The 57,671-nt window shown below is 59.5% G+C and carries 49 protein-coding genes, 1 tRNA gene and 3 pseudogenes (2 of these 53 running past the window's edge); 26 read left to right on the forward strand and 27 right to left on the reverse strand.

Annotated features, from left to right (window positions below; translation table 11 throughout):
* Both EA473_RS13690 and EA473_RS13695 read right to left on the reverse strand, forming a co-directional pair.
* Positions 1-270, reverse strand: partial view of a DUF2240 family protein gene (locus tag EA473_RS13690; protein WP_124196222.1) — the 5' portion only. The gene continues 189 nt to the left of window position 1, outside the view; the window shows 270 of its 459 coding nt (coding positions 1-270); the start codon lies at positions 268-270; its stop codon lies off the left edge, out of view.
* Positions 271-337: 67 nt separating this feature from the next.
* Entirely contained in the window at positions 338-976 is a 639-nt protein-coding gene (locus tag EA473_RS13695; RefSeq protein ID WP_124196223.1) for a reverse transcriptase-like protein, read from the reverse strand.
* A gap of 170 nt (positions 977-1,146) precedes the next feature.
* Between EA473_RS13695 and EA473_RS13700 the strand changes: the two genes are divergently transcribed.
* The gene (locus tag EA473_RS13700) at positions 1,147-1,494 is read left to right on the forward strand and encodes a hypothetical protein (RefSeq protein WP_124196224.1); all 348 of its coding nucleotides are present in this window, start codon (positions 1,147-1,149) and stop codon (positions 1,492-1,494) included.
* Positions 1,495-1,613: 119 nt separating this feature from the next.
* Here EA473_RS13700 and EA473_RS13705 read toward each other — a convergent pair whose 3' ends face one another.
* Positions 1,614-2,393: an AAA family ATPase gene (locus tag EA473_RS13705; protein WP_124196225.1), complete on the reverse strand. Its 780-nt coding sequence runs from the start codon at positions 2,391-2,393 to the stop codon at positions 1,614-1,616.
* 200 nt (positions 2,394-2,593) lie between these two features.
* On the opposite strand from EA473_RS13705, the gene EA473_RS13710 reads away from it, so the two are divergent.
* Positions 2,594-3,370: a hypothetical protein gene (locus EA473_RS13710; protein ID WP_124196226.1), complete on the forward strand. Its 777-nt coding sequence runs from the start codon at positions 2,594-2,596 to the stop codon at positions 3,368-3,370.
* A gap of 1 nt (position 3,371) precedes the next feature.
* On the opposite strand, the gene EA473_RS13715 is transcribed toward EA473_RS13710, so the two are convergent.
* A complete protein-coding gene (locus EA473_RS13715) occupies positions 3,372-4,073 on the reverse strand; it encodes a phosphatase PAP2 family protein (protein ID WP_124196227.1) in 702 nt (233 codons plus the stop codon).
* A 347-nt stretch (positions 4,074-4,420) separates the two neighbouring features.
* On the opposite strand from EA473_RS13715, the gene EA473_RS13720 reads away from it, so the two are divergent.
* The 7 genes from EA473_RS13720 to EA473_RS13750 all read left to right on the forward strand — a co-directional run bounded on the left by EA473_RS13720 (position 4,421) and on the right by EA473_RS13750 (position 14,637).
* Positions 4,421-5,248, forward strand: coding sequence for a hypothetical protein (locus tag EA473_RS13720; protein WP_124196228.1), 828 nt, complete (start codon positions 4,421-4,423; stop codon positions 5,246-5,248).
* Positions 5,249-5,423: 175 nt separating this feature from the next.
* Positions 5,424-6,488 (forward strand): winged helix-turn-helix transcriptional regulator, encoded by a 1,065-nt coding sequence (locus EA473_RS13725; protein WP_124196229.1) that lies wholly within the window; start codon positions 5,424-5,426, stop codon positions 6,486-6,488.
* Positions 6,489-7,336: 848 nt separating this feature from the next.
* Entirely contained in the window at positions 7,337-8,110 is a 774-nt protein-coding gene (gene aglF / locus EA473_RS13730; protein ID WP_124196230.1) for a UTP--glucose-1-phosphate uridylyltransferase AglF, read from the forward strand.
* Positions 8,111-8,115: 5 nt separating this feature from the next.
* The gene (locus EA473_RS13735) at positions 8,116-9,123 is read left to right on the forward strand and encodes an SDR family oxidoreductase (RefSeq protein ID WP_124196231.1); all 1,008 of its coding nucleotides are present in this window, start codon (positions 8,116-8,118) and stop codon (positions 9,121-9,123) included.
* Between the two features lie 28 nt (positions 9,124-9,151).
* Positions 9,152-11,668 carry an MFS transporter gene (locus tag EA473_RS13740; RefSeq protein ID WP_124196232.1) on the forward strand — a complete coding sequence of 839 codons (2,517 nt, stop codon included), beginning with the start codon at positions 9,152-9,154 and terminating at the stop codon, positions 11,666-11,668.
* Between the two features lie 565 nt (positions 11,669-12,233).
* Positions 12,234-13,664, forward strand: coding sequence for a sugar transferase (locus EA473_RS13745; RefSeq protein WP_124196233.1), 1,431 nt, complete (start codon positions 12,234-12,236; stop codon positions 13,662-13,664).
* 142 nt (positions 13,665-13,806) lie between these two features.
* Positions 13,807-14,637, forward strand: coding sequence for a glycosyltransferase (locus EA473_RS13750; protein ID WP_124196234.1), 831 nt, complete (start codon positions 13,807-13,809; stop codon positions 14,635-14,637).
* Positions 14,638-14,681: 44 nt separating this feature from the next.
* On the opposite strand, the gene EA473_RS13755 is transcribed toward EA473_RS13750, so the two are convergent.
* The gene (locus tag EA473_RS13755) at positions 14,682-15,764 is read right to left on the reverse strand and encodes a glycosyltransferase (RefSeq protein ID WP_124196235.1); all 1,083 of its coding nucleotides are present in this window, start codon (positions 15,762-15,764) and stop codon (positions 14,682-14,684) included.
* Between the two features lie 201 nt (positions 15,765-15,965).
* Between EA473_RS13755 and EA473_RS13760 the strand changes: the two genes are divergently transcribed.
* From EA473_RS13760 to EA473_RS13770, 3 genes and pseudogenes are all read left to right on the forward strand, one after another.
* Positions 15,966-17,279: a hypothetical protein gene (locus tag EA473_RS13760; RefSeq protein WP_124196236.1), complete on the forward strand. Its 1,314-nt coding sequence runs from the start codon at positions 15,966-15,968 to the stop codon at positions 17,277-17,279.
* 436 nt (positions 17,280-17,715) lie between these two features.
* Positions 17,716-18,054 (forward strand): annotated as a pseudogene (locus EA473_RS13765) (transposase); the annotation flags it as partial.
* A 395-nt stretch (positions 18,055-18,449) separates the two neighbouring features.
* Positions 18,450-19,196 (forward strand): class I SAM-dependent methyltransferase, encoded by a 747-nt coding sequence (locus EA473_RS13770; protein WP_124196237.1) that lies wholly within the window; start codon positions 18,450-18,452, stop codon positions 19,194-19,196.
* 112 nt (positions 19,197-19,308) lie between these two features.
* Here the strand turns inward: EA473_RS13770 and EA473_RS13775 are convergent.
* Positions 19,309-19,961 (reverse strand): annotated as a pseudogene (locus tag EA473_RS13775) (IS4 family transposase); the annotation flags it as partial.
* On the opposite strand from EA473_RS13775, the pseudogene EA473_RS13780 reads away from it, so the two are divergent.
* From EA473_RS13780 to EA473_RS13790, 4 genes and pseudogenes are all read left to right on the forward strand, one after another.
* Positions 19,912-20,345: pseudogene (locus EA473_RS13780) on the forward strand (transposase); the annotation flags it as partial. The pseudogenes EA473_RS13775 and EA473_RS13780 sit on opposite strands and share 50 nt — an antisense overlap.
* Before the next feature lie 97 nt (positions 20,346-20,442).
* A complete protein-coding gene (locus tag EA473_RS22350; protein WP_165875290.1) occupies positions 20,443-21,273 on the forward strand; it encodes a hypothetical protein in 831 nt (276 codons plus the stop codon).
* A 170-nt stretch (positions 21,274-21,443) separates the two neighbouring features.
* Positions 21,444-22,136, forward strand: a complete 693-nt coding sequence (locus EA473_RS13785) for a hypothetical protein (protein ID WP_124196238.1) — start codon at positions 21,444-21,446, stop codon at positions 22,134-22,136.
* Between the two features lie 841 nt (positions 22,137-22,977).
* Entirely contained in the window at positions 22,978-23,880 is a 903-nt protein-coding gene (locus EA473_RS13790) for a hypothetical protein (RefSeq protein ID WP_124196239.1), read from the forward strand.
* A gap of 121 nt (positions 23,881-24,001) precedes the next feature.
* Here the strand turns inward: EA473_RS13790 and EA473_RS13795 are convergent, their stop codons facing one another.
* The 3 genes from EA473_RS13795 to EA473_RS13805 form a co-directional block, all read right to left on the reverse strand.
* Positions 24,002-25,132 carry a glycosyltransferase gene (locus EA473_RS13795; RefSeq protein WP_124196240.1) on the reverse strand — a complete coding sequence of 377 codons (1,131 nt, stop codon included), beginning with the start codon at positions 25,130-25,132 and terminating at the stop codon, positions 24,002-24,004.
* A gap of 789 nt (positions 25,133-25,921) precedes the next feature.
* The gene (locus EA473_RS13800) at positions 25,922-27,733 is read right to left on the reverse strand and encodes an ABC transporter ATP-binding protein (RefSeq protein WP_124196241.1); all 1,812 of its coding nucleotides are present in this window, start codon (positions 27,731-27,733) and stop codon (positions 25,922-25,924) included.
* A 326-nt stretch (positions 27,734-28,059) separates the two neighbouring features.
* Positions 28,060-28,314 carry a winged-helix domain-containing protein gene (locus EA473_RS13805; RefSeq protein ID WP_124196294.1) on the reverse strand — a complete coding sequence of 85 codons (255 nt, stop codon included), beginning with the start codon at positions 28,312-28,314 and terminating at the stop codon, positions 28,060-28,062.
* A 246-nt stretch (positions 28,315-28,560) separates the two neighbouring features.
* Here EA473_RS13805 and EA473_RS13810 point away from each other — a divergent pair, with 246 nt between their 5' ends.
* A complete protein-coding gene (locus tag EA473_RS13810) occupies positions 28,561-28,959 on the forward strand; it encodes a hypothetical protein (RefSeq protein ID WP_124196242.1) in 399 nt (132 codons plus the stop codon).
* Between the two features lie 593 nt (positions 28,960-29,552).
* Positions 29,553-29,822, forward strand: coding sequence for a hypothetical protein (locus EA473_RS13815; protein ID WP_124196243.1), 270 nt, complete (start codon positions 29,553-29,555; stop codon positions 29,820-29,822).
* Between the two features lie 141 nt (positions 29,823-29,963).
* On the opposite strand, the gene EA473_RS13820 is transcribed toward EA473_RS13815, so the two are convergent.
* From EA473_RS13820 to EA473_RS13835, 4 genes are all read right to left on the reverse strand, one after another.
* Entirely contained in the window at positions 29,964-30,410 is a 447-nt protein-coding gene (locus EA473_RS13820; protein ID WP_124196244.1) for a VanZ family protein, read from the reverse strand.
* A 13-nt stretch (positions 30,411-30,423) separates the two neighbouring features.
* Positions 30,424-31,200 (reverse strand): hypothetical protein, encoded by a 777-nt coding sequence (locus tag EA473_RS13825; RefSeq protein WP_124196245.1) that lies wholly within the window; start codon positions 31,198-31,200, stop codon positions 30,424-30,426.
* A 6-nt stretch (positions 31,201-31,206) separates the two neighbouring features.
* Positions 31,207-32,124, reverse strand: coding sequence for a DUF4330 family protein (locus EA473_RS13830; protein ID WP_124196246.1), 918 nt, complete (start codon positions 32,122-32,124; stop codon positions 31,207-31,209).
* A gap of 458 nt (positions 32,125-32,582) precedes the next feature.
* A complete protein-coding gene (locus EA473_RS13835; protein ID WP_207890184.1) occupies positions 32,583-34,055 on the reverse strand; it encodes a hypothetical protein in 1,473 nt (490 codons plus the stop codon).
* A 952-nt stretch (positions 34,056-35,007) separates the two neighbouring features.
* Between EA473_RS13835 and EA473_RS22570 the strand changes: the two genes are divergently transcribed.
* The 4 genes from EA473_RS22570 to EA473_RS13855 all read left to right on the forward strand — a co-directional run bounded on the left by EA473_RS22570 (position 35,008) and on the right by EA473_RS13855 (position 39,673).
* Positions 35,008-35,442 carry a hypothetical protein gene (locus EA473_RS22570; RefSeq protein WP_207890185.1) on the forward strand — a complete coding sequence of 145 codons (435 nt, stop codon included), beginning with the start codon at positions 35,008-35,010 and terminating at the stop codon, positions 35,440-35,442.
* 345 nt (positions 35,443-35,787) lie between these two features.
* Positions 35,788-36,252 carry a hypothetical protein gene (locus tag EA473_RS13845; RefSeq protein WP_124196248.1) on the forward strand — a complete coding sequence of 155 codons (465 nt, stop codon included), beginning with the start codon at positions 35,788-35,790 and terminating at the stop codon, positions 36,250-36,252.
* Between the two features lie 631 nt (positions 36,253-36,883).
* A complete protein-coding gene (locus tag EA473_RS13850) occupies positions 36,884-39,112 on the forward strand; it encodes a CDC48 family AAA ATPase (RefSeq protein WP_124196249.1) in 2,229 nt (742 codons plus the stop codon).
* 279 nt (positions 39,113-39,391) lie between these two features.
* The gene (locus EA473_RS13855; protein WP_207890186.1) at positions 39,392-39,673 is read left to right on the forward strand and encodes a hypothetical protein; all 282 of its coding nucleotides are present in this window, start codon (positions 39,392-39,394) and stop codon (positions 39,671-39,673) included.
* Between the two features lie 27 nt (positions 39,674-39,700).
* On the opposite strand, the gene EA473_RS13860 is transcribed toward EA473_RS13855, so the two are convergent.
* The 8 genes from EA473_RS13860 to EA473_RS13895 form a co-directional block, all read right to left on the reverse strand.
* Positions 39,701-40,627: a DMT family transporter gene (locus EA473_RS13860; protein WP_124196251.1), complete on the reverse strand. Its 927-nt coding sequence runs from the start codon at positions 40,625-40,627 to the stop codon at positions 39,701-39,703.
* 316 nt (positions 40,628-40,943) lie between these two features.
* A complete protein-coding gene (locus tag EA473_RS13865; protein WP_124196252.1) occupies positions 40,944-41,309 on the reverse strand; it encodes a DUF7344 domain-containing protein in 366 nt (121 codons plus the stop codon).
* A 196-nt stretch (positions 41,310-41,505) separates the two neighbouring features.
* Entirely contained in the window at positions 41,506-42,807 is a 1,302-nt protein-coding gene (locus EA473_RS13870; RefSeq protein ID WP_124196253.1) for an ABC transporter ATP-binding protein, read from the reverse strand.
* A complete protein-coding gene (locus EA473_RS13875) occupies positions 42,804-44,081 on the reverse strand; it encodes an ABC transporter ATP-binding protein (protein WP_124196254.1) in 1,278 nt (425 codons plus the stop codon). The genes EA473_RS13870 and EA473_RS13875 overlap by 4 nt, the downstream gene beginning before the upstream one ends.
* A complete protein-coding gene (locus EA473_RS13880; protein ID WP_124196255.1) occupies positions 44,078-45,073 on the reverse strand; it encodes an ABC transporter permease in 996 nt (331 codons plus the stop codon). The genes EA473_RS13875 and EA473_RS13880 overlap by 4 nt, the downstream gene beginning before the upstream one ends.
* Entirely contained in the window at positions 45,070-46,059 is a 990-nt protein-coding gene (locus tag EA473_RS13885; RefSeq protein ID WP_124196295.1) for an ABC transporter permease, read from the reverse strand. Before EA473_RS13885 ends, EA473_RS13880 begins: the two co-directional genes overlap by 4 nt.
* A gap of 92 nt (positions 46,060-46,151) precedes the next feature.
* The gene (locus EA473_RS13890) at positions 46,152-47,810 is read right to left on the reverse strand and encodes an ABC transporter substrate-binding protein (RefSeq protein WP_124196256.1); all 1,659 of its coding nucleotides are present in this window, start codon (positions 47,808-47,810) and stop codon (positions 46,152-46,154) included.
* 449 nt (positions 47,811-48,259) lie between these two features.
* A complete protein-coding gene (locus EA473_RS13895; protein WP_124196257.1) occupies positions 48,260-49,417 on the reverse strand; it encodes a CBS domain-containing protein in 1,158 nt (385 codons plus the stop codon).
* 100 nt (positions 49,418-49,517) lie between these two features.
* Here EA473_RS13895 and EA473_RS13900 point away from each other — a divergent pair, with 100 nt between their 5' ends.
* Positions 49,518-49,826 carry a lycopene cyclase domain-containing protein gene (locus EA473_RS13900; RefSeq protein ID WP_124196258.1) on the forward strand — a complete coding sequence of 103 codons (309 nt, stop codon included), beginning with the start codon at positions 49,518-49,520 and terminating at the stop codon, positions 49,824-49,826.
* 87 nt (positions 49,827-49,913) lie between these two features.
* Here EA473_RS13900 and EA473_RS13905 read toward each other — a convergent pair whose 3' ends face one another.
* The 5 genes from EA473_RS13905 to EA473_RS13925 form a co-directional block, all read right to left on the reverse strand.
* Positions 49,914-50,621 (reverse strand): hypothetical protein, encoded by a 708-nt coding sequence (locus tag EA473_RS13905; RefSeq protein WP_124196259.1) that lies wholly within the window; start codon positions 50,619-50,621, stop codon positions 49,914-49,916.
* 104 nt (positions 50,622-50,725) lie between these two features.
* Complete coding sequence (locus EA473_RS13910) at positions 50,726-51,475, reverse strand: CAP domain-containing protein (protein WP_124196260.1); 750 nt, start codon at positions 51,473-51,475, stop codon at positions 50,726-50,728.
* A 138-nt stretch (positions 51,476-51,613) separates the two neighbouring features.
* A complete protein-coding gene (locus EA473_RS13915) occupies positions 51,614-52,522 on the reverse strand; it encodes an AEC family transporter (protein WP_124196261.1) in 909 nt (302 codons plus the stop codon).
* A gap of 697 nt (positions 52,523-53,219) precedes the next feature.
* Positions 53,220-53,294, reverse strand: a tRNA-Val gene (locus EA473_RS13920).
* Between the two features lie 232 nt (positions 53,295-53,526).
* Complete coding sequence (locus tag EA473_RS13925) at positions 53,527-53,802, reverse strand: hypothetical protein (protein WP_124196262.1); 276 nt, start codon at positions 53,800-53,802, stop codon at positions 53,527-53,529.
* Between the two features lie 262 nt (positions 53,803-54,064).
* Here EA473_RS13925 and pyrF point away from each other — a divergent pair, with 262 nt between their 5' ends.
* Positions 54,065-54,865 carry an orotidine-5'-phosphate decarboxylase gene (gene pyrF / locus EA473_RS13935; protein ID WP_124196264.1) on the forward strand — a complete coding sequence of 267 codons (801 nt, stop codon included), beginning with the start codon at positions 54,065-54,067 and terminating at the stop codon, positions 54,863-54,865.
* 132 nt (positions 54,866-54,997) lie between these two features.
* On the opposite strand, the gene EA473_RS22355 is transcribed toward pyrF, so the two are convergent.
* Positions 54,998-55,174, reverse strand: a complete 177-nt coding sequence (locus EA473_RS22355) for a hypothetical protein (RefSeq protein ID WP_165875295.1) — start codon at positions 55,172-55,174, stop codon at positions 54,998-55,000.
* 169 nt (positions 55,175-55,343) lie between these two features.
* Here EA473_RS22355 and EA473_RS13940 point away from each other — a divergent pair, with 169 nt between their 5' ends.
* A complete protein-coding gene (locus EA473_RS13940; RefSeq protein WP_124196265.1) occupies positions 55,344-56,957 on the forward strand; it encodes a GTPBP1 family GTP-binding protein in 1,614 nt (537 codons plus the stop codon).
* Between the two features lie 120 nt (positions 56,958-57,077).
* Positions 57,078-57,671, forward strand: the 5' portion of a protein-coding gene (locus EA473_RS13945) for a glutamate--cysteine ligase (RefSeq protein ID WP_124196266.1). Its footprint extends 495 nt past the window's final position; 594 of the gene's 1,089 nt are visible here — the first part of the coding sequence; it begins with the start codon at positions 57,078-57,080; the stop codon falls past the right edge of the window.

The raw sequence follows: 57,671 nt of genomic DNA on the forward strand, positions 1-57,671 counted from the left end.
GCGCTCGAAGGCGGATCGCTCGCGGAGCAGGTCCTCGTCGGGGACGAACTCCTCGGGGACGGTTATCTCGCCCGGGTCGAACGCGGCGACGAGTTCGTCGCCCTCGTGTTCGAGTAACCCTTCGCCGGCGGCGACGTCGATCAGTCGCTTCGATTGATCGGGGGAAAACCAGTCGCGCTCGAGCGAGAGGGAGACGACGAACTCGCTCTCCTCGAGTCGTGACGTGCCGTTCTGGATGAACGGTGCGGCGACCGCGACGCGAAGGCTCATCGACGACGACTCTCTCGACACACGAGAAAACGATGACGGTTCACGGTGGTCGACCTCGCTCGTACACTCAATCGGACGCGCGCCCGCTCCCGCCGTTGCGGTCGGCCCGGGACGGCGGCGGGAACTCCGTCGCCGTGTGTTCGATCGGGTCCGGAAGCACGCAGCGGTCGGGCTCGCTGTTGACGTGTTCGTAGCGGTCAGGCGTGTTCGCGAGCGGGTGTGCCGGGTTCTGATCGCTGTCGATTCGGGCGGCACGGACGGCACCGAACCCGCTGAGACGGGCCTGAATGCCTCGCCAGTGGTAGCCGGTCGCCGCCGGGACCGACAGCGGTCGCGGCGATTTTCCCTCCGGATGGTTCGTCGCGAGAACGGCGTTGTTGACGTTGCTCGCGAGCGCGTCGTGGTCGACGAGGACGCCGACACTCACGTCTCGAGGAGCCCGTGCCGCGAGGACGTCGAGCCCCAGATGCAACGCCCGATACTCGGCGACGTTGTTGTCCGGGGGCGTATCCGCCGTCGCGATTCGGGCGACGCGAGTCCCATCGCGCGTCTCGATGACGGCACCCAGCCCACCACCGGACGTCCGGAACGACCCGTCGGTCGCGACGTAGAAGTCTCGGTGGTGGGTTCGCGGGGGATGGGCGATGTGAGGGGTGGGCGACTCGTCGAACAGGTCCCGCAGTGCGGGCCGGCCGTGAGCGGCCATAGTAGCGTGTAAGTTCCTACTCCACTTAACTATTCTGTCTGCGTTAACATCAACCACGGCATCAGTCTGTGCTTTCGGTCGCTGCCCACCGCAACACAGTCAGTCGGCGGGAGGTACCACTCTCAGCGCCGGATCGGTACCGTTTCACACCCCCGGCGAGTGGTCATCGCATGGACGACGATATCTCGCTCGACGGACGGACGTTCGTCGGCGTCGAAAACAGCGATAGCGGGGACGTCGGGTCGGACACCCGGTTTCGCTACGAACAGGACGGAAACCGCGTCTACGCGAACTACGCTGGCGACGGAATCGTCGACGGACATCTGGTCGGGACGTTCGACGGCGAACGACTGGACATCCGGTACGCCCAGCTAACCGAAGACGGCGAAACGGCGACCGGACACTCCGTCGGCCGGGTCGAACGCCTCGAGGACGGCCGACTCAGGATCGAAGACGAGTGGGAGTGGGAGTCCAAACCCGGATCTGGTGTGTCAGTACTCGAGGAGATCCACGACTGAGACGGATTTCTGTCCCGATATATCCGCGCAACCGCCGCCCGGGTCGCAGGTGTGCGGGAACCGCCGACAGCAGGATGTCAGTGCCGACCAGCAGGATATCAGTGCCAACCAGCAGGATGTCAGTGGTGAGCCGTGCCGTCTTCGCCGTCGATTCCGGCGTCCGTGATCCGGAACGTGGTAGACTCCCCGACCGGTTTCGATCGGTGTTTCTCGAGGGTTGCCCGTCGGTTGCCACCCCGAAAGCGCTCGAGGCGAACGACGACGCCGGTCCAGTGTTCTAAGGTGTTCCCGCCGAGCGCTCGAGTTCGATCGGAGTCGGGATCGGCGAACACCTGGTTCGTGAGGACGACCGCGAGGTCGTGTTTGCGAGCCAGCGAGAGGAGATGGGTCACCTGCCGGGCGACGCGGCGCAGCGATTCACCGCCGTCGTCGTCTTCGGTTCGCTCGAGGCGGTAAAATCCGGTCGCACTGTCGAGAACGACCAGATCCGCCCGTTCGGCGAACTCCTCGACGTCCCTGACGGCCTCTGCTTGCTCCTCGAAATCCAGCGCGTCCTCGACGACGATCCGGGAGGCGACCGACTGGACGGTCTCGTCTTCGTCGCCTCCCGTTCGATCCGGATCGGCCTCGAGTTCGCCGGTCACACCCGCGGTCTTCGATGGGGTGGCATCGACTCGAGCCGACAGCAGTTGCTCGAAGCGATCGATCGAGATCCCCTCCGTATCGATGTAGACGACGGTCCCGCCGTCTGCAGCGGTTTCGACCGCGGCCGAAAGCACCACGTTGGTCTTGCCCGCGGCCGGCGGTCCGTACACCTGCGTGACGGTTCCGCGCTCGAATCCCCCGCCGAGTAACTCGTCGACCGGGTCACAGCCGGTCGAAATCGGCTCGTCGTTCACGGGTTCCGTTCGGATCGTTCGCGCAAAAACCCCCCGGAACGCGTCTGCCCCGTGTGCCGCGGAATCCGAGCGAAGACGAGCAGACCGAAACATCCGAGGGAAGACGAGCAGATCGGAACTTCCGGCTCGAAGACGAGTAGACCGCCGACCGCCCCGGGCGGTCGAACACGTTTATTCGCTCTCGAGACGAACGCCGATACGTGATCGTCGTCGCCACGTCGGATTTCGAGGTGTACCACGGCGTCGTCAACGAGCTGCGCGACCGCGGTGCGACGTTTACGACCGTCGAACCCGACGAGGAGCTACCGGAGCGAGCGACCGTCGTCGTGACGGACGGGAGTCACGCCGACGCCTTCGGCGGGGTACCGACGATCGTCGCCGACCCCGACGACCCCCGTCGAGGCGTCGATCGAGCGTTGTCGTCGGTCAGAGGCGACGCCGGTCGAACGGTCATCGGCGTCGATCCGGGGCGCAAGCCAGGTATCGCCGTACTCAACGTTGGAACGGTCGTCGCAGTCTTTCAGGTTCCGCTCGCCGACGCCGTCGGCGTCATCGAACGCGAGGTGAGAGAGGCGACCGACCCCGTCGTCCGAATCGGCGACGGCTCGCGGCTCCAGAGCGCGACGCTCGTCAACGACCTCGAGGACGTCCGCGTCGAACTCGTCGACGAAACCGGAACGACGCCGTATCTCGGGACCGGCGCACGCGGAATGGAGGACGTCCTCGCCGCGGTGAACATCGCCCGCCTCGAGGGCGAAGTCGTCGAGAGCCGGGAGATCGAACCGACGAAGGGAGAACTCCAGCTCATCAAGGATCGATCGCGCGAACGCAGCGACGAGAACCGGGCGATCGACGAACTACTGGCGCGTCGGGTCGCCGCCGGGGAGCTAACGGTCGACGAAGCGCTCGCCGAACACCGGGGGCGTGAGGACGGTGACGATCGACGTGACGAACCCGACGGCGCGGACGGGTCGTGAGCTACCGCGTCGCCGTCAGCCAGATCTCTCGAGCGATCGGTCGGTTTATCGCCCACCATCCCGCTGCGCCGCCGACGCAACCGACGAACGCCAGCCAGCCGTCGGTCGTTCCCCCCGTCACGAGGAGCGCGCCGGTGCCGAGAACCGTCGCCAGTCCGAACGCCCGGATCGGCTCCTCCCCGACCAGATGCTCCGCGAGCAACAGGTAGCCGACGCCGAAGCCGACCGAGGCGAGCACGTCGACGAGGTAGTGGACGCCGAGAGCGAGCCGCGAGAACCCGACGAGTCCGATCACGCCGACTGCGACGAGGAGTCGAAGGCGAGTTGTCCCCCGGTCGCTCCAGCGGACGAGCGAGAGCCAGAGCACCGTCGCCGCCATGGTGTGCCCGCTCGGAAATCCGCCGCTCTCTCGAGGGACGGCCTGCAGCGACGACGGCGGTCTCGAGAAGCCAAACGCCGTCTTCAGGGCGAGCGTGAGCGCGAGTCCGCCGAGGACGATTCCGAGAAGCATTGCCGTTTCACTCGAGAGCGCGCGGTCGGAATCGCGGTGCATCGACCGGGTGACTTCGACGGCGACGACGACGCCGAGGACGCCGACGGCAACCAGTTCGTCGCCGAGCAACGCGGTCGTCTCGAACACCGGGACGATCCACTCGGGGAGGATCGATCGTATCAGCTCCGTGACGCCGACGTCTCGGTTCATACTGGCAACGCGGGGCGACTCGAGGTCGTAATCGTCGGCTCGAGTCGAGTCGTCGGTTCGCTACACCGGCCCGGTAGTTAACTCTTGAGCGAATTCGTCACTGCCCGTTCCATCTCAAGCAGGGCCTCTATTTATGCTGTGGTCGTACTGGCGGCGACGAGCGGGTACGGTCGACTCGACGGCCGCCACGGAACCCACAAACCGGCGGGCGGCCGGCCACGCAATCCGCAAGCTGCCGGACGGTCGGCCACGGAATCCACAATCCGGCGGGTGGCCGTGAAAAACCCGCGAACAGGGACAGCCGAGGTATACGCTCGTCCCGACAGACATCGAACCAACCGACATCCATGGCCCCAGCAATCGTCCACTTTCTCGTCGGTGCGTCGCTCGTCGTCCTGCTGGCGATGCCACTGGCGCTGCGGGACGGTCACCACGGTCGTCACCTGTGGCTCGTCGCGATCGGCGGTCTGTGGGGGCTCTTTCCCGACGTTCACTACGTGACGCCGGTTCTCGAAAGCGAACTGACCGCGCTGCACGACTCCCAGTGGGCCAACCTGTTCGCGTTTCACTACGCGCTCGACCAGCCTCCCATCGCGACGCGACCGCTCGAGGCCACCGCGGCGTCGATTTTGCTCTTTCTCGTGGCGATCGGCATATTCACGGGCGCGAGTGTCGTGACCGGGCGGATACGCTCGAGCGCCGACCGACGAGCACCCGTTCCGACGGCGACGCGAATCGTCGCCACGGGCTACGCGATCGCCGTCGCCGGGATCGTGGCTGGTGTCGCCGCAGGCCTCGTGTTCATCTCGGTCGATGGGATCGAACCGATGTCGACGCTGGTCGGTGCCGAGAGCGCTCGCGTCGGCTGGCTGGTCCTGTTTGCGCTCTGTCTCGCTGGGAGCGCTGCGTTTGCCGCCCTCGTTTTCGCCGTCACCGCCGTCACCGGATCGCGTCCCCTCCCCTCGAGTCTCCTCTCGGGATTGCTGTTCGGAACCGTCGTCTGGGTCGGCGCGACGGTCGCGGTTCCGATCTGGATGCACGTCGTCCTGGGCGATGCCCGGCCGATTCCGTACGTTCACCGGACGGGGCTGGTGGCGCTCGGGACAGTCGTCGTCCTCCTCGCCATCGTTTACCCGCTCGGCTATCGGATGGCAGCCGGATCGACAGTCGGATGAGAATCGCGATAGAAGGTGGTTCGGGTTCTGACCGCGGAATCGCCACTGACCGACAGTCGACTGTCTTCTCCCGACGGACGTTCAGGCCAGCAGGTCTGTTCACTCCGGATGAAAAAAATATAACACATTGGTTGGGGACGTGTGACACGAATGGGTGCCTTGCAGTGAGAATCGTATGAGCGACTCGAGTCTATCACCCGGTCGAACGCAAAGCCACGTGAACGCCCCTCGAGCCGTGATCCACAAGAAGATCCTCGACGCCGCAGAATCACGGCCGGAGGTGTCGATGGAAGAACTCGCGGAGACGGTCAGCGGCGCAACCACCGAAATGGTCGAAAACGTCCTCGACGAGTACGGCGATCCGGCAGAGTCGGGGGACGACTCCAGTGGGGAGAACCCGGAGGTCAATTCCAGTAGCGAGAGCCCGGACGACGCCATGGAAGCAGACCAGCCAACCCTGGCAACCACCGACTCGACGGACGAACCGACGTCTGCGACAGACGACTCGACTGACGAACAGACACCAGCAACTGGCGATTCGACGGACGAACAGCCGTCCGGACCTCGGTCCAGGCCGACGCTCGAGCCGGACGACGTCACGGAAAAACAACTGGAAACGCTCAGGGAGATTCGCGAGTATCCGACCGCAACGCAAGCGAAACTCGCCGAAAACCTCGGCGTCACCAGTGCGACGATCAGTCAGCGGGTAAACGGAATCGACGGGTTCGACTGGTCGAACCGACAGCAACTCGTCGCAGAACTGTTCGACCTCGAGGGGAGTTTCGATGGCGAAGACGCCCCCACCGAGGGCGGCGATTCGGACGCAGAACTCGCCGGCGAGGCAGTTCGCGATGGAGGCGAAGCCGATGAATCGGAGGCACGAATACGGCGACAGAAAGCGTCACCGACCGATTCGGATCCACCAGCCCCCACCGATTCAGATGGTGCCCCGGGACGAGAAGGCGAACGCGGAGACGAAACTGCCGATTTCAGCGAGATCGAAACCCAGATCGACGAGTCGCTGGCTGGACTGTCCGAACAGATCACACAGCTCAGCCACCGTCTCGAGACGCTGGAAGCGACCGTGACGGACAACACCTCGAGGGGAGCCGGTATTCCGTCCGACCCCGAACTGGTCCACAAGATGCTTCACGCGTGTCTCACGTCCGAGCAGATCACCGAGGACGAAGAGTTGCGAATCGTCGAAGAGATGCTGGCGACCGACGTCGAACCGACGTAGCTTCGACTGGCCGTCTCGCGTCCCGATCCGGCGGCTCGAGCGAAAAACCGACGACGGTTACTGAACGTTTCTGATCAGCAGTAGCCACTAAACGGCCATGCGGGTCCGATCGCACGAGGTGAGCGCGACTCGAGCGAGTGAACCGAGCGTGAACCGTGGAATGGTGAACGGCGACCGACGGCAGCCGTAGCGAACCGACGTGAGCGAGAACCGCCCCAACCCGAACGGAAACCGAGTGATCCGTGGGTGAGATTGTCTGGAGGGTATGTAACTCCGTTCAGTTGGGACGATACTAGTATCCTCGCTCTAGTACCCTCGCCGCACGATTTCGCTCGTCGATTCAGGGTTGGAACGGCTCAGGTTTGAAACGTCACTAGAGCCGTCGCTAGTACCGTTCCAAACGTCGGCTGGCAGGTCAAATCGACCCGCACAACAGGAGTTGACCCACCAGTTCAGGTTGGAACGCCACTAGTACCCCAGCAGAGCCCTAGTACTCCTTCGAAGTGGACAGCAGCCGAGAAAGCCGACGTTTCGCCAGTTTTCCGGCGTTCGAGCGCTCTCTCCTGCGTGCCGGCCACCGACCGGAGTTCGAGGGGGAGTCAAAAAGGGGCGGGATTAGCTCGCCGTTGAGGTGAAAATCCGTGAGTTTCGAGGGAGTAACGACGGAATCACCCGCTGAACGAACAGTATCGGGGGATCCGGTGTGGAGTCACGTCCGGCGGCTCGAGTCGGTATGACGATGGTCCGACTCGCGTATCGAGTGGGTGTGCCGGCGGGATCGAACCCGGGATGGTAACCTGAAACTACGGGGACCAGCTATTTACCCGGGTTTGGAGTGGTGGTCGCACATGCAAGCAGTCGTTCTGGCGGCAGGAAAGGGGACTCGCCTCCAGCCGCTCACCGATGACAAACCGAAAGCCCTCGTCGAAGTCGACGGCCAGCCGATCGTCGAAGACGTCTTCGACAACTTGCTCGAGATCGGGGTCTCGGAACTGATCGTCGTCGTCGGCCACCTCAAAGAGCAGATCATCGACCGCTACGGCGATAGCTACGAGGACGTACCGATCACGTACGCACACCAGCGCGAACAACTGGGACTGGCTCACGCCATCCGGCAGGTCGAACACCTCGTCGACGACGACTTCGCACTGATGCTCGGGGACAACGTCTTTCGGGCGAACCTGGCGGACGTCGTCAACCGCCAGCGCGAGGACCGGGCCGACGCCGCCTTCCTCGTCGAACAGGTTCCCTACGAGGAGGCCTCGCGCTACGGCGTCCTCGATACGAACGAGTACGGCGAGATCGTCGAAGTAGTCGAAAAGCCGGACGAGCCGCCGTCGAACCTCGTGATGACCGGCTTCTATACCTTTACGCCGGCGATCTTCCACGCCTGCCAGCTGGTTCAACAGAGCGACCGCGGCGAGTACGAACTCCCGGACGCGATCGACCTGCTGATCCAGTCCGGGCGAACCATCGACGCCATCCGGATGGAAGGGTGGCGCGTCGACGTCGGCTATCCCGAGGATCGCGATCGGGCCGAAGAGCGTCTCGGAGGGAAACCCGGGCAGTTCGTCGAGGCGAGCACCGAGACGGAACAGACCGCGGAAGGAGGGACGGACTAACCGCCATGACACACGCTCTCGTCACCGGCGGTGCGGGGTTCATCGGCTCGCACGTCGCGGCCGGACTCCTCGAGCGGGGACATACGGTCACCGTGCTCGACGTGTTAGATCCCTACTACGATCTTCGGATCAAAGAGCAAAACCTCGAGCGCTGTCGCGAAATCGGCGGCGATCGCTTCCGGTTCGTCGAGGGATCGGTCACCGACGAGGAACTCGTTCGCTCGCTGCTCTCGTCTCACGACGTCGAGATCGTCTACCACCAGGCCGCCCAGGCGGGCGTTCGAACGAGCGTCGAAAATCCGAAAAAACCCCACCGGATCAACACGACGGGGTTGCTGACGCTGTTGATGGCGGCCGACGAGTTCGGCGTCCGTCGGTTCGTCAACGCCTCGTCGTCGTCGGTGTACGGCGAAGTCGAGTACCTCCCCTACGACGAAGACCACCAGACCGTTCCACAGAGCCCCTACGGCGTCACCAAACTCGCCGGCGAACACTACTGTCGGCTCTGGGACGAGATCTACGACCTCCCGACCGTCTCGCTTCGGTACTTCACCGTCTACGGGCCGCGGATGCGGCCGAACATGGCGATCACGAACTTCACCTCGCGGTGTGTAAACGGCGACCCGCCGGTAATCTACGGCGACGGAAAACAGACGCGGGATTTCACCTACATCGACGACGTCGTCGACGCCAACCTCACGCTGCTCGACACCGACGACTGCGACGGCGAGGTCGTCAACGTCGGCTCGACGCGGACGATAACGATCGAAGAACTCGCGACCCACGTGATCGACGAGACGGGCGCGGACGTCGGCCTCGAGTACGCCGACCCGAAAGAAGCCGACGCGCGACACACCCACGCCGACGTGTCGAAAGCCTGTGATCTGATCGATTACGAGCCGTCGACCGGCATCCGCGAGGGCGTCTCGCAGTTCGTCGACTGGTACCGCGACAACCGCGACTGGTACGAGCCGATGGTTCTCGAGTCACAGACAGTTCGGTCGTCGGCGTAACGACACCGAACCACAGTTTCGATCATCGATGGCCGACGAACCGACCCCCGCAGACGTCGCCGACGCATCGATCGCGTTTCGAGACGAGTACGACGACGGACGAGAGGCCCTCGAGTCGATCCTCGCCGTCGACGCCGACCACGATACGTGGACGTTCGAGGACGTTCCGCTCGATTCGGGCACGTTCGGCGAACTCGTCTCGCGCGGGATCGTGACGAACGTCGACGGCGAGTACCGCGTCTCGAGCCGAACGGGGGTTCGGGCGGGACTCGACGGAACCGAGCTTTCAGACGGTCCCTCGAGGCCGTCGATCTCGCTCTCGAGTCCGGTTTCGATCGACGTCCGCGCGGTCGGGGCGTTGCTCGCGTCGCTCGCACTCCTGTTCGGGATGCGGGTGCTGAACTACCGGTCGGTGATGCGCGGCGATCACGTCGTCTCGCCGGCGAACGACCCGTACTACTACCGGTACTGGATGGAGGAACTGCTCGCGGAGTCGGACGGCGTTACGGACGCGAGCGTCCTCGCCAGCATGCCCGACGGGACGCAGATACGGCCGCTCACCCACGCGACGAACTGGTTTTTCGCCGAGTTGCTCGGAGGCGACGCAGCGGCGGCAGATCTGGTCGCGGCGTGGCTCCCCGTCGTCGCGACGCTCGCGCTCGGCGTCGTCGTCTACTGGCTCGCCGTCGTCCTCACCGACGACGTCCGCGTCGGCGTCGCGTCCGTGGTCTTCCTCGCGCTCACCCCCGCACACGCCGTCTACACGGGGATCGGCTTCCTCGAGCACCGGGCCCATCAGTACCTCTGGCTCGGCGTGACGATGCTGGCGCTCGCCTGGCTCGCTGTCGACCTCGAGCGCCGACGAGCGCGCCACATTTCGACGCTGGCGACGGAGGGCGTCTCGGCTCGGTCGGCGGACCGCGTTTCGACCGACTCGTCGAAGATCGCTCGCGGTCACCTCCTGACCCCGTGGACCTGGATCGCCGCCGCGGCGTTCGGCGTGGCGCTCGCGTTCTTCGTCCACGCCTGGGGCGGCTCCGTGCTGTTACTCATTCCGGTCGCGGCGTACGTCGGGCTGAAGGTCGCACTCGACGTGCGCGCCGGACTGTCTCCCGTTCCGGCGAACCTTCCCGTGCTCGTCGGACTCGGCCTCGGCTCGGCACTCGCGGCGGGGCTGCACCTTCGTCTCGGGTGGCACGAATCGTTCGTCGCCGCCGTTCCCGCACTCGTCGTCGCCGGCGCGGTGGCCGTGACGGCACTCGGCGCGCTGTGGCATCGCCTCGAGTGGCCGGCCGGCGGGCTCGTCGGCCTCCAGGTGATCCTCGCCGGCGGCGGACTCTACGGCTTTCGCCAGGTGCGCCCAGTGGAGTGGAGTCGGCTGCTCGAGCGGGCGGACGACCTGTTCTTCCGAGAGAGCGCCGTCGAGACGAAGTCACTGTTCGCGGCGGAGAACGCGGTCATCTTCGAGCCGATCATCCAGATGGGGCTGAGCTTCTACCTCGGGCTGTTGGTCCTCGGCTGGGCCTGCTGGCGCGCGCTCCGAGGGTACCGGCCGGGCTGGTTGCTGGTGTCGACGGTCGCACTCTTCTGGCTCGCGCTGGCGACGGTCCAGGGCCGGTTCGCGGGACAGCTTTCCGTTCCGCTGTCCGTACTCAGCGGCCTGGGCTTCGTCTACTTGCTCGGCCGGCTCGAGCTCGCCCGGCTTCCCGCCCAGTTTCGGTCGGACGGCGACGACGTCAGGAAGCGACGGTTTGCCGATGAGCGTAGTACCGCGACCGACGGGGGCGGACGCGCCACCGCGACGACCGAGAGCGAACGCGGACCCAGCATCGTCTTTCCCCGGAGTCCGCGGACGATCGTCGCCCTGTTCTGGATCGCGCTGTTGATCTGCGGGATGGGCCTGATCTATGCCCCCTCGTTGAGCGCACAGACTGCCCACGACGACGCCCAGTTCGACGCCGCGATGGCCATCGACGAACACGCCACGGAGGCGGATCGGGAGTACCCGGCGAACTTCGTCCTGAGCTCGTGGGGGGACAACCGAATGTACAACTACTTCGTCAGCGGCGAGTCGGCGAGCTACTCGTACGCGAGGGCGACGTTCGACGAGTTCCGGACCGACGGCGATCCCGACGGCTGGTACGAGGAGTTCGACGGCGAGGTCGGCTACGTGGTCCTGACCGACGCGGCCGGCGACGAGGACAGCGCACAGGCGCAACTCCACGGCGATCTCGGCGCGGGCGGCGACGAAACCGAGCCCCTCGAGCACTACCAGCTGCTCCACCGCGGCGACGGCGTGACGGCGTTCGCCGTCGTGCCCGGCGCGACGATCGAGACGTCCGGCGACCCCGGCGAGACGGTGACCGTCGCGACGGACGTGACCGTCTCGGGCGAGCAACTCGCGTACGAGCGGGACGCGACCGTCGACGACGACGGCACGCTCGCGGTGACGGTTCCCTACCCCGGCGAGTACGAGGTCGGCGATCGGACCGTCGAGGTGACGCCGGAGGCCGTCGAAACCGGTTCGAGCGTCGAACTCGAGTGATGGCTCTCGATAGCGCTAGCGGTGGACCGCGTCGATCGTCCGTCGGTAGCTCATACTACCGGCTGTAAGTCATTCTAGATTCTCGCCGCTCCGGGGTGGCGAGAATCTTGACACAGTTACAGCCGGCAGTATCACTCTCCCCGAAGATCGTCGCTTCACCACCCCTCCGGCCGGTGGCCGTCGAACGCGTCGCCCGGGTGCCGTCCGCAGTGTAGTTCGGTGATTGCAGGGCTGTGGAATCCGATCAGCCGGTAATGACGTCGAACGCCGAATAATTCCTGGTTTAGACGGGAATACGCCGTGATTTAACCCGCGAAACGAAACGCAATCCTCCGTAGTAAACGCGAACGCTGCCATCGCATGCGGTTCACGTCTCACTCCCTGAAACGGAGCATATCGTTACCGTGCGTCCGATCGCGGGTTTCCGCCGAACCCGGTTACCGATGGTCATACGGTTTCGACGACTGAATAAGCAATTGTTCCGCACTGATAAACTTACGAGGGGGAAACCCTCTCGAGAAAACATCAAATGCGTTATACGATCGGTGGAAGTGACAAGCGATGAATGTTGACTGGGTGGCGGTATCGGACGGTGAGTACGCTCGGCGTCATCGGTCTAGCCGTCGGTGCCGTCGCGGTGGCGAACCACCCCACCGCCCAGCTGTTGTTTACGAGCCACGTGCCGCTGTTCGATCGCCTCGAGGCAACCGTCCTCTCCGGTCGGTCGCTGTACCTGGCGCTCGTGCTGACGGTCATCGCCGTCTCGTGTAGCCTGGTTCCGCTCTACAAGCCACAGCCGCGGCGCGTCCTCGACACCGTCGTGCTCGCCCAGAAGCGCGTCCTCGTCGCCGGCCTCGCGCTCGCCACGCTCGGCTACTTCAAGTGGTCCCACCGGCTGCCCCGGGCGACGCTCGTGATGACGTTCGGACTCCTGGGAATCGCCGTTCCGCTCTGGTTCGTCTGGATCCGAAGACGCCCGTCCGAGGGCTCTGACCGGACGCTCGTCGTCGGCGACGACCTCGAACAGATCGAACGCATCTCGCCGGCGGTTTCGGTCCCCGTGCTGGGCTACCTCTGTCCGTCCGTCGTGAGCGTCTACGGCGAACCCACGTCCGCCGAAACCGCAGCCGACGGCGGTGTCACCGTCGGCGACGGCGGCGAGCGGGACCGACTCGAGACCCTGAACCGACTCGGCGGCCTCTCTCGACTCGAGAACGTCCTCCGCGAGTACGACGTCGACACCGTCGTGCTCGCGTTCCGCCACGCCGACCGCGCGGAGTTCTTCGGCGCGCTCGACACCTGCCACGACCACGGCGTGTCCGTGAAGATCCACCGCGAGTACGCCGACAGCGTACTCGTCTCCGAAGGCGACGTCGGCGAGGTCGTCGACGTCGACCTCGAGCCGTGGGATCCGCTCGATCACCTCTACAAGCGCGTCTTCGACGTCGCGTTCGCGACCGTGGGGCTCGTAACGTTCGCCCCGCTGTTCGCCGTGATCGCGCTCGCGATCAAACTCGACAGTCCCGGTCCGGTGCTGTACAGTCAGGACCGAACCGCCGGCTTCGGGGACACGTTCCCCGTCTACAAGTTCCGAACCATGATCCCGGAGGGCGAGTCGGCCACGCCCTCCGAGGACGAGGAGAACGACCGGATTACGCGCGTGGGGCGGGTGCTGCGTCGGACGCACCTCGACGAGTTGCCCCAACTGTGGTCGATCCTGGCGGGCAACATGAGCGTCGTCGGCCCGCGAGCCGCCTGGACCGAAGAGGAGGTCCTCCTCGAGGAAGACGCACCGGCGTGGCGAAAGCGCTGGTTCGTCAAACCCGGACTGACCGGGCTGGCCCAGGTGAACGACGCGTCCAGTACCGATCCCGAAACGAAACTGCGCTACGACCTCGAGTACATCCGACGCCAGTCGTTCTGGCTCGACCTGAAGATCGTCGTGCAACAGGTGTGGGGCGTGCTCGAGGACGTGCTCGAGATGCTCGACCGATGAATTCGATCGATAGCACGCAGGCGAACGTGTTCACTCCGTTACCGGGTAGCTGGTGGGGCCGCTCGATGGTTTCGTCGCGGGCGTTCAGCTTCCGACGGACAGACGGACGAAACGACGCCGACTTCAACGAGGCTCGATACGGATGACAGCGAACCTGCCTCGCTTCTCCGTACTGATGTCCGTCTATCACGACGAAACGGCCGACCACGTCCGGGTAGCGCTCGAAAGCGTGTTCGACCAGACGACACCGCCGGACGAGGTCCTGATCGTCGAGGACGGACCGTTATCGCCCGATCTCGAGGCGCTGATCTCGACGTTCGAAACGCGGTATCCGGAGACGGTACGAACGATCTCGCTGCCGACGAACCGCGGACTGGGCGTCGCGCTTCGCACGGGCGTCGAGGCGTGCTCGAACGAGCTGATCGCTCGAATGGATGCGGACGACGTCGCCGTCGAAACTCGTTTCCAGGACCAGTTAGCGTACCTCTCCGACAATCCCGAGGTCGACGTCCTCGGCGGATACGTGATGGAGTTCGACAGCAATCCCAACGAATCGGGACGCGTTCGGGACGTGCCTAGCGACGCCGAACAGGTTCGGTCCGTCGCTCGTTTCCGGTGTCCTGTGAACCACCCGACCGTGATGTTCCGTCGAGAGGCGGTGCTCGAGGTCGGAAACTACCGATCGTTTCGCTCGATGCAGGACTACGAACTCTGGATGCGCATGCTGTCCGAGGGGTACACGATTGAGAACCTTCCCACCGTTCTGGTGAAATGCCGGACGGGGAACGATCTGTTCGACAGGCGGGGCGGGCTGGGATATGCTCGGACCGAGTTTCGGATTCAACGGGAGTTCCTGGAACGCGGTTCGGTTTCGCCCCTCGTGTTCCTGCTCAACGTAGCGATTCGAACACCCCTCCGATTGACGCCCAACGCGGTTCGTAAGCGGGTTTACCAGGCGTTCTTACGGAGCTAAACCGCCGCTCTCTACGACGACTCTCACAGCACTCCCCGTTGAACCTACTCCGTCTCGATCAGCTCGAGATACTGCGACACGATGGTTTCTACGCTAAAGTCCCGAGCGTGTTCACGAAGCAGTTCTGGAGCGGGCGGATCGGATACGGTTTCCAGCATCGCGTCCGCCATCCGAGACGCGTCCCCTACGGGAACCAGTGGCCCGTACGTCCCGTCCTCGAGAATCGTCACGGGACCGCTTCCACAGTTCGTTGCGACGACCGGCGTCCCACACGACATGGCTTCGACCAGCACGTTTCCGAACCCCTCGGACCGAGACGAAAGCACGAACAGATCGGCCGCCTTCATGTAGGGGTACGGATCGTCGACGAATCCGTACAGACATACTCGGTCCTCGAGAGACAGTTCCCGCGACTGTGCTTCCAACTCGTCCCGTAACTTTCCGTCACCCAAAACGATCAGATATCCGCCGACGGTCTCTCGAACCTCGTCGAACGCTCGGAGTAGCGTCGAGAAATCCTTTTCAGGCGTGTACCTCCCGGCAGCGACGATCACCGGTTCGTCGGAGCCGAACCATCGATGCGGAGGCTCGTCATCGCTGTCTGCCGATGCAAGCTCTACCGGATTGTGGATAACCGAAAGATCCTCCCGAGGAACGTTCGCCCACGACGCAACGTCGCGAGCGACGGAACTCGAGGCGGCGACGATTTCGTCGGCTTGCCGGTAAAAAACCCTCCCGAGTAGAAAATCGCCTTTGAACGCGACGCTCTTCCACGGTCGATCATCTCGAACCGAGTGTTCAGTCGCGATTACTTTCGGCTGATATCTGGCCAGTCTAGCGGCTAGTATCGTCAACGCATTTTCGACGGTCATCACGGAGATCACTGCCGATGGCTGTCTTTCGTTCAGATACCGGACGATAGCGGGAAGACTCCACCGTACCCTCGAAGCGTTGAGCGTCTCGAGGGTAACGTCCGAAGAAACGTGGGGTTCCAACTCGAGGTCGTCTCTGAGTACGACTAAATCGGTCTCGTGTCCACGGTCGGCTAACCCGTTAGCGAGGTTAACAGCGACTCTTTCAGCGCCGCCGATGGTTAAGGTGCCTACCAGAACAGCTATATTACTCATAGCTATATTTGACCTGCTAATTGTGGCGATTCAAGCACGTCGATATAGTATAATACTTGCTGCCTAGCTACTTCCAGCTTATCACGCAGATGCCAATTAGATTTCTACGTTGTCGAGAAACATCATGGAGTATCCTAACACGCTGTTATTCCAGAAATATCGTCGCAACTCTTTTATCCAGCTTTGTTGTGACGATGTTCCGTGAGTTCGTTCCAGCAGAATAGGCGAATAGCTGATCGACATCTCGAGTCGTTGCTCCGAGGCTTAGTCATACTCGCAATTATTTCAGCTTTTGTCGAAGGCCCGATGGTCGAGTTTGGATATATAGGTCTCTTCCTTTTTGATTTAATAATACTGTTTCTTGCTTGTACACTCTTACTGTATTTACCAGCGATTGATGAACTAAGTCTACCTTCCGACCGGCTCTTTTTACACCTTACGACAATATACTTACTCTTAGTGGTTACACTCCCATTTTTAGGAATCATTGTTTATGGACACCCCCTTGAGTACGTCGTTGGCGATATTCGATGGCTTCAAGTGTATTTGGTTGGGGTAATTGCGTTAACAGTATACTCAAAACACAGGCTTTGTTTCAAATCCGATGTTGTTTATGTGTTTAAATGGGTAGTCGGAATATATTTTTCCATTTTCCTATTTCAGCTTTCATTGTTTCTTGAATTATACGATACATCTCCTTTATTGGAGTTTTGGTTTCTAAATCAATCAACATACGGTGAGTTAGGATATCATATCGGACGTTTTTCTGGAGCAGGCTCTTCTCCATCGCTAATCGGACTTGTTGCATTAATTGGCATCTTATTATTTTTCCATACATATTTTGAAAACAGAGAAAATATTACATTCGGATTGTTGTCTCTCGTATTATTGATAGCATCTGGACAACGGACCGCTTTTGTAGCCACCGTTATACTTATAACAGTACTGTTCACTTTCCACACTAATGCACTAGATGTTGCGTTAAATCCAAAGGCTGCGGTACCAAGTATTGGTGGTATTTCTGCAGGGTTCCTAATTGCATATAGGTTAAATATTGGCCGGTTGCAAAGCGATAGTCGATTTGATGAATTGCTAGTGGTCATTCTTAACCCACATAAATTACCCCAAGTGTCTGGACGTGGTCCCCGGTGGGAAGCTGCTATTAGTGATATGAGTGTATACTATCCCATTGGCACGCTAGCTAACCCTGCACATGTATTAGACACAAAAACTATAGATTCATATTATGTAATTGCTTTCACACAAGGTCACTTCCTATTGCTATTAGTGTTCCTTTCGTTTATCATAGTGGCCTGGCGAACAATTGTGAAATACCGTTATCAGGGTCGCCAATATGCTATTTTTGCTATTATATTCTTTGGTCCCGTAACAATTCTGTCCTCTATGCAGAACTTTTTAACTTCAATAACTGGGAAAATGACACTTGTATTAGCAATAACCTTCATGACCATGATGTGTCATAAGAGCATAGGAAACAAAGAGATTAATCACTAATTGTAACAATGATCTGATTGGCAAGTCCAAGAAAGCATCGCAGATGGAGGCAAACACCTTCTATTCCATGTGACATATCAAAAGGATTGGGAATGGCACGTCATACGGACATACTCGCATTAGAAAGCAGACAAAACGATGAGCAATCCAGCCTACGACACTCTCAGCTTGAACGAGGAGTATTTTGATGACGGGACGGTTCCAATTATACGTACATACAGCGGGGGTCAACCTACTAAACCCCACCTTTTTGTAATAAAGTATTTGACGAAACAGAGTCGTCGGATGAAACGGGTCTCGTCCGCCTTCTGGGCCACCTCAATTGCCGGGTCCAATTCCACGTTCGACAGATGCTCAACGACCGCAAACCAACGTGCTCCCACCATCACGAAGAATACGCTGGCTACGTATCCATCCGGTACCCTAATCACTCGGCGGTGATCACTTTTTCGCTCGATTCGAGGAGTACGTAACCGCCGAACACGCTAAACATTTCATTCTTGAATCATGAAAAGAGTTCGAAGGTGATTTACTCATTGTGCTGGATGGAGCGCCGTATTTTCAGCGTCGGCCGTCACGCACCTAGCGGCCCGTGACGACCTCGCATTCATCACGTTATCGGCAACTCGCCAGAGCTGAATTCTGTCAAGGAGTGCTGGATACAGCTCCAATCCGCTCTCAGCAACAGCTTCCTTGAGCCACTAGACGATCTTACAACGGGATTGTTACAGCTCTTGACCAGCTTTCTATACCTGAAGTGAGTAACTACTTCTAATGTTTGCTATAGATTGACCGATCTAAGCGCTACGACTCAAGAATCTAACTGCTAATATTGGAGAACGAAACCAGCTGATTACCGCATGGGTCGGGTAAATTTAAGAGGCCTCTTTGTGGGATAACTGTCTGCCTACTCTGTTTGTTTGGTCACAACTCAGTAAGTGGAATTCTCAACCAATGAGCTTGTGAAGCACTGATTGTCGCGCATTCCAGAGGGCGTAAATTTATTAGTCACTCTCATCACCATTCTTAGTACACAGATATTTGACAAGGGATTTGATCAAGGTTTTATTACCAGCGTAAATATTGTCTATTGTAACCGATTAGGACGAAGATTCCATTTTAACAGAACTAGTCATTCATGTACAACTATCAGCATCTGTCTTTTATACAATGAAGGCTACTCGCCTAGATCAAGTTTTTGATGAAGACAGTAGACAAATACATTCAAACTATTCACATATCGGCCATATGTATACCGGTGCATTCTCAGAGTACTATTATAAACGATTTGACCAAGCGTTAAGATGTTCTAACGTGGACGGGTCTGATCGAGTTCTTATTGTAGGTGGAGGGACAGGCGTCTTTGCACTCACACTTGTTGATCTCGTCGATGAGCTCGTATTTAATGACCTCGCTCGAGAGGATCCCCTCTTCGCAACTGTCCGATCGATATTCGATTTGGCTTCTGTCGATGACGAAAACCTGAGATACGTTGCTGCGGACGTGGAAGATCTTCCCTTCAAATCAAATACTTTTGACGTGGTGTTTGCGTTGGACGTGCTTGAACACGTGCCCGACGAGAATAGCGGAATCAAGGAGATCTATAGAGTGACGAAAGATGGCGGTAGTACCATAATCTCTGCCCCAATCGAAATTGGCCCTGCTATGGCCGTACGCGAGGGATACAGATTTATTGACGGCAGAAGGCACAATGTCGAATCGATATCTGAGTTTTTTGAGTCACTAATTGGAAACCCTCCACTTGAAAAAAATCAGCATCATCGAGGGTACGATTATAGACAGACCACTGCTCTACTTCGAAGCTATTTTTCCGATGTTTTCGTTGAGTACTGTCCTTATCCCAATCTCCGTTGGCTAAATCCCACTGCAATTATTTCTGCCGAACTAGACCCATAGTCTCGAGAATTTCGCCGATGACACAAGACCCCATGAGACGGATGTTGTTCGTCGTACTCAGCCTGCTGATTCAGAACGTCAGGCGGTACTTGCACTGGGCACTGGTCTTTAGCTAAGCCTCAGCAGTCGGTTTGATGGTAGTAGTGAGCTGTTCTTGGAGGATCGGTCGTTGCTTATGTATTTTCTGAGCGTCAGTGATCAGTCGATGTAGCAGTGACGGGAGTGAGTAAGCGAGGTACTCCCTCAGTCCGCAGAAGATGAGCTGGGCGTGCGACCGGAGGGTCGCCGCCCAGCGTCCGGCGGGAATACGACCCCATCATCAGCGTGCTCAATAACCAGACCAAGCAAATCACGACTCACCACCAAGGGTAACAACGCTGCATACAGCAGAATCTCTACGACGTGCTTCTCCGTCGCGTCGAACTTGTCCAATTCGTACTATAGTGACAACTGAAACGATTACTATAGGTCAGCCGGGCGAAACTCATCCCGAGACAGGTTCGTGATGTACAGATGGTAGTCGGCGGCGTCCTCGTTGCGGATGCCGACGGCGCGGAATCGTTTCGTATCTCGTAACTACTTACCCGCGTACTCTCGTCAGTCGAACTCGATCTCGATTTCCACATCGATGTACTTACGAGAGAAATTGTCCACGCAATCGAAGATCTTCTCGCCTTCCAGGGGAATGGTGCGGCCGCGCCATTCGCGTAACTCGAAGGAGACGGCGATGCGCGTCACCCGTGACGCGCTCGACGTCAAACAGCCAATCTGGATGTTCAGAGACAGTGCCTACGATATCCTTGACTGGCACGACTTCCTGCTTCAAGCAGGAGTTGTGCCGATCGCCCCGTACAGTCCACGAAACACCACTGATACGCTCGATATCGAATACCGCGTCGAAGACAGAATCAGCGAATTTACCGAGGATGTGACGCTCAAGCGTTCGATCCTTAATGAGACCTACAAGCGTCGAACGCAAGTTGAGCGAACGTTCGGAGCGTGTTCAGACTGCGGCCTCGGGCGCGAAGCGTCCCGAGGCCGCGTCCGTGCGCGGGTACAAGCGTATCTTGGACTGTGTCTCCGAGTGATCGTCGCCATCACGAACTACGAACAGGGTGAAATCCAGGCAGAACCAAGCTCGTGGCATGAGATGAATTGTTTGACACCCTCTTCGCTGAGCTACCTTGTATCAATATCGAATCAAAAAATAATAAATAGCTGTCCAATGCTTTTTCGACAGTCAGATATGGCTACGTACTACGCTGAGAGGGCTCTTAATATACTTCGGGAGGAAGGCATTATTGAATTATATAGGAAGTTTTCGAGATTTATTTTTAGACACCCGATGGGGCTATTAGACCCTCAATGTCGCCGTCGTTTCAAGTTTCACACTTGGAAAAATCATTTGCAAAATCGTATCCGCTATGATGCGCCACCTGACCCATACAACACCATTCAGATACGACCAAGCAACATAGATTATAGAGTGGGTTATACTCACAGGATGAGGACAGTTCAACGAGTTAGGTATAAGGGAATAGCTCAGACAAAATCAGGAAACTGGGATAAGAACAGAGTAGCTGTTAATGACTCGTTTATTATTAAAGGGATTCAAGAACGCTTTGGAGAAGGTAAAAACTGGGAGAATACCAAATATTACAACTATGTCCGGGAGAAATTTGCCAAAGATAACACAAAATACACAGAAATAGGGTTCAATTGTTTAGATGGTTATTTACAAGAGAATTTCAATTCTGTGGAAGAACTTTTTAATAAAATAAAATATGGAGGGTATAAGTCGAACCATGATGGTCAACACGTTAGACCAGGGTCTACTCAACCTATACGGGACAAATTGGAAGTATTAGTCACAATTGATAGAAATGGCGAAATAAATTTTTTTGAGGGAAATCACCGATTTGGGATAGCCCGGGTATTAGATATAGAAATCCCGGTTCACGTGGTTTGTAGACACAATCAATGGCAAGAACTCCGGGACGACATCTACAACAATGGCCTCACTGAGGGGCATGAAGAGTTACATGATCATCCCGACCTTCAAGACGTACTCAACTGAGTGCAGAGAGTTCTGGGAAAGGAAAAAATGTTTCTCTTCTCGGTCGAGAGGAGATTGAGATCCCATCGTTTGGGACTTTCTCCGTGGGGCTGCATTTGCTGAGTCATTTTGTATCAATCCTGGATCAAAAAGTAATAAATAGCTGCTCAATGCTTTTTGGACAGTCAGGTATGACCATTCATTATCCTAAGAGGGCTCTTGAGATACTCCAGAATGGGGGGTCTCTTGAACTATTTAAAAGGTCAATCAGATTTCTTAATAAAAATATTAGGAGAAAGATACAATATACTAAATACGATGCTGTACCTGATTTTGGAAGAGTTTATTCAGTGCCAGTTTCTGGAGTAAATTACACACTGTGGGATGACGATCTAAAACATTATTTTGGGGGAGAGATACCACCTGAGCGGATATGGACTGGAGAGTGGCACAAATTAAAAAAGGATTTTTCCACAACATACATTCACCGTAGCTTCAGACGAAGATTTTGTAAAGGAAAAGAATGGGAGCAGACACCATATTATGAAATATTAAGAGATGGTGGAAAGTATAACGAATATCAGACGGCGATTGAATATTTGAATAAGTACGAGAATATATACCACAATATCAAACAAAATGGATATTGTCAGGATGGGTATATTTCGGTCTATATTGGTCCTGCTGGAGAGTATATCCGAAAGGATGGTGCTCACAGGTTATCTATTGCAAAAATAATTGATAGTATTGATATGATTCCGGTAAAAGTCCATTCAATACACAAAGAATGGCAAGAACTACGGGATAGAATTTACAACAATGGTATCCCTAAGGAGCATGAGGAGCTACGTGATCATCCCGGCCTTCAAGACGTTCTCAACTGAGCTTTAAGTTCCTCCAAGACAACGCCAATAGTGGAAGTAATAGGTGGTAACCACGGGTTTGTGGCCACAATATAAATCTTGATCACACGGCAGCTACAGGTATAGACTCCAGATGGACTCTTCCTCTGGCCACACCAATCTCGATCTGAGAGTTTGAGTTTACGCTCATATACCTACTTCTACAAAGCCCTCTGACATACAGAGATGGACGCGCCGTTTTTCGACCGCGGAACGTCAGTAAACACTACTTTAGGCGAACGAATTGACGAGTTTAGACTCTCAAAACAACTACTCTCGTCTCTCCAGAGACAACAGCTGTCCTCAACATTCATTGTACGAACGAGAATTGGCAGGACCCTCAACTCGGCTGGTAACTCGCCGCTGCAACGCGGGCGAGTTGTACAGCCCCGCTGCCGACCAAGACTACGATTGGCAGCAATTACCGATAAACGGAGAGAAAGGGACACGAGGCCGCTGATCAAGCATCGTGAGTCCGCACCATTGGTCAGGCGCGCTATCTACGTAGTAGATGAGCCCCTCTACGGACAGAGAGCGCTGTCTAAGACCGTTACTTCGCTGACCAAGGTACGGTCGGCGACGCCGTACATGAGTATCCCTAGCATCAAGAGCCTCATGACATCCTCTATCTCATATTATTTGAAGCATCTTTAGCAGTGGAAAGTATGTGGATCCGCCGGAATATGGCGATCCAGCATAAACCCATAGGGTAAGTAAGGTTAAACAAGGGAATATTAATATCTGAATCCAATACATTCATCACTCATATATAAAATTGTTGGCGAGAATATTTATACATATGGCTGGTGTTCTTTAGACCACCATGTATAGTATTGTCGACATTAAAAGCGCAATTGAGCAACCATATCTCTTTGTTAGAGAATTTAATACATTATGGAGTCAGCGACTTGGATTACGTGAACACAATCCAAATGGGACGGGAATTTTTGACATGGACTGGGATAATCTCATAATTTTGGATGCATGTCGTTACGACATTTTTTCCGAGGTCGCGAACCTCCCGGGTGAACTTGAGCAACGCGAAACAGCGGGCGCTGCAACCAGAGAATTCATCGATGCAAATTTTGCCGGAGAGGAGCACCATGACACTGTCTACGTGACCGGAAATTCGTGGATATTGAAACTTGATGCAGTGTCAAGTGTTCACACTGTTTATGATGTAATCGCGGATCCTGACGATGGCAACAAACCTACGCGCATCACCGACTGTGCAATTGATGTAGCCGAGAAACATCCGAACAAACGCCTGATCGTTCATTTTATCCGTCCACACCATCCGTTTATCGGTCCATTGGCGAGCAGCCACTTTGCGGACATTGAGCAACCCCCAGATCTTTATAATCGAATTCAACGTGGTGAGGTGGACATATCTGATTCCATGTTGAGGCAGCTTTATATCGAAAATTTAGAATATGTTCTCCCATACGTTGAAAAGTTGATGGCTGAACTTAAGGGAAAGACCATTGTGACATCCGATCACGGGGAATTGCTGGGTGAGCGAACTGGTCTCCTCCCGATAAAGACATATGGACATATTCCTGGCCTCTATACGGATAAGCTAGTTACTGTTCCGTGTCAGACCTATCAAAATGGATCAAGACGAGAAATATTTGCCGGTGAACCACGCGGTGAACCAGACTATTCATATGCTGTATCGGGAAAACCAATTGACAAACGTCTCCGGGAGTTGGGTTATAAACTCTAATATTATATAGACATACATTATAACTTTATTTATCACTTGGGAGATATATGGTGCCGATGCTTCCCACTAGCAACATGTCTGGACTTTGTCCCAATAAGAAGTTAAGAAAGTAAAACACTGATTACCAATCTAAAGCATGGACATATTTATCAGCCGTATCAGAAATCCTGAACATTTGGTCCCATTTGTCACTAGCCGTATCCGCTGTATTTCCATCTAAGCAGTTAGCGATCTCTTTCGCCATCGAATCGACATCATCGACTGGGACAAGTGAGCCAACACTGCTGTCATTTAAAATCTCTCGTGGACCGTTTGGACAGTCAGTCGCCACAACCGGTGCGCCGCAGGCCAACGCTTCGATAAGTACATTGGGGCATCCCTCCCATCTCGAAGAAAGTACGAACGCATCACACTTTGCCATATACGCGTACGGGTTTGCGACAAATCCCGGTAAGTCGATTCTTTCCGCGATTCCAAGACCCTCTGCGAGTTGAAGAAGTGAATCTCGTTCGTCTCCCTGACCTAAGATGATCAACCGAGATTCAGGATATGTGTCAATTTTGTTGAACGCTCTAACCAGTGTATCGAAGCCTTTTTGATCAGATAGTTCGCCCACGCCAAGGATAACGGGTCCTACTTCAGTTCCAAGCCATGGATGATCGACGGGTTCTTCACGAGCTGTCAACAGCGATTCGTCCACTACTGGATTATAAATCGTCGTCGCCTGACTAGGATCAACCCCAAAATGTGTGACGACATCTTGTGTCACCCCTTCTGAAACTCCGATAACGTGATCGGAATGTGGGTACGTGAGCTTCGCTGCCAGATGTACAATCTGGTGTTTTGGATGGGACAACTCCTCTGTTTTTGCGCTCATAGTATTGGATATCCGAATTATGAGGCGGCTATCTACGCTGGAGAGTTTCTCGGCGACGATTGCCGTGACGTTGGCAGTATCGATCGTCGACATCATCACGTCCGGGCTTGACGACGACATGTACTGTACGAGCGAGGGGACTGCTGCAAGAAACCGACGAGTGTCGAGGTCAAATACATTAACGTTGTCGGAGACATCATCCAGATACTCTCCTTTCCTTTGGACGAGAACGATGTCTACCGTGTATCCTCTGTCCGCAAATTCGTTCGCGAGTCGGACCATGACCCTTTCAGCGCCGCCACCCCTAAGCGATGGAAGATACAGACAAATGTGGTTCACAGAGCGATCTTCCGTGTGTGTTTGCGATTCGTTCATCTGTTTATACCATATGGAATTTCGTCAAATGTGTGTGGACTGCCTTGCCACTTCTCGGATCTAAATCAGGATGGTTCTTGGTCCATATCTCATCTTGTTCGCTTCCTTCGTAAACTCGATCGCGAAGCTCCTTCCATTTTTCATAACGAACCCGAATGCGGACCGGGATCGATTCGAGCTCTAGAATTTTTGCGATCGACAATCGATGAGCACCGGCACACCACAGAAGTTCCCCGTCACGAGCGACGTACACTGTAATTTGCTTTTGTTCTAGCGGAAAGTATGGCTCATAATCTAATCCTTGTATTTTTCGTTTCGACAAGCGTCGTTGGGTTGTATATCCATCCCGTTTGATCATTGTATACAGTTTCTCTATCTGGGAACAACATCGATCCAAATCAGTGGTGTCAGTCATTCCTTTGTACGAGCCGTACTTAGCAATCCACTCTTTCATACGGCTGTAGTACGGTGTCTGATTCCATCCGACACCCTCGTTGAAGCGCTTCTCGAACGACCGAAAAACCACATCGTCCTGAAACGCCCGTAACTCTCGATCCCAGTTTCCACCGACGACGACCGAGGGGATCACTGGAGAAACCGTGGGCGATTCGGCGGGACACCGATCGATCGAAGCTGGTGACACCCATACAAGGTCGTACGATTTTAGTGGTGCTCGATATCTACGGCCTGAATGGAGCCAGGTCATCAGATAGCCACTATATCGCCGAAACTTTCGCTCAAGGCGGTTCTTCAGACCTAAACCGGTCGATTCTGAGTTAAACTGTGTAATCATTGCGATTGCAGCGCATATAATGATGAATACGTACTCGAGTTCGATACCAACTCTTCGTGGGGGCCTGCCTCAACGATCCTGCCGTCTTCCATCGTGTAAATCCGATCCGCGTTGGTGACCGTCGAGAGCCGATGCGCGATTACTAACATCGCGTAATCCCGATTCATCGATTCGATCCCTTCGTGTACCCGCTGCTCGAGCGACGTGTCCAGATCGCTCGTCGCTTCGTCCAGTATCAGCAGATCGGCGTCCTTCAACAGGGCGCGAGCGATCGCGACGCGCTGGCGCTGACCGCCGGAGAGTTTGACTCCTTGATCGCCGAGCACTGTGTCGTAGCCGTCCGGCAGCTCGTCGAGGAACTCGGTCACCTGGGCGATCTCGCACGCCCGTTCGACCGCCGATCGCGTGGCACCGCGGTTTCCGACGGTGACGTTCTGTCGCAGGGTGTCGTTGAACACGTGCGGGTCCTGCCTGACGACGGTGACTCGAGAGCGCCACTCCTGGATATCGAACGCGTCGATCGGTCGATCGTCGGCTCGAATCACACCGCTGTCCGGCTCGTACATCCGCGCGAGTAACGAGGCGATCGTGGATTTGCCGGCACCCGAGGGGCCGACGAACGCGACGAAGTCGTCGCGGTGGAACTCGAACGAGACCTCGTGGAGGACAGTCTCGTCGTTCGAGTCGTAGCTGAACGAGACGTCGTCGAACTCGAGACGATCGATCGAACCCGGGACGCTCCGCGACGTCCCGGTTCGTTCTCGGTTTCCTTCGAGTTCGTCGATGAACTCCTGTGTCCGAACGAGGTGGGGAAGTTCGCTATCCACGCGATAGACGTATTTGTTGAGGTTGCTGATCTTCGGCCCGAGCTGGAACATCGCGAACAGAAAGACACCGAGTTGCCCGAGGTTCATCCCCGAAAACGTCAATGCCAGGTAAATGAGCACGAAGACGGCGATAGCGGTCATCAACTGGTAGTAGTTCGTGATGGCGGCGTCGTTCCGCTCGACTTTGATCCGGTTGGTCTCGAACTTCGCCGCCGATTCCGAGAATCCCGATCGGAGTTCGTCGATCATCCCGAACAGCTTCACATCTCTGATTCCCTGCGTTCCGGCCTGCGCTCGAGACTGAATGCCCTCTTTCGCGTCGGCCACCTCGTCGCCGAGGGAGTAGCCTGTGGTGAGGACGTTTCTGAACAGGAGCGTCATTCCGCCGAGAAATACCGCCGTGAGGAGCGTCAGTACCGGGGAGAGAATTAGCGCGATCGTGAGGTACATCAGGGCGAGGAGTCCCTGTTCGACGGACCGCAATGCGTACTTGATCACTTTCCCAGCGTACTCCGCCTGCGTGACGATGGCGTTCAGGATGTCGTCCGAGCCCTCCTGATCGAAGTACGAAATCTCCGCCTCGAGCGCACGATCGAACGATTCCTCCTGCAGGTGGCGGACGTACTTCGTCTCGATTGCGGCCCGGAACCAGCCGACCAGAAACGACGTGGTGTATCGAACCGTCATCACGCCCGCGACCCCGGCGACGAGGTAGCCGAGCGTGAACGGAATGCCGAGCGTCTGGTAGGCCAGCAGAAACATCCCGAGGAGTCCGTCGGCGTCTTCGGGCGGCGTATCGGCCTGTGCGACGTCGACGATCGGCATGATGAAGCTCAGGCCGACTCCCTCGAGGAGGGCGGCGACGACGCTCAGTACGATCACCGCCGCGGCGAACCGCGGCTGGAACTTGGCGACGCGATAGAGGGCGTGACCCTTCTCGCGCCACGTCAGGTCTAGGTCGACGTCATCAGTATCGGACATGTATAGGGAAGAGCGACGGAACGATTCGTCACTGCCCGTATCAGAACCAGGTATATAGTACCCGTCTCCGTTTTCGCGGGGTAATCCGCCCTATCGCTGCAATCGGAACCCGTCCCGACGGTCGGAAATCTCTCAATAGTCTCTTACTGCGACCGTTGAGATGCGGACGAAAGCGCTCGCGGACGTTTTCGGGCGGTTCGAGTGTGAGAAATACCGTCCTACGCGCGGTGAACTGAGCGGTGGATTATCGAGAGTCTATCTACACGGCGTGGCGATTTACTTTGGCGGTACAGCGGTGTTGCACCGAACCGAAACGGATGAACAGCTTATTCGTTCTCCAAATCCTCTCGCTCGAGTTCCCCGGCCAGATACGCCTCTCCTTTCCGGCTGATTTGGTAGTATCCCGCTTCGTCGACCCGTTCGATCAAATCGTGCGTTTCGAGTTCTCCAAGACGCTGTCTGACGGTCGAATATCCGATCTCGTGACCGTGGCGGTTCAGGTTCCGATAGAGGGGCTTCGCCGGGAGCTCGAGGTCGTGCTCGTAGAGGAACTCGAGGATGAGTCCGTCTTTCAACGACATCCACTCCGGGCGAGGGCGCATTCGACAGTGTTGTCCCACTGATAGCCATTAACTTGATTCGGTTTTGTGAATTAGTAGCGCATATAGTATTCGATAATAGCATAAATACGCTAAAAGTTAAGTACGATAGGGGCAGTACTGAAATGTACGGGGCGCGGCCTGGACAGAACGATTGAACGGCTGAACAAGCGGATCGGTGAAGGAGCACCGGTCCGCGATAGGCCCCGTAACCACACTACGGAAGCCATGTCGAACGACAAATCGCGGGGACGTAAACTCCCCGACCGACAAGAGAACAGAAATCGTGCCGATGACCACCCAGCGAAACCGGGTGACTGTCTCAGTCACGCCGGCCGTCTCGAGGCGATCGAGCGGTTGGCCGACGACTGTCTCGCGGACGTCCGGACGGACGAGGATCTCGAGAGCGGTGACGTAGAGCGCCACCTGCGAGAGATTCGTGCGGAAGTCGAGTGCGCCCGCCGGGCGCTGTCCGGACACGATTTCGATGCGGACGTGCCGGCGGTGATACACCGGGGCAACGGATTGACGTCCTGTCTCGGCCCGGATCCGGTCGCGTTCGAGCGTGAGTTCGGTTCTCACAACAGGGCAAACGAGAATCGTGACGAGGAACGACGAAAGGAATGAGCAACACCAGATCGAACGACGCGAACAATCCGCTGTCGAGCAGAACGTTAATACAACTATAGCACCTACGACTAGGTACGATGAGGGACGCTCGTGATGCGCCAACTGCCGAAGAAGTCGCAGCCGTCGCCCACGCTGATCGACAAACCGCCGAGGAAGCACTGGCTGCGGTTCGGTTCGACGACGAGGAGTGAGTCCGGTAACTGTCGATGTCGTCGTACGAATACGAGATTCAGGCGATATATGGGGATTCGATCGAACCAGCCAGTAGACTCTCGGAAAGCGAGAGGACGCGTCTCACCGCCTCCAAGCGGGTAGTCGACCAGAACTATTTCGAACTGGACCAGTATATCGACGGGACACTCGCAACGAACCCGATTTATCTGTGTTCGCGGGATCGTCGTCAAGAGGCTGGATTCGAAGTGCTCCGGCTCCTTCACAACTATCTCGCGTCACTGTACTCGTTCAACGAGACGGTTCGGGTTCTGTGTAACCGCCGGACGAGGGACGGAACTTCACTTTCCAGTGGTGCGTTTTCTCCCAGTAGTTCCGACGATTCGTACTACGGACGAAAGCTCGAGTTTTTACGAGGATTGCGAACCGATTTCCAACACGGCGGATTTTCCTGTCTCACGTTCGAGACCAGCGGCACGCTCGGTGAGTTCGCGGGGTATCACGTCGTCTTTGACAGACAGGCGTTCCTCGAGGAGAGCGGCCTCCGTGAACCACAGCGATTCCTTACGAGTACGAACGAATCGGAACGACAGTACCCGCTTTGCTTCGTCGCCCGGTTTCACACGGAGCGGTTACAATCGTTCTATACGGAGCTCGAGGCGTGGTTCAAATCTGCCTCTCACGAGTAAACACTATCCTGTACCGTGTGAGGACACGGGCTTCGAATGGGCATCGAACTCCGCAAAGTGAACAGTCCCTCATCGACGCTGCTGCCTCCAGATCGGGCCAGAATCGACCGTACGATCCGTAACGAGGCCCGCTCGGATCCCCTACGAATCAGTCGACTCACATCCCGAATCCCACTGCGAGACTGGCATAAGCTCGAGCCGCGGCCGAATCGCGAACCAGAACAGGACGAGCGTCGCACCGAGTGCGTTCGCGACGACATCGCCGGGGTCGAACCCTCGGTCGGGAACGACGGACTGGCCGAGCTCGATCCCGGCACCGTACAGGGACGTCAGTACGACCACCAGCACGAACGCCCGCCACCGACGCCCGTCCCAGATAGTGCTGGTCGCGTACGCGGGCGCGTATCCGAGCGTCGCGTAGGCCACGAAGTGACGCCACTTATCCAGCGGGAGGAACCCCGGTTGTGCGGTGTCGACGACCGTCTCCGGCGGCGGTGAGAGGATCGAGGCGTAGAAGATGAACGCCGCGACGCCGGCGACGAGCGCCCAGCGAACGAGGGGAGGAAGGAGCGGAACCCGGACTGTCATGGCAGTAATGGGTTCAGGGGGTTTCACTACGGACGGAGTCGGGTCTCGGGCCCGATTCGTTCCGGCGGTCGCTCCGATTGGCCGGTCGATCCCGTGCCGATTCCGGCGGCTCCGGCGGTCCGAGTGCCGCCCCGAGCGCCCGTCCGATCCTCGTCTCGAGCAACTCGTCCAGACTCTTTCGCGAACGAAGGCCGACGCTGGCGAGGCCGGCCGCGAGCAGGTGTGCGAGCACGAGGTCGCTCGAGAGCGGAGCCGCCGACAAGGTAGCCGCCAGCGAGCCGATTGCCGCAACGAGGACGAACAGACTCGCGGCCCGAATCGGGCGGTCGCGAACGCTCGAGGCGAACCGACGAGCGCCGGCGACGAACAGCGACGTCCTCGCGGCGACCGACGCCTCGCGTTCGATTCGGTCGACGACCCGAATCGCGGGGCCGACGGTCCACGTCTCCCGGAGGTCGACGACGATCACGTCCGGCTCGGGTTCGGCGGTGAGCCAGCCGTAGATGGACGACAATTCGACGGCACGTTTTGTCGCCCGCCAGACGCTCGCCAGCGTCGATGTCGATCCGATCCGGACGAGCGCATCCCCGGAACGCGAGACGGCCGAGACGCCGGCCACGAGCCGGGAGCCGGCGAAGGGGAACTCGCGATTCCGACGCGGCTTCGTCGTCCCCCGAGACGGACGCGACGACGACCGGCCGACGAGCAAGGATCGAACTCGAGTGCGGACGCCGCTCATCGCCTGTACCAGGATCGATCCGTCGCGCGCACGGTGGAGCACAGTTTGCACGGACGATCACCGACTCGAGTCGCTCGCCGGATCGCCGCCGATCCGGGTAATCTCGCCCTCGAGGTCGATCGTCTCGAGCGCGAGTTCGATGGTGGTTCCGATCCCGATCCGTTCGTCCCGGAACGTGAGTCCCGTCTCCGACTCGACCGTCTGCAGCGTGACGGAAAGCGTCACGTCCTCGTGTCGCGGATGCTCGCGCTCGTGGACGGTTCCGTCGTCGCTCTCGAGGACGACCGTCGCCGGCTTCCGCTCGATCGCCTCGACCGTGGCGATCGTCTCACCGCGCACCGTCTCGGTCATCCCGACCTCGAGTCCCTCGGCGACGGCGGGAGAGACGCCTCGTGCCTCGAGTTCGACGGTGGTCGTCCTCGCGTCGAGCGGGAGCGTCGGTTCGGCTCCGACGTCGGTGATCGCCCCCGAAACCGCGTACGCGCCGAAGTCGAGACGCAGTTCGCGACCGAGTCTGAGCGGAACGTCCGCGAAGCGTTCCGTCGATCGGCCTCGATCGTTCGCTATCGTCACGCCGTCGAGTTCCACCTCGATCGTTACGCGCGGGTGGTCCGTGACGGGTGTGGCGTAGACGTCCGTCACCGTGATCTCTTCGTCGGCGTCCTCGAGCGCGGCGACGTCGCCCGCCTCGAGGCGATCCACGACGTACGCCGGCTGCTCGCCGAGGTCGACAGTCGCGTATCTGGTCTCGAACTGCGGGCCGTCGTTCGAGACGACCGCGACGCCGGCGAACAGCACGACGAGCACCAATCCGACGGCGAGTGCACCGACGGCACCGAGGTTCGTTCCCGCGCCATCGCCGCCCGAGACGACTGCGATTCCCGCGGCCGCGACGGAAGCAACCAGGACGATCGCGATCGCATCGATGACGTTGACGGTCCCGAAGAGGTCGCCGTTCTCGTTTATCACCGACATGGCTCACCCCGCCGGTGATCCGTCCGTCGTCCGCCAGGAAAGCGCTGGTTACAGTCTCGCTGTTCGGGCTCTCGCCGTTCGGTTCGCAGGATTTGCGCGTTCTGGATACCGGCTGGTCGTGGTCGACTGGTAGCGACCCTCGCCCCGTTCGACGAGGCGATGAGAGCCGATGGTGACCGCGGGAACGCGGGATTTCGAGTCGCAACGACGACGCTGTGCATAGCCCCTTGCACCATACTCGCCACCAAATAGCTTACCCGATAGTCCGTGATTTCGACGAATCGTGACCTGACCGACGCGATACTGTTACCGGTCGTGGACACCGAAAACGGCACACACTGCGAGTGGGGTCGTCAACGTCGGAGTGCCACAACCAATGTCGGTACGGATTCAGCGGAGAAGCGGAAAATCGAAATCGCGAATACGGCGGTTGAACGTGAACGGAGATGTCGTGCAGTTTACGATGCGGCCCAGACGTTCGTCGAGGAGACGGACGCGAACTGGACGTTCTCGTTCTCCTGCATGCTCACCTGAGCTGCGCTCGCGGTGTCACCGTCTTCGGCGATCGCGACCGCGCCCTGCTGCTCGAGGACGTTCTCCTGCGTGATGAACTGGCTCTGGGCGATCTGCGAGGTGGCGTACTGCTCACCGTCGTGGGTCTGGATCGCGTTGCCAGCGTAGTCGAAGGCGACGCCCGGAGCGTCTTCGACGTCTTCGCCGCCGAGGATTACGCTCGAGGTCTCGCTGTGGACGACACCTTCGTGGACGTAGCCGGGTGCGGCGTAGACGTTCATGGCGTCGGCGTAGCCGACCTGTGCGTTGATGTTTTGCTGCGTGGCCAGCTGGACGGCGGTGGCGTCGCTACCGTTGGTGGCGATCGCCATCGCGGTGTTCTGGAGGTTGACGTTCATCTGTTCGGCGCGCTGATCTTGCTCGACGGCGGACGTCGCGGATTGGACCTTGTCGCCTTTCTTGTGGTGGTCGTCTTCCTTGTCGTCGTAGAGCTTCTCGACGTCCTGTTCGATGTCGACGACCGAACTCTCCCCGGAGGTTGCGACGTGCATGCCGGCGAGGGAGCTGATGACGTTTTCGGCGTCCGCAGCGCCGATCTGCTGGTTGAGGTTGGTCTGTTCGGTGATCTGGATGGCCGTTGCGGAGCTGCCTTCACCGACGGAGATCGCGACGGCACCGTCTTGCTGGTTGATGTTCGTCTGTTCGACCGACTGCCCCTGCGCGACGGACGCGCTCGCGGACTGGTCTTCGAACTCGCCGTCGCCGACGTAGACGTTGGTCGCGTTCGCAACGCCTTGCTGGAGGTTCTGGTTCGACTGCTGGGACTGCTGGAGCGCGATCGCTTCGCTTCCGTCTTCCGCGATCGCGAACGCGGTGTTCTGTTCGTTGTAGTTCAGCTGCCCGACTTCCTGGGCCTGGGTCACTTCGGCGGTTGCAGCCTGGTCGGGGTCGACCTCTCCTTTGTCGCCTTTCTTGTCGGCGACGCCCCAGCCGTCGAAGTGCTTTCCGTCGCCGTTACCGATAACGACGTTGACGGTGCCGACGTTTTCGAACTGGGTCGACTGTTCGTTGACCGCAGACGCCTGCGCGATCTGATCGTTACTGTTGTACTGGGTCGCCTCCTGGATCGCGTTGGCCTCGCCACCGTCGATCGAGATCGAGGTCGCGTTCGCCTGCTGGTTGATGTTAACCTGTTCGACGTCCTGATACTGCGTGACTTCGGCATCCGCGATCTGATCACCGGCCTCGAGTTCCTCGATGTACTCCTCGAGGGTCTGATCGCCGAGATCAGCGCCGAAAACCAGATACAGTTCTTCGCCATTATCGAGCGCGTGGACCGCGCCATTCGAAGTGTCGTCGCCCGCAGCGGCCATCGGAGCTCCGACAGCCAGCATCGATAAGGCGACGATACACGCCATAAGAGCCGTCGTACACTGTGAACGTGTCGTCGTCGTGGTAGTCATGATTCGTTTGACTTGAGCCGTGAGAGTCTTTTGTTTCTGCATCTCCACGGCGCAAACCTTCATATCCGGATGACAGACTTTGTTATCTGTCAGTTGAATCGCGTCCGAAACGGCCTACCGTATCGAAGCGAACTACTTATCGAGAGAAACCACGCCCTTCACGGCGGTAGCTGATGCGAACTGTCGTGACGAATCCCCGTCACAGCTGTGGCCTGCCCCGGTTGTTCGATACCGACCTACGGCAATCCATACGAGGTCACTCAGAGTGGTTATCGTTGTCAGCCGAAAATCCCGAGGCCCGGCCGTCGGCGTCGTATCTCGACCCGTCGCACGAAAACCCTACTTTCCGGCGATCCCCAGTCCACGAGACGCGTTCGACGCGTCGAAGCGTCGGAGACGAACGAGTGATGTGGACTGTCGTACCGATCTACCGGTGAGACTGTGATCCGTTCGCGGCCACACCGGAAATGACGGGGGTAGGCCCTACGAGACAACAGCGAACCTGTAACTCTCGTTTGCAGACTGTTTCGGCGGTCAAACCTGACGGTTACTGGAAATCAGATCGCGAAACGATGGCAATAGCCTTTCCGTAAGTGAGACAGATCGCAGTTTCACAATTTTGATGTGACCGAGACGACACAACGAATCGCGGTAGGACACTCACGTTTGCCAACCGTTTCACGTTCGACTATCTACGGTTTCAGCGCTTCTAACCCTATTATTCGCCACGAAACCGTTGTTCGGATTCAAGAGGCAGTCCGTCCCCAGTGTCACCTGGGCAACGCGTCACATCGGGGCATATCTGGGTGGTTTCGGCGTTCGATCCGGTACGAACGATCGAGCCAGGAAATCACCCTGCTCCGTTTCGGTGATGCGTTCCTTATAAACGTCAAATGATAGATTCACTATGAAGCGCACACTCGCAATTACACTGACGGTAGCGATGATCGGCAGCCTCGCGGTAATGGGGCTCGCTGGAACGGCAGCGGCAGGAGAGTACCCGAAGGACAACGGCGTCGATCCGGTTATCGTCGAAGACGACGGCGTAACGGTCAATCAGGAAGCGTTCGCGGGCGTGATCCAGGGCCAGAACGTTGAACAGTCGAACGTTGGCGTGCAATCCGCAACACAGAGCGCCAGCCAGGATGCAACCGGTATCGACGGTGACGCCAACGTCAACGTGAACGTCAACGTCGACGACGGTGACAACGGCGCTAGCACGAACGTCGAAGTCGGCACCACCGGAGACCAGTCGATCAGCCAGAGCATCAGCCAGAGCCAGAGCCAGTCCAACGTGAACAACCAGGTCGGTGGAGCGATTGCGGCCAACGTTCTCGGATAACGTCCCTACTCGAGCACTCGATCTGTACCCTTTTTTGAACGCGAGCGCGATCGATAAAGCGCGATAGTCGTTGATATCGGCCCGATGGTCGTTGATATCGTTCGAGTGACGGTCAACTGTACGAGGACATATCCAGCAGTAGGACACTCACTCGAGAAAACGATCAGAATTACGGACCGTTTCGTGGGGCCTCAGTCCAGAATTAGCCTCGTAACTGTGGTCCGGATTAATACCATCCCCTGTAATGACTCTCTCCCGGGCAACGGGTCACGATGCGGGGACTGGTAGCGTCTACCTGCGAAGAGCCGCCGCTCTGCGACACCCCGTGTTGCCCGTAGATCAACAATGAAACGTGCACTCGCGATCACACTGACGGTAGCGATGATCGGCAGCCTCGCAGTTGTAGGGCTCGCCGGAACGGCAGCGGCTGGAGAGTATCCGAAAGACAAGAACGGGGACGTCGATCCGATCGTCGTCGAAGAAGGACCGACGATCACGCAGACGTCCTCCGCGGAAGTCGTCCAGGGACAGGACGTAACGCAGCAGAACGTCGGTGAACAGACCGCCGTGCAGGAAGCCGACCAGGATGCGACGGGTATCGACGGTGACGCTAACGTCAACGTGAACGTCAACGTCGGCGACGACACCGACGACAACAACGACAACAACAACCCGGACAGTGACAGCGTGAGCGTCGACGTCGGCACCACTGGCGATCAGTCGATCGAACAGAACATCGTCCAGGAACAGACCCAGGTGAACGAGAACAACCAGATCGGCGGCGCTGAGGCCTTCAACTTCATCGGATAGGTAAACCGGTGACAACCCCGTTCGCACCGAACTCTCTCGGTTTTTTGTGACTTCGACCACTCGGAACAGCCCGTTTATTTTTCCGATGGAGACGAACGGTCCCTGCGAGAGTAACCTACGGAGAAGACGTGGCGGCGAGCGGAAAGACGTGGTGGCGAGCGAATCGACTCGAGAGCCTGGCAGAAAAGAGGATAACCGCATTAGCGAGCCGGTCGAGCGCCACAACCCGGAGATCGGTTCTCCAGCGGTCGTGACGCATCGAGGGCGATCGGAACGTCGCAGGTGACGGGTTCCACCACACACCCTGAACGTATCGAGCCGATCTCGAGTTCCGTGTTCGAACGAGTGGCGGGACGTGCGGTTCACCTCGGCTCACTTCTTCGAGCGGGTCCGGTGGCGACGGGTCGCTTAGGCACCGACTGTCGAACGGAAGGAGGTCGTTACGCACGAGCAGGTGGGAAGAAAGCCGTCCGTTCGGGGGTCGGAAAAGGCCCCTAAATCGACCGAAGCCGACACTCCTATGTACCGTCCAGTCGAACTTAGATGTGATAGCATCTAGCACAAGTTGGGCTAGCAAAAAACCTATCCGATCACGTATCGGAGTGACTGACATCCCCGTTCAACCCGAATCATGAACGAAGTTCAACTGGAGGTTGCCAAGGCGTACCCGAACGACTCGGGTCGCGGTATCGCCCGACTCGACCCGGACACACTGTTGCATCTGAAGCTGAGTCCGGGCGATATCATCGAAATCGAAGGCGCAGACACGACTGCGGCGAAAGTGTGGCGTGCGGATCGCCAGGACTGGAACACGGACACCGTCCGAATCGACGGTTTCACCCGACAGAACGCCGACGTGGGGATCGGCGAGCGGGTGACGATCCGGAAGGCGGAAGCGACCAAAGCGGATTCGCTCGTCCTCGCACCCCCGGAGGAGGCGTCGGTCCAGTTCGGTTCCGACGCGGCGGGAATGGTGAAACGCCAGATCCTCAAACGACCGGTCGTCGGTCGCGACATCGTCCCCGTGATGAGTTCGACGAACCACCCGTTCATGCGCTCGCCAGGGCAGGCGATCCCCTTGATCGCCGTCGAGACCGAACCCGAGGGGGTCGTCCTCATCACCGAGGACACCGACGTCGAACTTCGCGAAGAGCCGATCTCCGGCTTCGAGAAGACCGGAGGCGGGATCACCTACGAGGACATCGGCGGCCTACAGAGTGAGATTCAACGGGTTCGGGAGATGGTCGAACTCCCGATGAAACACCCGCAGATCTTCAAAAAGCTCGGGATCGAACCGCCCCAAGGCGTCTTGCTCCACGGACCGCCGGGTACCGGCAAGACGCTGCTTGCGAAGGCCGTCGCCAATGAGACCTCCGCCAGTTTCTTCTCTATCGCCGGCCCGGAGATAATCTCGAAGTACTACGGCGAGTCCGAACAACAGCTCAGAGAGATATTCGAAGACGCGAGCGAGGAGTCGCCCGCGATCATCTTCATCGACGAACTCGACTCCATCGCACCCAAACGCGAGGACGTCACCGGCGAGGTCGAACGCCGCGTCGTCGCCCAGTTGCTGACGATGATGGACGGCTTAGAGGCCCGCGGGCAGGTGATCGTCATCGCTGCGACGAACCGCGTCGACAGCGTCGATCCAGCGCTTCGCCGACCCGGCCGATTCGACCGCGAGATCGAGATCGGCGTCCCGGACGAAACCGGTCGCGAGGAGATTCTGCAGATTCACACCCGCGGGATGCCGCTGTCGGATGACGTCAACCTCCCCCACCTCGCGGACGAAACCCACGGCTTCGTCGGTGCGGACATCGAATCGCTGACCAAGGAGGCGGCGATGAAGGCGCTTCGCCGGTACCTCCCGGAGATCGATCTCGACGAGGAGGACATCCCGCCGAGTTTGATCGACCGGATGATCGTCAAACGCGAGGACTTCCGCGGCGCGTTGAACGAGGTCGAGCCCTCGGCGATGCGGGAAGTGCTCGTCGAGTTGCCGAAGATATCCTGGGACGACGTCGGCGGACTCCACGAGGCCAAAGACCAGGTCAAAGAGTCCGTCGAGTGGCCGCTGAACAACTCCGAACGGTTCGATCGACTCGGCATCGATCCGCCGGCCGGGGTCTTGCTGTACGGTCCACCCGGCACCGGAAAGACGCTGATGGCGAAAGCCGTCGCCAACGAGACCAACGCGAACTTCATCTCCGTCCGGGGCCCGCAGTTGCTCTCGAAGTGGGTCGGCGAGAGCGAGAAGGCGATTCGACAGACCTTCCGCAAAGCCCGACAGGTCTCGCCGACGGTGATCTTCTTCGACGAACTCGACGCCCTCGCACCAGGCAGGGGCGGCGAAGTCGGCTCGAACGTCTCCGAGCGGGTCGTCAACCAGCTCCTGACCGAACTCGACGGACTCGAGGAGATGGAGAACGTGATGGTGATCGGTGCGACCAACCGGCCGGATATGATCGATCCCGCGCTCTTGCGCTCGGGTCGATTCGACCGGCTCGTCATGATCGGCCAGCCGGACGTCGACGGTCGGGAACGCATTCTCGACATTCACACGCAGGAGATGCCGCTCGCGGCCGACGTTACGCTTCGCGAGGTCGCCGAAATCACCGACGGCTACGTCGGCAGCGATCTCGAGTCGATCGCTCGAGAGGCGGCGATCGAAGCGCTGCGCGAGGACCACGACGCCGACGTCGTCGAGATGCGCCACTTCCGCCAGGCGATGGAGAACGTCAGGCCGACGATCACCGACGACATCCTCGACTACTACGAACAGATCGAAGAGGAGTTCAAAGGCGGCTCGAGCGGACCGGACCCGACCGGCCGGCGTGGCAGCCGAATCGGCTTCCAGTAACGACCGATTACTGGACGATAAAACCCCGAATTTCGGGTACGACTGGCGCGACTCGTTTTTGTGATACGGTTTACTGTCCGTCAGTGCCGGCGCACCCACGATCCGGGCGGCGGGTGCGCCGATACACAGGTACAGTAATCCGTATGAGTTCGGGTACCCACCAGACCGATTCTACGGTGCGGTCGGATTAGAACGCCCGTACTCGAGTGAATCTGTTACAAGCGTTCGAAACGTTCGCGTCGGTATATGTCTATCTGCGTCCGATCAGGGGGGTATCAGATGTCGGATTCCTCGACGGCACGCGACCGACCGAACTCCACGGTAAGCGACCCCAAAACGGAGGGCGAGTCCGGAACCGAGCGAAAGACGTTAGAGCGCGTCGTTCCCCCGCTTGCGGAGCCGATCCGCCGGGCCGGCTTCTGGACCGCTATCGTGATCCCGTTTCTGTACGTTCCCGTGTTGGCGAACGGACTGACCACCTGGCTCGAGTCGAGTTTGTTCCTCTGTCTGTTGGTGATAAACGTCCTGGCGCTGTACGTGGGGCACGCGTATCGGCGGTGAATCCGGCTCTAGTCTAGGGGGTTGCGTTCACTCGCTCGTTCTCCACCGGTCGAGGTGAACGAACTCGTCACGAATTGCTCGTCGCTTGACGAGGAGGAAACCGACGGCGATGAATCCGAATCCGACGAGCGTCGCCGCGTCGACGATTTCGCCGAGGTAGAGCCATCCGACGAGCGCCGTAAAGATCGGTGCGACGTACGAGACCATGTTGATCTCGACCGCACCGAGGCGCTCGAGCAGATCGAAGTAGAGCAGAAAGCCGACGGCGCTTGCGACGATCGCCAGGTAGGCGAGCGAACCGAGCGCTTCGGGGTGGGTCCACGCCGATGGTTCGATCGGCTCTCTCAGTGCGAGACTGACGACGTGCATGATCGCCGCTCCGCCGAGCATCGACCAGGCTTCCATCGTCTCGATCGGGAGGTCGGCATCGATCCGCCTCGTGAGGACGCTGCCGAGCGCGAACGACGCGGCCGCACAGAAGACGAGCAACTTCGCGACGACGTCGGTCGTAAACAGGTTCGCCGGATCGGGTTGTGCGATGATTGCAACCCCAACGACGCCGAGGAGGACCCCGACGACGCCGACGACCGACAGCGCGTCCGATGGCATCAGCGCGCGTGCGAATCCGGTCGTCAGAACCGGCGAGAGACTCACCAGAACCGCGGCCGCGGCGGCCGTCGTGTTCTGCTGGCCGACGAACAGGAACGCGTGGTACGCCGCGATCAACAGCACGGAGCCGACGAGGACGATTCCCCACTCGTTGTGCCCTCGAGGACGCCACCGATCGACGGCGTAGACGGCGTAAACGAGCATGAGGACGCCGGCGACGTCGTACCGGAACGCGGCGAACAACACCGGTGGAAAGTGCCGGAGACCCGCACTGATCGCGACGAACGCTGATCCCCAGACGGCCGCGAGCGCGAGAAACAGTGCCGCGTTTCGGTACCGGGTCACACCGGTCATCGACCCGGTTTCGTCGTATACATTTCGGTTCGAAACTCACGACTGGGCGTACTCGACGCCAAACACAACAGAAATCGACGAATTTGGCGGTAAACCGGTTTGGTGACCCTCGAGTGGTGGTATCGTATTGTCGACTTTCGAGTGGTAGTGGTATCGTATTGTCACCCTCGAGTGGTGATCTCGTACCGCCGACTGTCTCGGTCAACTCGAGCGTCGGCCCATCGGGTGGCCGGTAGAAGAAGTAAAAGCCGGCAGTACCGGTCCGTTACCGGGAAGCGAGCGACAGCCGGAAGGCGCTCTGCCTGTTTTACAGAGTCGGACGCTGTCGGATCTCGGGCAGTTCTTCGGTCTGTCGGAACTGCTCGAGAAGCGGCTTGATGTCGTCGAACCCTTCGGCCAACACGACGTCCCCGCTGCGAAGGTCGTAGTCGATGATGTCGTAATCGGCGAGACGTGGAAGGTGGTTGTGGACCAGAGAAACGTAGATACGCTGTCTGGTTTCCTTGTCGACCTCCGTCCCAGGCGCTTCGGTCTCCCAGGTTGTGATCTGGGGGACGAGATCCTCGATGTTGGCGTCTCGGTCTTCTGCGAGCAGGTACAGTAGATACCGGCGTTCTGACTCGGCTAACAGTGAGCAGGCGTCTTCCATACGAGTTGCACTCGTCCGGTCCATACAGTCACCAGGCACTTCGGGGTATTACACCTGCTGCCAACATGGATAGGTTGGAACGTCGAGAGTGTCACGGATCAGTGACCGGTATCTCGGCTACTGGACGGCGATCGTTTCCGCCGGAACGACCGACGTGTCGGGCTATCGTAGACCCCGATAGATTCGGACCCCGGCTCCCGAAGAGGCCCCACGCCCGAGTTCACCGACGAATCGACTCCTCGGCGTCGTCGTGGAGGTGGCACGCGGCCGGGTGGGACTCCTCGCCGAGTTCCGGCCGGCGGCGCTCGCAGACGCTTTCGTACCGCGAGGACAGCACGTCAGCGGCCCGTTCCCAGTTCGAGGACGCCAGTTCGGCCAGCGCTTCCTCGACGACCTCGTCGTGTTCCGGGGCCAGCGTCCGGTCGATTACCCGCGTTTTCAGTGCCGTGACGAACGCCGGGAGGTCAGTTTCGGAGACGGCTCCGTCGACGAACTCGAACCCGCCGTCCTCGCCGACCGACTCGAGGGAGATGTCGCGACGTTCGATTCGCTCCCGGAGGTCCATGATCGCCCGGTACTCCTCCTGATCGATTTCGACGTCGTCAGGCGGGATGACCTTCGGACACCGGGTTCGAAACCGACAGCCGCTCGGTGGGTCGCGAGGGGACGGAACGTCACCGGAGATCGTTTCTCGATCACGCTCGCGTTCGTCGGTCGTCGCCCGCGGAACGCTCTCGAGCAGTGCCTCGGTGTAGGGATGTTTCGGTTCCTCGAAAATCGCCTCGACCGGCCCGATCTCGACGATTTCGCCGAGATACATCACGGCGACGCGGTCGCAGATGTGGCGGATGACCGAGAGGTCGTGGCTGATCAACAGGTACGTCAGATCGAACTCCGCCTGGAGTTCGTCGAGTAAGTTCAACACCTGCGCCTGGACCGAGACGTCGAGGGCCGACGTCGGTTCGTCGAGGACGAGAAACTCGGGCTCGAGGGCGAGCGCTCTGGCGATGCCGATTCGCTGGCGCTGGCCGCCGGAGAACTCGTGGGGGTATCGATCGAGTTGATCGGCAGAGAGGCCGACGCGCTCGAGTAACTCCCGCACTCGTTCACGCCGCTTCTCTACTGTGTCGACGTTGTGGACGTCCAGCGGTTGTCGGACGATTTCGCCGATCGTCATCCGCGGATCGAGACTCGAGAAGGGGTCCTGGAAGACGACCTGGGCGTCCCGGCGGAACTCGGTGAGTTCGCTCCCGGCGAGTTCGTACACGTCGTGTTCGTCGAACTCGACGTGGCCGTCGGTCGGCTCCTGGAGTCGGAGCAGCGTCTCACCGGCCGTCGACTTTCCACAGCCGGATTCGCCGACGAGACCGAGCGTCTCGCCCCGATAGATGTCGAAGCTCACGCCGTCGACCGCACGGACCGGAACCGGCTCCGCGCCGAGCAGGCGGTCGAGAATCGAGTCTTGTTCCCAGAAGTACTTCTGGAGTTCTTCGACGCGAACGAGGGGCTGGCCGGAGCTCATCGCCGATCACCTCCGGAGTCGTCGACTACCGACCGGGTTCGTTCGGGTTCGACGTCGTCTTCGGTCCGGTCCGGATCGGCGTGTTTGTCTCCGGCGGGGCGTTCCGTGTCGCCGAAGTAGTCCGCCGGAAGCGCTCGTCCCTCCTCGTAGTCGATTTCGGCGAGTACACACCGGGCCTGGTGGCGATCGCTTCCGCCGGCGTCGTACTCCGGCGGGTGCTCGAGGCAGGTCTCCATGGCCTTCGGACAGCGATCGGCGAAGTAACACCGGTCGTCCATCTCCGCGTCGATGAGGCTGGGGACGTTTCCAGGGATCGGCTGGAGACGATCGCCCGCGCGCTCGAGGTCGGGAACCGAGCCGAGCAGGCCCTCGGTGTAGGGGTGGACGTGCTCGTCGAAGACGTCCTCGAGTCGCCCGCGTTCGACGATTTCGCCGGCGTACATCACGCCGACGCGATCGCACATTCGGGCGATGACGCCGAGGTTGTGGGTGATCAGCAAAATGGTCATTCCGGTCCGTTCTTGCAGGTCGTCGAGCAGATCGAGCACCTGCGCCTGAATCGTCACGTCGAGGGCCGTCGTCGGCTCGTCGGCGACCAGAACGTCGGGTTCGCCGGCCAGCGCCTGGGCGATCATCGCCCGCTGGAGCATTCCGCCGGAGTACTCGTGTGGGTACTCGTCGGCTCGTTCGACCGGGTCGGGGATGCCGACCATCTCGAGCAGTTCGATCGCTCGCTCGCGACTGGCCTCGGAGACGTACCGCTGGGACGGAAGAACCGACGACAGGAGGTAGTTGCCGAGCGAGTACTCCCGCGTTCGCGCCCGCGTCGATCGCGGGTTCGCGCTGGCCCGGCGCTGGACCTCGACGGCTTCCGCGAGTTGCTCGCCGACGGTCAGCGTCGAGTTGAAGCTACTCTCCGGATCCTGAAAGATCATGCTGAACGACGTCCCGCGAAGCGACCGCCTGAGGTCGTCCGGAAGCTCGAGCAAGTCGACGAACTCGCCGTCGACCGCGTCCGGATAGTCGTCTTCGACCTCCGCGACGAGATCACGGTTTCGATACCAGATCTCGCCGCTCGTGATCTCTCCCGGCGATTCGATCAGGTTCATGACCGAACGGGCGGTGACGCTTTTGCCGCTCCCGCTCTCGCCGACGATCCCGAATATCTCGCCGCGTTCGATCCGAAGATCGAGACTCGAGACCGCGTTTATCTGTCCCTCCGTCGTGAAAAACCGCGTCGAAAGATCGTTTACTCGAAGTACATCTTCTGTCATCGTCCTTCACCCTCGATGTTCGGGTCGAGTGCGTCCCGGAACCAGTCGCCCAGCAGGTTGACGCTGATCACTGCCAGGACGATGCCGATCCCCGGAAGCATCGAAACCCACGGCCTGGTTCTGAGGACGTCCTGTCCCCGTTCGATCTCGTACCCCCAGGAGAGCGTCGTGCCGGAGAAGCCGAGATACGCGAGCGACGCTTCCAGCAGGATGATCACCGCGACCTGAATCGTCGCGAGCACGATGATCGGCGTCAGGCTGTTCGGGAGGACGTGTTTCGACAAGATCGTCCAGTTGCTCGCTCCGAAACTGCGTGCCGCCTTGACGTACTCTTCGTTCCGGATCGACAGCGCCTCGCCGCGGGCGACCCGCGCGAACCACACCCAGGTGACGAGTCCGACGACGATCGTGACGGTTCCGGGGATCGGTATCGATTCGGGCATCCCCTCTGCCAACCCCGCCAGTACGATCGGATCGGGAACCTGGACCGGTGACTCCCCGAACACGCCGATGAGCGCCAGTGCGAGCACGAGCGCCGGGAACGCCAGCATGACGTCTGCGATACGCATCAGACCGTCGTCGACCCGGCCGCCGTAGTATCCTGCGACGAGTCCGACCGGGACGCCGATCGCGACTGCCATGCTCGTTCCGAGGAGTCCAACGAGCAACGAAATTCGCGCCCCGTAGAGGAACCGCGAGTAGACGTCCTGTCCGACGTTGTTCGTTCCGAGGACGTGTTCGCTCGAGCCCCGTACGGTTACTTCACCGATTTCGCCGTCCGCTGCGACCTGCGTCGTGTACTCGTGACCGAGCGGCGGATACTCCGCTCCTTCCTCCGTGTAGTGGCCCGTCCGAGTCGGATCGTGAGTAGCCAGAATCGGTGCGAACATCGCCATAAAGAGAATCGAGATCAACAACAGCAGTCCGATTTTCGGGAGTAGACTCTCGGAGAACGTCTGTTTGAGGTTCGATTTGACTCTCTCGGAGATCATTCGTCGCTCACCCGTGGGTCGAGAGAGGCGTACAGCGCGTCGACGACGATGTTAATCGAGACGAACGCGATGGCGATGAAGACGACGATCCCCTGCATGAGCGGCCAGTCTCGCGCATCCAGTGCGTCGATGAGTCGGAGCCCGAGACCGGGCCAGTTGAACACCGTTTCGGTGATGACAGCACCACCCATCAGCGTCCCGATCTGGAGGCCGAGGACAGTGAGGATCGGAATCATCGTGTTTCGAAGCACGTGTTTGTACCGGACGAGGACCGCGGGCAGTCCCTTCGCCTGACTCGCCGTTACGTAGGGTTTTCCGAGCTCGTCGACCATCCCGCTCCGGGTGAGACGGGTGATCAGAGCCGTAAAGTAGGTTCCGAGCGTGATGGCCGGAAGCGCGATGTATTTCAGCCACGTGAAGATATCGCTCGGAGAACCGGTCTGGGCGAGCGTCAGGACGGCTGTCCCGAACCCGACCGGTCGCCGACCTGTCGGAAAGAGACCGGCCCACACGCCCAGAATGAGAATCAACATGAGTCCGAGCCAGAAGTTCGGCGTGGAGATCCCCAACAACGAAAACAGCGTCGCTCCGTAGTCCGAGGGCTGGTTCCGTCGCGTCGCCGAAACGACGCCTAGTGGAATCGCGATGACGATCGCGACGATCGTTGCGGCCACCGCGAGTTCGACCGTCGCCGGAATGCGTTCGATGACCATCGCCTCGACCTCTCTGTTCGATTGCCAGGAGTAGCCGAAATCACCGACGACCATCCCCTGAAGGTAATCGAAGTACTGCACGTAGATCGGTTCGTTCAATCCCTCCTCTTCTCTGACTTGCTCGACGAGTGCCTGTGTCGCTCCCTCGGCAAGCATCAGGTTCGCCGGGTCGCCGGGCGATACCGCCCGGAGACCGAACATGATCGTGATGACTCCCCAGATGACGAACACACCCTGAAGTATCCGCCGTACGAGGAACTTCCCCAGCGTCATTTGAATGTAGTACCCATAGACCGTATCGAGTGAATCGAGGGCCTGATAATCACGCTTTCGTTTCACCGGGAGACAGGCCGCGAGACCTGTCGTTACCGCTCCATTTCCCAGATGTAGACGGTCTCGTCTTCGCGTGGGTCCCACTGGATGTCGTCTCTGACACCGTAGATGCTCTCCTGGGTGTGCAGGAAGACGAACGGAGCCTTCTCGTGGGCGAGCTGATTGACCTCCTCGAGTTGCTCTCGTCGCTCGTCGGGATCCTCGATCTGCTGGCTCTCGAGGATCGCGTCGCTGAGTTCTTCGTCGTGGAACGTCCGGTTCGGGTTGTCAGGGATCGTAAAGAAGCCCTGGACGCCGTAGTCGGTGTCACCGGTGATAGTCCCCCAGCCGATCAGGTAGAACGGAATTTCCCAGGTGTCTTCGTACTCGTCGGGATCGACGCCGGCCTGGTTTGCGTCCGAGACGACACCGAAGTCGACGATGTTCGCCGAGCAGTCGACGTTGTCGAGTTGGTCGATCTGGTCGGCGACCGTCTCGCCGACGTCGGCGTCGTTGAGGTATCGGCCGGACGGTGCGACGAGTTCGATCTCCACGCCGCCGTAGCCGCTCTCCTCGACGAGGCTCTCGGCCGTCCCGATGTCCTGTTCGTAGGGTTCGATACTGTCGTTGAAGCCGTTGATTCCGGGTGCAACTGGCTGCCCTCGCGCCTCGCCGAACCCGCTGAGGATCGTATCGACGATCTCCCCGTTGTCGACGGCGTAGTTCATCGCCTGGCGGAACTCCTGGCTGTCGAACGGTTCGACCGTGTTTTTCATCGGGCAGAAGATGTTCCGGAAGCTCGTCACCTGCCGAATCTCGACTCCGTCGGCGTTCTGGACGGTCGTCACGTCCTCCGGAAGGATGTTGATCGTGAGATCCGTCTCTTCCGTCTCGAGTGAGGCCACCCGACCACTGGATTCGCCGTCGGCGTTGAACCTGACCGTCTCGAACGGTGGCTCGTCGCCCCAGTAATCGTCGAACCGCTCGAGGACGATCTCTTCGCCCGAGGTAAAGTCGACGACCTCGTACGGGCCGGTTCCGTTGAAGTCCTCCGGATCGGCACCGGAGATCGCCTCGTTTTCGGCGTCGTGGTTGTCGATCGCCCACTCCATGTTTATCGCGCGAGCGTAGTTGCCGAACTCGAACTCGGCCAGACCGGGCGCGGCTCCGTAGTGGACCTCGAGGGTCGTATCGTCGATTGCCTCTGCCCCCTCGATCGAACCGAGACCGAAGGTCCCGATCGGGCTCGGGACGCCCATCTCCGGATCGACCGTTCGCTCGATCGTCCAGGCGACGTCCTCCGCGGTCAGGTCGTCGCCGTTGTGGAAGACGACGCCGTCCCGGAGGGAAAGCTCAGTCGTCCCTTCGCCCTCCTGGATCTCCCAGTCTTCGACGACGCGCCCGAAGATCCCCTCGCCCGGCTCGAAGTCGAAAAGCGGTTCGTAGATGTGATCGTACACGTCGAAGTAGTCCCCGGTAATGTGATCGAGCGGATCGATCGTGTCCGGAAACTGCGACAGCGTGATCGTGAGTTCGTCGGCGTCGCCGTTTACCCCACCATCGCCGTTGCCATTGCCGTTGCCGTCATCACCGTTCCCGTTTCCGTCGTCCACACAGCCCGCGAACGCGCCGATGCCGGTCGCTGCTCCGGCGGCCCCGGTGAGTTTCAATAGCGTTCGTCGATCGATACTGCGTCTATTAGCACCCTTCATACCAGATGGAAAAACACGCAGGTTTTTCATAAATGTTACTGATGTCGAAATCCATTAGTAGCCGTTTTCGCATGTTCGGAAAACTGAATAGACATCCATTTCACACTTTGTAAGTTTCATAAGTTCTGAAAGTGCGGCGAACCTGAGAGTCGAAACCTGACGATCACCAAGTGGCCGCCGTATTCCAACGGGCTACTCGGCCGGTCTGCCATCCGTCGGTATCGTGCGAACGCGACCGTCTCGTCTCCGGGACGACGGTACAGTAATCCGTATCACTCACCGGAAACTTCCTATTCGCGCTCTACTACCCGTGTCCGGGTACGATAACTCGCACTGTCCGGTCGGGAAATCGACACCTTCCGCTTGGGTCCGGTTCGACCTCCCCTCGAGAGACAGTCGACAGGCGTATGTGGCCGCTCGCGGCCGGTAGAAAACGAACTGCGAACGCGTTACAGTTCGTTCAACTTTCGCAGCAACTGGCCGCGATACTCCTCGTCACTCGTGACGCCTTTCACCTCGAGTACGTTGCGCTCGAGTTTATCGAGGGCGACGCGGAAGGCATTCTCTGCGCCGTAACCCTCGCCGGTGCCGGCGACCTGTCCCTTGTTGGTACGGAGGCGGATCTGACAGTGGATCAGCGGCGTACCGCGCAGTTTCTCCTTGTGCTCTTTGAACCGGACGTGAGCGTGGAGGACCTGCATCTCGGCGTACTTGTCGGAGACGTCCGTGATGCTCTCGACGATCGATTCACGGGTGATCGTATCGAGAAGCGAGATATTTGTAATCTGGACGTCCATGTGTTCTTCCTCGGTGAACGTCAGCGCACGCAGGACGTCGGTTTTCGTGATAACGCCGGTTACGACGCGATCGTCGTCTTCGGGCGTGACCATCAGCCCGCCGTAATCGAGGTCGAGCATCATCTCGACGGCGTCCTCGGCGGTGGCGTCGAGCGTCGTCGTCTCGACGGGGCTGTTCATGATGTCGTAGACGGGAACGTCGAGCATTCGCTCGTTGTCACCGACACGGTCGCCGGTGGTCATGCGTTCGTTCTCTCGGATGACGAAGTCGGCGATGTCGTGGGTCGTCACGACGCCGGTGAGATAGCCGTTCTCGTTGAGAACCGGGATCCGGGAGATACCGTGTTCGCGAAGGTTGTTGATCGCCTTTCCGATCCCGTCGTCTTCGCGAATAGTCACCGGATCGTCCGTGTAGACGTCTTCGACCGTGAGCGCGTCGAGGTTCTCGAGAACTGCCTCGAGAAGCGCATCGCTGCTGATCACCCCCCAGAGTTCACCGTCCTCGAAGACGGGTGCCATCTTCGCGTTGCTTTCGATCAGTACCCGTGCCGTTTCCCGGACGTCTTCGTCGCGGCCGACCCGTGGGGCCGGGGCGCTCCGACTCGGCTTGATCAGCGCTGCAACCTTCGCATCGTCTTCGACGTGGGACTGGAGGACCTCCCGCTCGCTGATGACGCCCTCGTACTCCCCGTCGTTAGTGACGATAATTCCCTTTGGGTTGCCGTTCTCGAACGTCGAACGGACCTTCCCCATACGCGTCCCGACGTCGACTTCGATGTAGTCCTGCGTGGCGATATCAGCGATATTCATCGTTACGGTGGGTTATACTGCTGCGGGGGTTTTGAAGATACTGCCTGTTCCCACACCGTCGTGGGAACGCTCTTGGGTCCGGGTACGAAAACGGATGGATATGAGAGCGGATATCAGCGTCCTCGGTCGGTACACGTACCTCGCAACCGAACTGTTCTGGGGAACCGTCGCATTGCTGTTGCTCAAGCGGGCAGGTGCGCTCAGAAAGGCCGCCGTGACGATCGTCGTCCTCTATCCGATCGCGTACGTCTGGGACCGGTACACCCTCGCAGTCGGCGTCTTCGACATCCCGCTTCGGACTGGGATCGACGTCGCCGGCATCCCGCTCGAGGAACACCTGTTCATGGCGGTCGTCCCCGGACTCGTGATCGGCGTCCACGAGACGATCTTCGGCGGCGAAACCGAGTAACACTGTCAGACAGAAAGGGTATCGGGCGCGCCACTGCTGCCCTCACCCACGGAGAGCACCTCGAATTCGCAGACCAGTCGGGGCCTGCTACGACGAAAAGAACCGTTTGAGCCGTCCGAACACTCCGCCCGACCCGTCTGACTCGTCCCCGGCGTCGTCCCGTGAGTCGGTCGCGCGGGTGGTCGACTCGGTATCCGTCGTCCCCTCACGTCGGCCCGCGTCGTCCTCGTACCGACCCCCTCCACTCCCGTGCGTGTCGTCTGCCTCGCGGTTCGGGACGCCCACAGCGGGCTCCGAGGCCTCGAGGTCGTCCATCGAGAGTTCTATTTCGCCGATGTCGGACGTCGGCTCGCGTCCCTCGCCAGCTTCGGCCGCCCGGACGTCCGCGCCGGTGACGTCGCCGCGTTCGATACGCGCCTGGAGTGCATCGGACGCAGCGTCGACGGACGCCGACTCAGTGATCTCCGTCGTACCCGCCCTCCCGGACGCAGGGTTCGATCCCGTGTCACCGGGATCGATTTCCGTCCGCTCGTCGGGATCGGTTTCCGTCCGTCCGTCGGGTTCGGCCGTTGGCGTGCTGTCGGACTCCGCGTCCTCGTCGGGTTCGGCCGTTGGCGTGCTGTCGGACTCCGCGTCGGACGGATCCACTCGATCGAGCGAGTCGAGGATGTCGTCGACGCTTCGCTCCGAGACGACCCGCCGCGGACCGCCCCCGGGCTCGAGACCGTCACTCGACCCATCGTCGGCCGGTTCGTCCCCCTCGTTTCTCGAGCGGTGTGGTCGCTCGTCGGTCATCGTGGAGTTCTGTCTACGCAGCGCCCATAGCCTTTTCCCACGGCACCACTTGGCGGAAACAGTTTTCGCGCTCTCGTGGTCGTCGGGACGGCCACGGCGCTGCCTCACCACTCGTGACAGAAGTTGTGTGACGCGTACACCTCGCCGTCGTCGGCGATGTAAACTCCGACTCCGCCGCGGTCCCACTGCGGTCCACCGTGATTTTCGAGGATCGCATCCCGGTGGGCACTCGAGTTCATCCACTGGTCGACCAGCCCCGTCGCGAGCCCTTCGGCCGTGTGGTACTCGACGATGTCGTCGTCACCCGGCCGCTCGACCGGCCTGTCGACCCACGTCAGTGCGATGTTTTCGCCGTATCCCCGACAGTAGTCGTCGACGGCCGAGAACCGATCGTACGGTCCCTCGTCGTCCGGGTTGACGTGTGCGAAGTACTCGCGATCGGCCATGTCGTGACTGTGTGCCCGAGAGACGGAGGCGACCGTTCCGTCCCACTCGAGCGCCTCGAGGCCGTGGTCGGCCCGGCGGTCGTTTACTTCGGCGTGAACGAACCGCTCGACGTCGTCCGAGGTGATCGTCTCGACGTCGGTTTCGTATTCCGAGACTCCCGGATCGTCGGGATCGGTAACGGCCGGCGTGTGTTCGTCCACCGGCGGCGGATCCGAACTCGGATCAGGCGGCTCCCGGACGTCGACGACGTCGACGTCACTCACGGTCTCGAGCGTCGATGGGGCGAGCGTGACGACGCCGAATGCCAGTACCGAGATGAGCGCAACCGTACCGAGTAGTCGAATCGCCGATCGAAACACGGCCCGCTCGTTCCGATCCCCGTCTCCGTCCGGCGACCGACGTTCCATTGTCCGTCGATCACCGGCCCGAGATAAGACCCTCCGGGTCCGTTGCAGTCGCTGATACTCGCCGACGAACCGAGACACGACGTCGACGACCGGGCCTCGAGTCGCGGGTGCGCCGGCAACGACGGACAGGAAACCGTATCAGCCGACCAGCGTGATAAGAACGAACAACGTCCCGATGGACGCGACCGTCGTCACGAAGACGTTCAGCGAGGCGAACTTCCTGTCCCCACCTAACTCCGCTGCGAACACGTACGTCGAGACCGCAGTCGGTGTTCCGAGCATCACGATGGCCGCGGTGAACGTCGCTGTCCCCACCTCGAGTGCCGAGAAGACGAGCCACGCGAGCAGGGGCATACAGGCGATCTTGAGCGCGACGACCGAACTGACTGCACCGACGTCGAGCGTCGACGCTTCGATCTGGAGTGCAGCGCCGACACAGAGTAACGCGAGCGGCAACGCGAGCGATCCGACGACGTTCAGTCCACTCCCAATTGCGGGTGGAATCGACACTCCGATCGTTCCCACGGAAAGACCGGCTATCAACGAGACGAACACGGGGTTTTTCGCGAGGCCGAGCAGTTTGTCGCCGATCGCGACGTCGGTCCCGTTGAACGTCGACAATACGATAATCGTCAACGGAACCTGTGTCAGCGTCACGACGCCGAGGACCACGCTCGCGATCGCCGTCACCCTGGCGTCGAACGTCGCGGCGACGAGCGGGAGACCGAGGTAGCCGAGGTTCGAGTGATACGACTGAACGATCGCGACGCTCGAGCGGGCGCTCGACGACCGGTTCCGGTGAATCAGCCAGGCGATCCCAGCCGTCAGAAACACCACGAACAACAGGCCACCGATCAACGCGGGCGAGAGCAACTCGGCGATCGCCTGGTCGTACGTCGAGACGAATATCAGCGCCGGAAGCGCGACGTAGTACGCGAGCGCGTTCAGTTTCGCCGTTCGACCCGCGTCGAGAACGCCCGTCGTCCGGAGTGCCGTGCCGACGAGTAACACGGCGAGCAACGCCAGCAGCCGACCGAGCACCTCCATATCCGCCTCGAGTCGACTCGAAGGTTTGACCGTTCGGTTTCCGACGCGGCCGTGACGGCGTACCCGGTGGACGTGTAGAAGCCGCTGCCCGCTGGGTTGGGCCGGTCTGAACACAGTAAAAACGAGTTATGGAAGCGGTTTTCGCGCGGATTGACGCGCCGCTCGAGCCTCGTCCGACGCCTGACGAATCTCCCGACGGTGATCATCCCACGAGGCGTACGGTGAAACGGGGGTGTTCCCGACCGGTACTCTGGCCGAACTGTGCTTTTGACTACCACGCATAGCAATAGTAGATACGCCGCGGACAATACTGTACTTTTGCAACGATTCACCGGAAAATCACGCCCCTGGGAGATATTTCTGGACATATGGTGCTTTCACTCGAGAGGTACACCGTCAACGCCGTCGATCAGTGTCGGCCGGAAAACGAATCAGGACGGAACCCGCGGCCCGTCGACGATGCCTCGAGCGCGCTCGGCCACCTTCTGGGTCCTGCCGAAATTCGAGAGAGTCGCCTCGAGGTAGTCGGAATTTCGTCCGTCGAATCGACGTCGGGAAAAGTGGGTTGGGGCAGATTTGAACGACGCCGAGACGTGCTCGCTTGCGCTGCGCGCGCCTCGTCTAGTTCAAATCTCCCGTAACGATTTCTGACGACACGGACTCCTCGCTTCGCTCGTCGTCGTTGTGTCGTCAGAAATGGGTTGGGGCAGATTTGAACTGCCGGCCTCCTCCATGTCAAGGAGGTGTCATAACCAGACTAGACCACCAACCCGCCTGGTATCAGTCCGTGGCACCGACGCCACGTCGTCTGCATTCCATCGTTGCCCGCCACCGTAATTGAAGGTTTCGATTGACAGCCTCCAGAGCGACTCCGTCATGGTATTCCATCTCGGGATTTCGGTCCCCCAACGGGTCCGTTGCATATCCGTCGGCTCACGAACAAGCATCGAACCGACTGCATCCCACCCGGGCAAATACGAACCCCCGTTCGACGAACTCGAGGGTCACTGATGGACGAACGTCGATCTGACCTGCTCGAGGTCATCGTCACACGTCGAGCAGACTTCTTTCTCGGTGGCGATGTAGACGACGCCACACGTCTCGCAGTGAAAGAGATTCCCGGTGTCGTCGTCCGTACTCGAGGATCCGTTCGACCGCCGATCCGAGGCTTTCAGAGATTCGGTTTCGCTCGAGCGTTCATCGAAGGGGAGACTCGCGCGGACGCGGTCCCGGAGGCGACCCAGTCGCGAAGATGACGACCGTTCGTATTGACTATCCATACAGTGGTCGTCCATTATATAATAGAAGAACGTACCGTCTAAACGATTTGGTGGTCACGGGTTCGAACGGGTGTAGCGGTCCCGGAGTTTCGGGGACTGAGAGACGTCGACGGGTATAGTAGCCACTGGAAGTCAATGCACACCTGATCGCACGACAGCTGTGCGATCAGTGTGTAAATAGTTCCAGTTGTTACTATATGCGGTCGGATGTGCAGTGACTGCGATAGCAACCTTTTCGACCGTCCCACCGCCACTCGAGTACATGAACTTCTTCGATCGACTGCACGACCGTATTCGGACGGTCGACAGCGTCGTCAGCGTCGGCCTCGACCCGGACCGCTCGCGTCTTCCTGACCACCTGACCGATCACGACCTCCCGCGGTGGGCGTTCAACCGGCGGATCATCGACGCGACCCACGAACACGCGGCCGTCTTCAAACCGAACGCGGCCTTCTACGAGGATCCGGACGGGTGGCGTGCGCTCGAGGAGACGATCGCCTACGCCCACGGGAAGGACGTTCCCGTCCTGCTCGACGCCAAACGGGCAGACATCGGCAACACGACCAGACAGTACGCGAAGGTCCTCGAAACCGTCGACGCGATCACGGTCAACCCCTACATGGGACGGGACTCGCTCCAGCCGTTTCTGTCCGACGAGGAAGCCGGCGTTTTCGTCCTCTGTCGAACCTCGAACCCCGGTGGGGCCGACCTGCAGGACCTCGAACTCGAGACCGGTGAACCGGTCTACGAGCGCGTCGCCGCGCTGGCCGACCTGTGGAACGAAAACGACAACGTCGGCCTCGTCGTCGGCGCGACCACTCCGGAGGAACTCGAGGACGTTCGGGATATCGTTCCCGACCTCCCCTTCCTCGTTCCCGGCGTGGGAGCGCAGGGGGGTGACGCCGAGGCGGCGATCGAACACGGCCTGGCCGACGGCGTCGGACTGATCAACTCCTCGCGAGGGATCATTTTCGCCGGAGAGGATCACGGCGAGGAGTTCGCGAAGGCGAGCGGGCAAGCCGCAAAACGGCTCAAAAAGCGGCTGAATCGGTACCGCGACTGATCGCGTCTCGAGCGAGCGATCGCCCCTCGAGTCGGCCCGTCCGGCAGTATCATACGGATTACTGTCACTGTGTACCGGCGCACTCACCGCCCGGGTCGCGGGTGCGCCGTCAACGACTGCCAGTAAACCGTATCAGAACCGATGGATGTCGACGTCGTCTTGCCGACCGGGGTCCGCGCGAGCGGCACAGTCGGCACACAGCCCCTTCCCTCGTTCGTAGTGTTGCTCGCACGCGAGCGTCCCGCAGTTGTCACACCGTTCCTGGGCCGGCCGACTCTCACAGATCTGACAGAGTCCGCTGACGCTCATACTGCCCTTACGCGCTCGAGTCTCTTGAAACCGGGCCCGGCGTCGGGACGGACGTAGCGACCGAAATCGTGATACGCCGAGGAAATCCGCCCATAACGCACACCCGGAGTATGTCCATTGTCAGCAGGTGACGAGAAGGCTTTTGTCGTGGGGGTCGCTACCGGTTCGTATGAGCCGTGACCGGGCTCTCCTCGAGCGAGCCCTGGACCGTGGCGAACAGGACGGTGGCAGCGTCGAATTCAAAGAACGGTTGTCACGCGACGTCCACCTCGAGGGTGGACGCCGAGAGAGTCTGGCCGCACAGCTCCGACACCGCATTCTTTCCGGCGATGGCGAGGCGACGTACGTCGTCGGCGTCACGGACGACGGCGGACTCGCTGGCGTCGATCCGAACACGTTCTCCGAGACGATGGACGTCCTCTCGTTGCTCGCCGAGGAGGCCGATGCCCACATCGACGACGTACAGACGTGGGGCGTCGGAGCCGACCGGAACGAGGGGCTCGTCGGCGTGGCCACGATTCGCGAGGGTGGCGTCCTCGAGACCGACGACGAACACGTCGTGGTCGGAACTGCGGGTCACGTCGACCACGGAAAGAGTACCCTGGTCGGCTCGCTCGTCACCGGAAAAGCGGACGACGGCGATGGTGCCACGCGCGCCTTCCTCGACGTCCAGCCCCACGAAGTCGAACGAGGGCTCTCGGCCGACCTCTCCTACGCCGTCTACGGCTTCGACGACGAGGGCCCCGTCAGGGTTCGAAATCCGAACCGGAAAGGCGACCGCGCGGAGGTCGTCGAAAACGCGGATCGGCTGGTCTCGTTCGTCGACACCGTCGGTCACGAGCCGTGGCTCCGGACCACGATCCGCGGGCTCGTCGGGCAGAAACTCGACTACGGACTGCTCGTGGTCGCCGCCGACGACGGGCCGACGCGCACGACGCGCGAACACCTCGGCGTCTTGCTCGCGACGGATCTGCCGACCATCGTCGCGATCACGAAAACCGACGCCGTCGACGACGACCGGGTCGAAGAGGTCGAACGCGAGGTCGAACGACTCCTCCGGGAAGTGGACAAATCTCCGCTGCGAGTGGCTCGCCACGGCGTCGACGCCGCCGTCGAGGAAATAAACGAGCGGGTCGTTCCGATCGTCGAGACGAGCGCGATCACGATGGACGGGCTCGAGACGCTCGACGAACTGTTCGATCGGCTTCCGAAGACCTCCCAGGATGCCGGCGAGTTTCGGATGTACGTCGATCGAAGTTACTCGGTCACCGGTGTCGGCGCGGTTGCGTCGGGAACCGTCATGTCCGGCGAGGTCGAGGCCGGCGACGAACTCCTGATCGGTCCGATGTCGGACGGCCGGTTCCAGGAAGTCGAGGTCCGATCGATCGAGATGCACTACCACCGCGTCGACAGGGCCCGGGCCGGCAGGATCGTCGGGATCGCCCTCAAGGGAATCAAAGAGAGCGCTATCGAACGGGGGATGACGCTCCTCCCCCGCGACGCCGACCCCAACCCCGTCCGGGAGTTCGAGGCCGAAGTCATGGTGCTCAACCACCCGACCAGGATCGGCGACGGCTACGAACCCGTCGTCCACCTCGAGACGATCGGAGAGGCCGCCGCCTTCTATCCCGACGACGGCCGGCTCCTGCCAGGAGATACGGGCGAAACGACCGTCCGCTTCAAGTTCCGCCCGTACCTCGTCGAGGAAGGACAGAAGTTCGTCTTCCGCGAGGGCCGGAGCAAGGGCGTCGGAACCGTAACCGACGTTCACCCGGCCGACTGACGTCGCTCGACCGGACTATCCTCACGCCCGTTCGGACCACCGTGTCCCGATCGACGAGCGTCGACGTTCGCGTTTCCGACTCCAAACGGTATTTACTGTCGCAGCCGAAAGCCGGAGACGATGGAACGCGGGTCGCCGGAATCGTTTACGCGTATGGGCACGCTGGGGATCGAAGAGGAGTGTTTCGTCGTCGACGAGCGGGGTCGTCCCACGAGCGGAACCGACGAACTCGTCTACGAACACGACCCACCGAGGATCCTCGAGGAGCGGCTCGATCACGAACTGTTCAAGTTCGTCATCGAAACCCAGACCCCGCTAATCGAATCGCCTGCCGACGCTCGCGACTCGCTTCTCGAGATCCGTCGAGCACTGCGCGACCACGCACGTGCCCACGGCTATCGAATTGCCGCCGCCGGACTCCACCCGCTCGCGAAGTGGCGGGAACTCGAGCACGCCGAAAAGCCCCGGTACCGATCGCAACTCGATCGAATCCAGTACCCACAACACCGGAACACGACCGCGGGCGTCCACGTCCACGTCGGGGTCGACGACGCGGACAAGGCCGTCTGGATCGCCAACGAACTGCGCTGGTACGTCCCGATCATCCTCGCTCTGTCCGCGAACTCGCCGTTCTGGAACGGGTTCGACACCGGGTTGCAGTCCGCACGCGCCAAGATATTCGAGGCCCTTCCGAACACCGGAATGCCGACCTAC

Origin of the sequence: Natrarchaeobius chitinivorans (genome assembly GCF_003841505.1) — an archaeon.
GTDB lineage: Archaea > Halobacteriota > Halobacteria > Halobacteriales > Natrialbaceae > Natrarchaeobius > Natrarchaeobius chitinivorans.

What these genes read in the sequence shown, in the direction of transcription:
- EA473_RS13720 (WP_124196228.1), top strand. Translation starts at nt 4,421, where the DNA reads ATGGCCCCAGCAATCGTCCACTTTCTCGTCGGTGCGTCGCTCGTCGTC.
- EA473_RS13785 (WP_124196238.1), top strand. Translation starts at nt 21,444, where the DNA reads ATGACCATTCATTATCCTAAGAGGGCTCTTGAGATACTCCAGAATGGG.
- EA473_RS13810 (WP_124196242.1), top strand. Translation starts at nt 28,561, where the DNA reads ATGTCGAACGACAAATCGCGGGGACGTAAACTCCCCGACCGACAAGAG.
- EA473_RS13740 (WP_124196232.1), top strand. Translation starts at nt 9,152, where the DNA reads ATGGCCGACGAACCGACCCCCGCAGACGTCGCCGACGCATCGATCGCG.
- EA473_RS13750 (WP_124196234.1), top strand. Translation starts at nt 13,807, where the DNA reads ATGACAGCGAACCTGCCTCGCTTCTCCGTACTGATGTCCGTCTATCAC.
- EA473_RS13885 (WP_124196295.1), bottom strand. Translation starts at nt 46,059, where the DNA reads ATGACGCTGGGGAAGTTCCTCGTACGGCGGATACTTCAGGGTGTGTTC.
- EA473_RS22570 (WP_207890185.1), top strand. Translation starts at nt 35,008, where the DNA reads ATGAAGCGCACACTCGCAATTACACTGACGGTAGCGATGATCGGCAGC.
- EA473_RS13820 (WP_124196244.1), bottom strand. Translation starts at nt 30,410, where the DNA reads ATGACAGTCCGGGTTCCGCTCCTTCCTCCCCTCGTTCGCTGGGCGCTC.
- EA473_RS13770 (WP_124196237.1), top strand. Translation starts at nt 18,450, where the DNA reads ATGAAGGCTACTCGCCTAGATCAAGTTTTTGATGAAGACAGTAGACAA.
- EA473_RS13735 (WP_124196231.1), top strand. Translation starts at nt 8,116, where the DNA reads ATGACACACGCTCTCGTCACCGGCGGTGCGGGGTTCATCGGCTCGCAC.
- EA473_RS13695 (WP_124196223.1), bottom strand. Translation starts at nt 976, where the DNA reads ATGGCCGCTCACGGCCGGCCCGCACTGCGGGACCTGTTCGACGAGTCG.
- EA473_RS13715 (WP_124196227.1), bottom strand. Translation starts at nt 4,073, where the DNA reads ATGAACCGAGACGTCGGCGTCACGGAGCTGATACGATCGATCCTCCCC.
- EA473_RS13700 (WP_124196224.1), top strand. Translation starts at nt 1,147, where the DNA reads ATGGACGACGATATCTCGCTCGACGGACGGACGTTCGTCGGCGTCGAA.
- aglF (WP_124196230.1), top strand. Translation starts at nt 7,337, where the DNA reads ATGCAAGCAGTCGTTCTGGCGGCAGGAAAGGGGACTCGCCTCCAGCCG.
- EA473_RS13940 (WP_124196265.1), top strand. Translation starts at nt 55,344, where the DNA reads ATGAGCCGTGACCGGGCTCTCCTCGAGCGAGCCCTGGACCGTGGCGAA.
- EA473_RS13875 (WP_124196254.1), bottom strand. Translation starts at nt 44,081, where the DNA reads ATGACAGAAGATGTACTTCGAGTAAACGATCTTTCGACGCGGTTTTTC.
- EA473_RS13725 (WP_124196229.1), top strand. Translation starts at nt 5,424, where the DNA reads ATGAGCGACTCGAGTCTATCACCCGGTCGAACGCAAAGCCACGTGAAC.
- EA473_RS22350 (WP_165875290.1), top strand. Translation starts at nt 20,443, where the DNA reads ATGGCTACGTACTACGCTGAGAGGGCTCTTAATATACTTCGGGAGGAA.
- EA473_RS13905 (WP_124196259.1), bottom strand. Translation starts at nt 50,621, where the DNA reads ATGACCGACGAGCGACCACACCGCTCGAGAAACGAGGGGGACGAACCG.
- EA473_RS13870 (WP_124196253.1), bottom strand. Translation starts at nt 42,807, where the DNA reads ATGAGCTCCGGCCAGCCCCTCGTTCGCGTCGAAGAACTCCAGAAGTAC.
- EA473_RS13745 (WP_124196233.1), top strand. Translation starts at nt 12,234, where the DNA reads ATGTTGACTGGGTGGCGGTATCGGACGGTGAGTACGCTCGGCGTCATC.
- pyrF (WP_124196264.1), top strand. Translation starts at nt 54,065, where the DNA reads ATGAACTTCTTCGATCGACTGCACGACCGTATTCGGACGGTCGACAGC.
- EA473_RS13855 (WP_207890186.1), top strand. Translation starts at nt 39,392, where the DNA reads ATGTCGGATTCCTCGACGGCACGCGACCGACCGAACTCCACGGTAAGC.
- EA473_RS13925 (WP_124196262.1), bottom strand. Translation starts at nt 53,802, where the DNA reads ATGGATAGTCAATACGAACGGTCGTCATCTTCGCGACTGGGTCGCCTC.
- EA473_RS13910 (WP_124196260.1), bottom strand. Translation starts at nt 51,475, where the DNA reads ATGGAACGTCGGTCGCCGGACGGAGACGGGGATCGGAACGAGCGGGCC.
- EA473_RS13880 (WP_124196255.1), bottom strand. Translation starts at nt 45,073, where the DNA reads ATGATCTCCGAGAGAGTCAAATCGAACCTCAAACAGACGTTCTCCGAG.
- EA473_RS13830 (WP_124196246.1), bottom strand. Translation starts at nt 32,124, where the DNA reads ATGTCGGTGATAAACGAGAACGGCGACCTCTTCGGGACCGTCAACGTC.
- EA473_RS13865 (WP_124196252.1), bottom strand. Translation starts at nt 41,309, where the DNA reads ATGGACCGGACGAGTGCAACTCGTATGGAAGACGCCTGCTCACTGTTA.
- EA473_RS13835 (WP_207890184.1), bottom strand. Translation starts at nt 34,055, where the DNA reads ATGGCGTGTATCGTCGCCTTATCGATGCTGGCTGTCGGAGCTCCGATG.
- EA473_RS13900 (WP_124196258.1), top strand. Translation starts at nt 49,518, where the DNA reads ATGAGAGCGGATATCAGCGTCCTCGGTCGGTACACGTACCTCGCAACC.
- EA473_RS13805 (WP_124196294.1), bottom strand. Translation starts at nt 28,314, where the DNA reads ATGTCGTTGAAAGACGGACTCATCCTCGAGTTCCTCTACGAGCACGAC.
- EA473_RS13915 (WP_124196261.1), bottom strand. Translation starts at nt 52,522, where the DNA reads ATGGAGGTGCTCGGTCGGCTGCTGGCGTTGCTCGCCGTGTTACTCGTC.
- EA473_RS13800 (WP_124196241.1), bottom strand. Translation starts at nt 27,733, where the DNA reads ATGTCCGATACTGATGACGTCGACCTAGACCTGACGTGGCGCGAGAAG.
- EA473_RS13755 (WP_124196235.1), bottom strand. Translation starts at nt 15,764, where the DNA reads ATGAGTAATATAGCTGTTCTGGTAGGCACCTTAACCATCGGCGGCGCT.
- EA473_RS13850 (WP_124196249.1), top strand. Translation starts at nt 36,884, where the DNA reads ATGAACGAAGTTCAACTGGAGGTTGCCAAGGCGTACCCGAACGACTCG.
- EA473_RS13890 (WP_124196256.1), bottom strand. Translation starts at nt 47,810, where the DNA reads ATGAAGGGTGCTAATAGACGCAGTATCGATCGACGAACGCTATTGAAA.
- EA473_RS13845 (WP_124196248.1), top strand. Translation starts at nt 35,788, where the DNA reads ATGAAACGTGCACTCGCGATCACACTGACGGTAGCGATGATCGGCAGC.
- EA473_RS13895 (WP_124196257.1), bottom strand. Translation starts at nt 49,417, where the DNA reads ATGAATATCGCTGATATCGCCACGCAGGACTACATCGAAGTCGACGTC.
- EA473_RS13795 (WP_124196240.1), bottom strand. Translation starts at nt 25,132, where the DNA reads ATGAACGAATCGCAAACACACACGGAAGATCGCTCTGTGAACCACATT.
- EA473_RS13790 (WP_124196239.1), top strand. Translation starts at nt 22,978, where the DNA reads ATGTATAGTATTGTCGACATTAAAAGCGCAATTGAGCAACCATATCTC.
- EA473_RS22355 (WP_165875295.1), bottom strand. Translation starts at nt 55,174, where the DNA reads ATGAGCGTCAGCGGACTCTGTCAGATCTGTGAGAGTCGGCCGGCCCAG.